The sequence below is a fragment of the Actinopolymorpha alba DSM 45243 genome, assembly GCF_000373925.1.
In the GTDB taxonomy this organism is placed as follows: Bacteria; Actinomycetota; Actinomycetes; order Propionibacteriales; family Actinopolymorphaceae; genus Actinopolymorpha; species Actinopolymorpha alba.
Genome location: NZ_KB892779.1, coordinates 61,868 through 119,538 on the forward strand (window position 1 = coordinate 61,868; position 57,671 = coordinate 119,538).

The 57,671-nt window shown below is 67.1% G+C and carries 54 protein-coding genes, 1 tRNA gene and 1 pseudogene (1 of these 56 cut by a window edge); 19 read left to right on the forward strand and 37 right to left on the reverse strand.

The annotated features are described in order from the left end of the window. Positions 1-38: 38 nt before the first annotated feature. Positions 39-608, reverse strand: a complete 570-nt coding sequence (locus tag B141_RS0127005; protein WP_020578312.1) for a PH domain-containing protein — start codon at positions 606-608, stop codon at positions 39-41. Continuing rightward, complete coding sequence (locus B141_RS0127010) at positions 599-6,991, reverse strand: RHS repeat domain-containing protein (RefSeq protein ID WP_157181319.1); 6,393 nt, start codon at positions 6,989-6,991, stop codon at positions 599-601. Before B141_RS0127010 ends, B141_RS0127005 begins: the two co-directional genes overlap by 10 nt. Positions 6,992-7,659: 668 nt before the next feature. On the opposite strand from B141_RS0127010, the gene B141_RS0127015 reads away from it, so the two are divergent. Both B141_RS0127015 and B141_RS52360 read left to right on the forward strand, forming a co-directional pair. Beyond that, the gene (locus B141_RS0127015; RefSeq protein ID WP_020578314.1) at positions 7,660-8,007 is read left to right on the forward strand and encodes a hypothetical protein; all 348 of its coding nucleotides are present in this window, start codon (positions 7,660-7,662) and stop codon (positions 8,005-8,007) included. A 25-nt stretch (positions 8,008-8,032) separates the two neighbouring features. Then, positions 8,033-8,158 (forward strand): hypothetical protein, encoded by a 126-nt coding sequence (locus B141_RS52360; protein WP_020578315.1) that lies wholly within the window; start codon positions 8,033-8,035, stop codon positions 8,156-8,158. Here the strand turns inward: B141_RS52360 and B141_RS52595 are convergent. The 3 genes from B141_RS52595 to B141_RS0127035 form a co-directional block, all read right to left on the reverse strand. Beyond that, on the reverse strand, positions 8,145-8,546 hold the full coding sequence (locus B141_RS52595) for a DUF5131 family protein (RefSeq protein ID WP_337587615.1): 402 nt from the start codon (positions 8,544-8,546) through the stop codon (positions 8,145-8,147). The two genes, B141_RS52360 and B141_RS52595, sit on opposite strands and share 14 nt — an antisense overlap. A 712-nt stretch (positions 8,547-9,258) precedes the next feature. Further along, positions 9,259-10,554 carry a hypothetical protein gene (locus B141_RS0127030; protein ID WP_020578318.1) on the reverse strand — a complete coding sequence of 432 codons (1,296 nt, stop codon included), beginning with the start codon at positions 10,552-10,554 and terminating at the stop codon, positions 9,259-9,261. After that, on the reverse strand, positions 10,551-11,102 hold the full coding sequence (locus tag B141_RS0127035) for a SigE family RNA polymerase sigma factor (protein WP_020578319.1): 552 nt from the start codon (positions 11,100-11,102) through the stop codon (positions 10,551-10,553). Before B141_RS0127035 ends, B141_RS0127030 begins: the two co-directional genes overlap by 4 nt. 596 nt (positions 11,103-11,698) lie before the next feature. Between B141_RS0127035 and B141_RS0127040 the strand changes: the two genes are divergently transcribed. Both B141_RS0127040 and B141_RS0127045 read left to right on the forward strand, forming a co-directional pair. Further along, on the forward strand, positions 11,699-12,214 hold the full coding sequence (locus tag B141_RS0127040) for a hypothetical protein (RefSeq protein WP_157181320.1): 516 nt from the start codon (positions 11,699-11,701) through the stop codon (positions 12,212-12,214). Positions 12,215-12,310: 96 nt separating this feature from the next. Then, complete coding sequence (locus B141_RS0127045) at positions 12,311-12,820, forward strand: hypothetical protein (protein WP_084678549.1); 510 nt, start codon at positions 12,311-12,313, stop codon at positions 12,818-12,820. A 391-nt stretch (positions 12,821-13,211) separates the two neighbouring features. On the opposite strand, the gene B141_RS42990 is transcribed toward B141_RS0127045, so the two are convergent. The 12 genes from B141_RS42990 to B141_RS0127110 form a co-directional block, all read right to left on the reverse strand. Beyond that, the gene (locus tag B141_RS42990) at positions 13,212-13,547 is read right to left on the reverse strand and encodes a hypothetical protein (protein ID WP_020578322.1); all 336 of its coding nucleotides are present in this window, start codon (positions 13,545-13,547) and stop codon (positions 13,212-13,214) included. A gap of 371 nt (positions 13,548-13,918) precedes the next feature. Then, positions 13,919-15,601, reverse strand: a complete 1,683-nt coding sequence (locus B141_RS0127055; RefSeq protein ID WP_020578323.1) for a UvrD-helicase domain-containing protein — start codon at positions 15,599-15,601, stop codon at positions 13,919-13,921. Continuing rightward, complete coding sequence (locus tag B141_RS0127060; protein ID WP_020578324.1) at positions 15,598-17,217, reverse strand: ATP-dependent nuclease; 1,620 nt, start codon at positions 17,215-17,217, stop codon at positions 15,598-15,600. Before B141_RS0127060 ends, B141_RS0127055 begins: the two co-directional genes overlap by 4 nt. 285 nt (positions 17,218-17,502) lie before the next feature. Beyond that, positions 17,503-19,203, reverse strand: a complete 1,701-nt coding sequence (locus tag B141_RS0127065; RefSeq protein WP_020578325.1) for a hypothetical protein — start codon at positions 19,201-19,203, stop codon at positions 17,503-17,505. A gap of 58 nt (positions 19,204-19,261) precedes the next feature. Further along, a complete protein-coding gene (locus B141_RS0127070; RefSeq protein ID WP_040422430.1) occupies positions 19,262-20,368 on the reverse strand; it encodes a helix-turn-helix domain-containing protein in 1,107 nt (368 codons plus the stop codon). Then, positions 20,365-21,078, reverse strand: a complete 714-nt coding sequence (locus B141_RS0127075) for a hypothetical protein (RefSeq protein WP_020578327.1) — start codon at positions 21,076-21,078, stop codon at positions 20,365-20,367. The genes B141_RS0127070 and B141_RS0127075 overlap by 4 nt, the downstream gene beginning before the upstream one ends. A 298-nt stretch (positions 21,079-21,376) precedes the next feature. Continuing rightward, entirely contained in the window at positions 21,377-21,541 is a 165-nt protein-coding gene (locus tag B141_RS49720) for a hypothetical protein (RefSeq protein ID WP_157181321.1), read from the reverse strand. 42 nt (positions 21,542-21,583) lie between these two features. Continuing rightward, positions 21,584-22,105, reverse strand: coding sequence for a hypothetical protein (locus B141_RS0127085; RefSeq protein ID WP_020578329.1), 522 nt, complete (start codon positions 22,103-22,105; stop codon positions 21,584-21,586). A 490-nt stretch (positions 22,106-22,595) separates the two neighbouring features. Then, positions 22,596-23,651: an MFS transporter gene (locus tag B141_RS42995; RefSeq protein ID WP_237742821.1), complete on the reverse strand. Its 1,056-nt coding sequence runs from the start codon at positions 23,649-23,651 to the stop codon at positions 22,596-22,598. 50 nt (positions 23,652-23,701) lie between these two features. Further along, on the reverse strand, positions 23,702-24,196 hold the full coding sequence (locus B141_RS0127100) for an SRPBCC family protein (RefSeq protein WP_020578332.1): 495 nt from the start codon (positions 24,194-24,196) through the stop codon (positions 23,702-23,704). 112 nt (positions 24,197-24,308) lie between these two features. Beyond that, a complete protein-coding gene (locus B141_RS0127105) occupies positions 24,309-25,526 on the reverse strand; it encodes an RNA polymerase sigma factor (protein WP_020578333.1) in 1,218 nt (405 codons plus the stop codon). Next, entirely contained in the window at positions 25,523-25,861 is a 339-nt protein-coding gene (locus B141_RS0127110; RefSeq protein WP_020578334.1) for a YciI family protein, read from the reverse strand. The genes B141_RS0127105 and B141_RS0127110 overlap by 4 nt, the downstream gene beginning before the upstream one ends. 69 nt (positions 25,862-25,930) lie before the next feature. Between B141_RS0127110 and B141_RS0127115 the strand changes: the two genes are divergently transcribed. From B141_RS0127115 to B141_RS0127145, 7 genes are all read left to right on the forward strand, one after another. Continuing rightward, a complete protein-coding gene (locus B141_RS0127115; RefSeq protein WP_020578335.1) occupies positions 25,931-26,668 on the forward strand; it encodes a DUF3987 domain-containing protein in 738 nt (245 codons plus the stop codon). Between the two features lie 15 nt (positions 26,669-26,683). Continuing rightward, complete coding sequence (locus tag B141_RS0127120) at positions 26,684-26,875, forward strand: helix-turn-helix transcriptional regulator (RefSeq protein ID WP_020578336.1); 192 nt, start codon at positions 26,684-26,686, stop codon at positions 26,873-26,875. A gap of 226 nt (positions 26,876-27,101) precedes the next feature. Then, a complete protein-coding gene (locus B141_RS43000) occupies positions 27,102-28,238 on the forward strand; it encodes a tyrosine-type recombinase/integrase (RefSeq protein WP_202805937.1) in 1,137 nt (378 codons plus the stop codon). 334 nt (positions 28,239-28,572) lie between these two features. After that, entirely contained in the window at positions 28,573-29,199 is a 627-nt protein-coding gene (locus B141_RS49725; RefSeq protein ID WP_157181322.1) for a GNAT family N-acetyltransferase, read from the forward strand. Positions 29,200-29,667: 468 nt separating this feature from the next. Beyond that, on the forward strand, positions 29,668-30,639 hold the full coding sequence (locus B141_RS0127135; protein ID WP_020578338.1) for a phosphotransferase family protein: 972 nt from the start codon (positions 29,668-29,670) through the stop codon (positions 30,637-30,639). A gap of 9 nt (positions 30,640-30,648) precedes the next feature. Then, positions 30,649-31,071, forward strand: a complete 423-nt coding sequence (locus tag B141_RS0127140) for a VOC family protein (protein WP_020578339.1) — start codon at positions 30,649-30,651, stop codon at positions 31,069-31,071. A gap of 153 nt (positions 31,072-31,224) precedes the next feature. Continuing rightward, the gene (locus B141_RS0127145; protein ID WP_020578340.1) at positions 31,225-31,557 is read left to right on the forward strand and encodes a hypothetical protein; all 333 of its coding nucleotides are present in this window, start codon (positions 31,225-31,227) and stop codon (positions 31,555-31,557) included. Between the two features lie 761 nt (positions 31,558-32,318). Here the strand turns inward: B141_RS0127145 and B141_RS0127150 are convergent. Continuing rightward, positions 32,319-32,400: transfer RNA gene (locus B141_RS0127150), tRNA-Tyr, on the reverse strand. 103 nt (positions 32,401-32,503) lie between these two features. Here B141_RS0127150 and B141_RS0127155 point away from each other — a divergent pair. Further along, positions 32,504-32,998, forward strand: coding sequence for a YajQ family cyclic di-GMP-binding protein (locus B141_RS0127155; RefSeq protein ID WP_020578341.1), 495 nt, complete (start codon positions 32,504-32,506; stop codon positions 32,996-32,998). Positions 32,999-33,031: 33 nt separating this feature from the next. Here B141_RS0127155 and B141_RS47875 read toward each other — a convergent pair whose 3' ends face one another. The 4 genes from B141_RS47875 to B141_RS0127175 form a co-directional block, all read right to left on the reverse strand. Continuing rightward, entirely contained in the window at positions 33,032-33,616 is a 585-nt protein-coding gene (locus B141_RS47875) for a site-specific integrase (protein WP_202805938.1), read from the reverse strand. Then, a complete protein-coding gene (locus B141_RS50895; protein ID WP_020578343.1) occupies positions 33,579-33,770 on the reverse strand; it encodes a hypothetical protein in 192 nt (63 codons plus the stop codon). Before B141_RS50895 ends, B141_RS47875 begins: the two co-directional genes overlap by 38 nt. Before the next feature lie 67 nt (positions 33,771-33,837). Beyond that, positions 33,838-34,251: a cell division protein SepF gene (locus B141_RS52970; RefSeq protein WP_420313607.1), complete on the reverse strand. Its 414-nt coding sequence runs from the start codon at positions 34,249-34,251 to the stop codon at positions 33,838-33,840. A 191-nt stretch (positions 34,252-34,442) separates the two neighbouring features. Further along, positions 34,443-35,033, reverse strand: coding sequence for a hypothetical protein (locus tag B141_RS0127175; protein WP_020578345.1), 591 nt, complete (start codon positions 35,031-35,033; stop codon positions 34,443-34,445). Positions 35,034-35,274: 241 nt separating this feature from the next. Here B141_RS0127175 and B141_RS0127180 point away from each other — a divergent pair, with 241 nt between their 5' ends. Next, a complete protein-coding gene (locus B141_RS0127180) occupies positions 35,275-36,051 on the forward strand; it encodes an SAM-dependent methyltransferase (protein ID WP_020578346.1) in 777 nt (258 codons plus the stop codon). Between the two features lie 16 nt (positions 36,052-36,067). Here B141_RS0127180 and B141_RS0127185 read toward each other — a convergent pair whose 3' ends face one another. Further along, the gene (locus B141_RS0127185; RefSeq protein WP_040422432.1) at positions 36,068-36,853 is read right to left on the reverse strand and encodes a class I SAM-dependent methyltransferase; all 786 of its coding nucleotides are present in this window, start codon (positions 36,851-36,853) and stop codon (positions 36,068-36,070) included. Positions 36,854-36,894: 41 nt separating this feature from the next. After that, positions 36,895-37,608: a DedA family protein gene (locus B141_RS0127190; protein ID WP_020578348.1), complete on the reverse strand. Its 714-nt coding sequence runs from the start codon at positions 37,606-37,608 to the stop codon at positions 36,895-36,897. A gap of 131 nt (positions 37,609-37,739) precedes the next feature. Here B141_RS0127190 and B141_RS0127195 point away from each other — a divergent pair, with 131 nt between their 5' ends. Together B141_RS0127195 and B141_RS0127200 are read left to right on the forward strand one after the other, a co-directional pair. After that, positions 37,740-39,131 carry a histidine kinase gene (locus tag B141_RS0127195; protein WP_020578349.1) on the forward strand — a complete coding sequence of 464 codons (1,392 nt, stop codon included), beginning with the start codon at positions 37,740-37,742 and terminating at the stop codon, positions 39,129-39,131. Then, positions 39,128-39,775, forward strand: coding sequence for a response regulator (locus B141_RS0127200; RefSeq protein WP_020578350.1), 648 nt, complete (start codon positions 39,128-39,130; stop codon positions 39,773-39,775). Before B141_RS0127195 ends, B141_RS0127200 begins: the two co-directional genes overlap by 4 nt. A 4-nt stretch (positions 39,776-39,779) precedes the next feature. Here the strand turns inward: B141_RS0127200 and B141_RS0127205 are convergent, their stop codons facing one another. The 12 genes and pseudogenes from B141_RS0127205 to B141_RS0127260 all read right to left on the reverse strand — a co-directional run bounded on the left by B141_RS0127205 (position 39,780) and on the right by B141_RS0127260 (position 51,724). Next, the gene (locus tag B141_RS0127205; protein ID WP_020578351.1) at positions 39,780-40,658 is read right to left on the reverse strand and encodes a M48 family metalloprotease; all 879 of its coding nucleotides are present in this window, start codon (positions 40,656-40,658) and stop codon (positions 39,780-39,782) included. A gap of 163 nt (positions 40,659-40,821) precedes the next feature. Next, positions 40,822-41,997 carry an FAD-dependent monooxygenase gene (locus B141_RS52365; RefSeq protein WP_020578352.1) on the reverse strand — a complete coding sequence of 392 codons (1,176 nt, stop codon included), beginning with the start codon at positions 41,995-41,997 and terminating at the stop codon, positions 40,822-40,824. Between the two features lie 74 nt (positions 41,998-42,071). Further along, a complete protein-coding gene (locus tag B141_RS0127215; protein ID WP_020578353.1) occupies positions 42,072-43,784 on the reverse strand; it encodes an NADH-quinone oxidoreductase subunit N in 1,713 nt (570 codons plus the stop codon). Between the two features lie 5 nt (positions 43,785-43,789). After that, positions 43,790-45,355 (reverse strand): complex I subunit 4 family protein, encoded by a 1,566-nt coding sequence (locus B141_RS0127220; RefSeq protein ID WP_020578354.1) that lies wholly within the window; start codon positions 45,353-45,355, stop codon positions 43,790-43,792. Positions 45,356-45,422: 67 nt separating this feature from the next. Next, on the reverse strand, positions 45,423-47,372 hold the full coding sequence (locus B141_RS0127225) for an NADH-quinone oxidoreductase subunit 5 family protein (protein WP_020578355.1): 1,950 nt from the start codon (positions 47,370-47,372) through the stop codon (positions 45,423-45,425). Next, positions 47,369-47,713, reverse strand: a complete 345-nt coding sequence (gene nuoK, locus B141_RS0127230) for an NADH-quinone oxidoreductase subunit NuoK (RefSeq protein ID WP_020578356.1) — start codon at positions 47,711-47,713, stop codon at positions 47,369-47,371. The genes B141_RS0127225 and nuoK overlap by 4 nt, the downstream gene beginning before the upstream one ends. Then, a complete protein-coding gene (locus B141_RS0127235) occupies positions 47,713-48,294 on the reverse strand; it encodes an NADH-quinone oxidoreductase subunit J family protein (RefSeq protein ID WP_020578357.1) in 582 nt (193 codons plus the stop codon). The genes nuoK and B141_RS0127235 overlap by 1 nt, the downstream gene beginning before the upstream one ends. Before the next feature lie 310 nt (positions 48,295-48,604). Beyond that, a pseudogene (locus B141_RS51750) lies at positions 48,605-48,832 on the reverse strand (4Fe-4S binding protein); the annotation flags it as partial. 145 nt (positions 48,833-48,977) lie between these two features. Then, positions 48,978-49,937, reverse strand: a complete 960-nt coding sequence (gene nuoH / locus B141_RS0127245; protein ID WP_026257611.1) for an NADH-quinone oxidoreductase subunit NuoH — start codon at positions 49,935-49,937, stop codon at positions 48,978-48,980. Then, entirely contained in the window at positions 49,930-50,643 is a 714-nt protein-coding gene (locus B141_RS0127250; protein WP_020578360.1) for an NADH-quinone oxidoreductase subunit C, read from the reverse strand. Before B141_RS0127250 ends, nuoH begins: the two co-directional genes overlap by 8 nt. After that, positions 50,640-51,347, reverse strand: coding sequence for an NADH-quinone oxidoreductase subunit NuoB (locus B141_RS0127255; RefSeq protein ID WP_020578361.1), 708 nt, complete (start codon positions 51,345-51,347; stop codon positions 50,640-50,642). The genes B141_RS0127250 and B141_RS0127255 overlap by 4 nt, the downstream gene beginning before the upstream one ends. Next, on the reverse strand, positions 51,338-51,724 hold the full coding sequence (locus B141_RS0127260; protein ID WP_040422459.1) for an NADH-quinone oxidoreductase subunit A: 387 nt from the start codon (positions 51,722-51,724) through the stop codon (positions 51,338-51,340). Before B141_RS0127260 ends, B141_RS0127255 begins: the two co-directional genes overlap by 10 nt. Before the next feature lie 384 nt (positions 51,725-52,108). On the opposite strand from B141_RS0127260, the gene B141_RS0127265 reads away from it, so the two are divergent. From B141_RS0127265 to B141_RS0127275, 3 genes are read left to right on the forward strand one after another with little or no spacing between them, the layout of a single operon-like run. Further along, entirely contained in the window at positions 52,109-53,017 is a 909-nt protein-coding gene (locus tag B141_RS0127265) for an ABC transporter substrate-binding protein (RefSeq protein ID WP_020578363.1), read from the forward strand. A gap of 21 nt (positions 53,018-53,038) precedes the next feature. After that, positions 53,039-53,911, forward strand: a complete 873-nt coding sequence (locus B141_RS0127270; RefSeq protein ID WP_020578364.1) for an amino acid ABC transporter permease — start codon at positions 53,039-53,041, stop codon at positions 53,909-53,911. Beyond that, on the forward strand, positions 53,911-54,738 hold the full coding sequence (locus tag B141_RS0127275) for an amino acid ABC transporter ATP-binding protein (protein WP_020578365.1): 828 nt from the start codon (positions 53,911-53,913) through the stop codon (positions 54,736-54,738). Before B141_RS0127270 ends, B141_RS0127275 begins: the two co-directional genes overlap by 1 nt. 384 nt (positions 54,739-55,122) lie before the next feature. On the opposite strand, the gene B141_RS43025 is transcribed toward B141_RS0127275, so the two are convergent. Further along, positions 55,123-56,880, reverse strand: a complete 1,758-nt coding sequence (locus B141_RS43025; protein WP_020578366.1) for an ABC transporter substrate-binding protein — start codon at positions 56,878-56,880, stop codon at positions 55,123-55,125. A 266-nt stretch (positions 56,881-57,146) separates the two neighbouring features. On the opposite strand from B141_RS43025, the gene B141_RS0127285 reads away from it, so the two are divergent. After that, positions 57,147-57,671 carry the 5' end (the start) of a 2-oxoacid:acceptor oxidoreductase subunit alpha gene (locus B141_RS0127285; protein WP_020578367.1) on the forward strand. It continues 1,497 nt past the right edge of the window, so the window shows 525 of its 2,022 coding nt (coding positions 1-525); its start codon is at positions 57,147-57,149; its stop codon lies beyond the right edge, outside the window.

Here is a 57,671-nt window from a genome sequence, read left to right on the forward strand (position 1 = left end):
GGGTTGTAGCTATGCCGTGCGGGTGATTGCCGGTGCGTCTACCGCTGAACGAGAACCGAGGCCACGTAGCTAACCGCCACCCAAACCGCGGCCACGGCTCCGATCCATGGAAGGCCTAGCTCGATGCGTCGCCGTGAGTGGGCGAGTGGTTGGTACTCGTTGCGCCTTCTGATCTCCGCGCGTAGGGAGTCAATCAGCTCCTCCTCGCGTGACCTGCCTCGCCACTCCGCCATCATGGATGGCGAGTACGCGGACACTTTCACCGACCGATCTGTCGCAGCAATCACCAGGTGGCCGTCGTCCATGCGTGCGGACGCCAACGCCGGCCACGGGATCCGGTACGTGAACACCGGATTCCGGATAGTGACGCCGTCGTCGCCCACGCGCACCGACGAATGGCCAGTGACGCGCCAGGCAAACCACAGCGCAGGTATGACGACGACGGCAAGGCCTAGCCTTTCAAGGAAGGCATCCGCAACAGGCCCTTTGACCATCCACCCAACCGAGAAGGCGATGGCATACGCCCATAGGATGATCCCGAAGATCATGGTTCCGGTCCGGCGGTAGGTCCGGGTCGCGGCGTCGCTTGGGGTGCGGGTTACCTCCAATTGGACCATCCTCCGATGGCGTAGCTGCCGACCGCGTTGTACCCCATGTCCCTGCCTGTCCAGCGCCAGTTGACCTTGCTGTACCTTCTCACGCGGCCAAGTGAGTGTTTCGCTTTGCTGCTGTGTCGCCCGACCCGGGCCTTCCATTTGATCCGGTGGATCGCGCTGCGCCCCCAGGATCCGCCCATGGTGCGCCCGTAGGCGCCTCCCAGGGCTGTCCACGCCAGGTTACCTGCCAGCGTTCGCCAGGCCCGCCGGCTCTTTATCGACTTATCCTCTATCGAGTCGCCGATGAAGTACCCAACGGATAGAATCGCACCGGCTCCCAGGCAAGCCCCGGCGGACGCCACGACACAGATCCCAAATGCGGCCCCGGCTGCGACCTTGCGCCAGCCGCCTCCTCTGAACTTCCTCCAGGCCCGCTTCCAGCTGATTTTGCCGTCGAGGTCGTAGCAGTTGATGGGGTCGGCGTTGCAGTATTCGTAGGCGTTGGCTGAGCCGCCGGGTACGGGGTCTGTTTGGAGGAAGCGTCCGAGTTGGGCGTTGTAGAGGCGGACGCCCATGAGGACCAGGCCGCCGAGGGTTTCGCTGCTGCGTTGTTTGCCGCCGAGCCAGCCGTAGCGGCCGGGGGTGTTGGTGCCGATGGGGACACCGAATTCGTCGGTCGCGTAGCTGTCGGCCGCGGCGGGTGGGCCTCCGGTGGTGTTGTCGGCGGTGGCTGTGACGTCGCCGTGCAGATTGACGGTCTGCCAGACGAGTTTCCCAGCCTGATTAACTGTCGCGGCCAGCGTGCCGGCCAGGTCGGTGATGTTACGGGTCCACTGAGCGTGGTCGCTGGTCTCACTGATCCAATCCGGGCTATCGGAGGAGGCGTCGTTGTAGTGGTTGGTCTTGGTGACCCCGGTTTTGGAGTTGCTGAACGCCCCCAGCCGGCCGGCGGCGTCGAGGGTGTAGGTGAGGGTGGCCCCGTCCTGAGCCATGGACCGCACCAGGTCGTTGGTGTAGTAGCCGATCGTGACGTTCCCGCTGCCCGAGGTGGTGTCCGCCGCGGGCAGGGTGGTAACCCTGCCGTAGGCGTCGTAGACCGTCCCGGTGTGGGTGCCTTCGGGCTTGAGCCGGTCCGCGGTGTCGTAGGTGTAGCTGGTGGCGGACTCGACCGCGATCGCCTGGCAGGTGCCGTCGGAGGCGGGGCCGTAGACGTTGCGGAGGGTGCGGTTGGAGTTCGCGTCGAACCGGTAGTTGCGGTGCAGACACCGGCCGGACCCGTTGTCCCTCGTCCAGGTGAGGCGGCCGAGGTTGTCGTAGGTGTAGGTCTGTTCCCGGTTCACGTTCGCACCTGTGGAGACCTGGGTGCGCCACTGACCGTGCACGTTCGGCCGGATGGTCTCTTCCAGCCAGGTCGCTTCCAGCATCTGCCGGCGGCTGGTCTGTTCACTGGCGGAGTCGAAGGTGAAGGTTTGGATGAGCCCGTTGGGCCAGGTCTGCTCGAGCAGCCTCCCATCAGGGTCATAGGCGCCGGCGAACTTCCCGGTGATACCGGAGACGGTGATGGAGGTGACGAGGTCGCGGTTGTCGCCGTTCTCGTTGTAGGTGTTGGTGACGGTGCCTTTCGCGTCGGTCACGGTGGCGACGCGGCCGGAGCTGTCGTAGCTGGTGGTGACGGTGTTCTTGGCGTCCCCGGATGCTTCGGCGGAGTCGGTGTAGCTGGTAACGCGGCCGAAGTCGTCGTAGCTGCTGGTCTGCTGGGCGGTGCCGCTGACCACCTGAGAAGTCAGGCCGGTGTCGGGGTCGTAGGAGGTGGTGGTGGCCGGCACCGCCGTACCCACCCCGCCGGTGAGCTGGCTGGTCTTCACCCGGGTCGAGTAGCCGCCGTTGTCATACGTCGTGGTTGAGGTCCGTGTCCGGGAGGTACCGCCAGCGTCGATGACGGTTTCTTCGGTGATGGTGGTGCGGTTGAGGTAGTCGTACTCCTTGACCCGTTCGACTACCAGCTGCGGCAACCCAGCCGTGCCGGGGTTGAGGTTGGCGGGGCGGGTGAGGCAGGTCAGGTTCGCCCACGCCGGCTTGTTCCCACAGGCGGCGTCTTTGGAGTTCGCGCCGGCGGTGTAGTAGACGGTTTCGGTGGTACCAGGTCCGCCTCCGTTTGGTTCGGAGGGCATCCGCGACTCGATAACCAACCCGCTGTCGGCGTCGTAGCGGGTCGTCGTGACCGATGCGATCCCGCTCGGGTCGCTGGTTACTTTCATGGGTTTGCTGTACGTCCACCCTGTTGCGTCGGTGGTGGACAGGGCGTACTCGTTCTTGGTGGTGCGTTTGTCCTGCTCGTCGGTGGCGACCGCGGCGGAGGAGAGGCTGGCGGCGGTGTAGGTGGAGGTGACCAGATGCAGGGTGGGGCCGGCGGGGTGTCCGAGTTCGGTGCCGGTGTCGTAGTCGTTGTGGGTGTGCGCCCGGGCCATCACGACCCGCCCATCGGGGAGGGTGACCTCGCGGTAGGGGCCGAAGGTGTCGAGGAGGTCCTTGCCGTCCTTGGTGTAGATGTTGATGGTGGACACCATCAACATCCGCGCACCCGGGTCCGGGGCGGCGATACCCTTCCAGTCCGGGAGCCCTTCGGCCGCGAGTACCTCGGCCCGGTTCGCCGCGGACAGTTCACGGACGACGTTGCCCCACTTGTCGTAGTCGACGGTGGTGAGCGCCCACCCACCCGCACCCGGACCCGTGCCGGCGTAGGAGGCGGTGTTGATGGTGCGCCCGTCGGTGTTCAGATACGTCAAGCTCGCCTTACGCAGATCAGTACGTGACGCTGCCTTGCCGGGCCCGAACACGGCGGTCGCGGTGACCGGCACCTCCTTCTGCCCCCACTTGGCGACCTTGCCGGCGGTGGACAGGTCCGGCCGCCACTCCGGGTTCGCCCCGTCGGCTGCGCGGGGCACGTCGTACTCCACGGTGGTGGTTTCGGTGCCGCCACCGTTGCCGGCGTTGTGGGTGCGTTTGACGCTGGTGACCCGCCCGTACACGTCGTACGCGACGACCCAGGCGGCCAGCCCAGCCGGCTTCTCGGTAGTCACCCGTCCTTGGGAGTCGTAGGTGTACGTGGTGGGCAGCACCGGACTCGCCGCATCGCACTTGACGGGCTGCGTGCCACCACCAGCACCCGATACGGTGCGCGGGTCCCACGTCTTCAGCAACTGACCGGTCCCGCCCACCCCGTCACCGGCGGACCCCTCGTCGTAGGCGTAGCAGGCGACATCGACCTTCAACTCCGTGCCGGTGGCCGTGGTGGTGCGGAACGTCACCGCCGTGACGTGGCCGGCCGGGTTGTAGGTGAACGTCAACGCCTTACATCCCGCCACCCAGGTAGTGCAGCTGGCCACTCCGGGCGGCAACGGGGCGAGCATCTGGGAGATCCGGCCGTCGGCGTTGTAGGTGTAGGTGGTGTTCTGGTTCGAACCCGGCTGCACAACCTTGCCAACCTGGTAGGTGTGCGGGGCGGTCTCCGACGCTCCGCTGGTGTAGGTGGTGGCGGGCGTGAACACGGTGGCGTTGGCGTCCAGGTCGGCGACCTTGAACTCCGCCGGACCCCCGGCACCGCCGCCGGTCGGCGTCAACGTCAGTCCGCTGGGTGCGTCCTCCCCGGTCGGGGTGTAGGTGCCGTCGGTCTTCTTCGCGAATGTGGTCGCCACACCCTCGGAATCGGTGACCACCACCGACGCGCCTTGGTCGGTCAGGCCGGTCCAGTCCGCGCCCGCCTCATCGACCGGGAGGGAGCCGGTCCAGCCGGGCCCGAACATGCCTTCCTCGACCAGGCTGTTGTTGTCGTAGTAGACGGGCTTGTTCGACGCCGTGGACGGCCGGCCGTTGTAGAGGCGGATGAACGCCTCCGTCGTCCCCGCCGGCAACGTCGCCCGCAGCCGCAGCTCCTGCCAGGTGTCGGTCGCGTTCGGGGTGTTGGAACGCACCTCCACATACGAACCGGTGCCGACCCGGTAGTACAGGATCGCCCGCAACGCCCGCGGATAGCTCGCCGTCTCAATCCCGGTCACCGCCGGCACATAAATCTGCGTGGTGAAGTTGTAGGTCCGGCCCGGTTTCATCCCCAACCGCAGCGCGCCGGTGTTCCCACCGATCGCCGCGTGGGTGTCCATGTCGGTGTCCGACGTACCCGACGGGGTGATCTTCAACGAGTTCGACCCGCTGTAGGCGGGCCAGGTCGCCGCCACCGTGGCGGCTCGGGTGACGAACCCGGTGGTGCCTTCTTCGACCTGCGCCTGGTTGGCGTCCAGCATTTGCGGCGCCCCGGCCGGGGTCTGTGCTGGTTTCAGCGTGTTGAACGTGCGCGCCACGGTCAGGTCGGAGCCATAGGAAGCCACTGACGCGTCGGTTTCGGAGATCGACATGTTCCCCGACAACAACGACACCGACCCCGGCCCCATATCCTCTGTGGAGCCTGCCACGTCGGCCTTGTCCATCGTCGCGGTCACCGTGTCCGTCGTACACACATCGGCGCTGCCGGACTTGGAGAAACAAGCCCGCACCTGGGCGGTGCCCTCCACCCCGTAGATGGTGCGCGGCATGTTCCACTCCAACTCCGGAACATCCGCGGACGCGCCCGCACCGGTGGTCACCGCCACCGGCCACGACGGCGCCGGCTGCCCACCCTTGGTGACATGGTCGGCGGGGATGTCCCGCCACGCCGCCGACTCGCCCTGCCGGTACTGCCACTTCACGCCGGTGAACCCGTTGCCCGCCTGCGCCGCCAGCCGCATAAACCGCTGTGTCCGGCCCGCGGCTTCGGGGCTGGTCACCCCCGGTGTCGTCCCGAACTGGTAGGAGGCGACCGGGGACAGGTTGTTCGCGAAGTCCACCGCCCGCACATACAGCGTGTGCCAACCACCCCCAGGCGTCACCGTCACCGTTTTCGCCGCGCCGTTGGTAGTCGCGACCGACTCGGCTTCGGCGAAGCTCTCATCATCGGTCGCATACACGAACCTGGTCACCGCGGTCGAGGTCGACGAAAAGGTGAACGACGCGTTCGCGGTCGCCGTCCACGCATTCTTCGGGTGGGTGGAACTCGACACCGCCGGCGCGGGTGGGGCCTTCGGCGGCATCGCCTGGTAATAACCCTGCACATCAATCAACAACCCCGACGCGGCCGAGGAATAGACGTTGATCCGCCCGCCGCTCCCCACCGCGAGGATCGCGGTGCCGGTCACGTTGTTGTCCGCCAGGTTGTAGGAGACCGCCTGTGCTGCCGGCTGCGGTTCACCGGCCGCCCAGGCGGTCATGATCCCGCGCGCCTTCGGTTGCACCGCTGTGATCGACACCGCCACCGACGTCACACCCGAGGCGGGCACCACCACATTCCCGGAGCTGTCCTTCGCACCGGCGACCTGGATCGCGCGGACCTCTCTGGCCGCCAGGTCCTTGGTGGAGGTGTAGATCCGGCGCGGGCTGATCGGCACATACAGATCCCGGCCATCCTGGGTGTTGTCCAGGTAGTAGCCCTCCACATCAATGAAGATTCGCATCTGCCCGGAGTTGGCCCAGACGCTGATCTTTCCGCTGGTGCCGACCTTTACCTGCGCCAACGCTGAGGCAATCTGACCCGTTGAGGCCTGCAATGTCGACACCCCCGGCCGGGTAGTGCCTGCGGGGAACGCCTGCAGTGAGGTGTTCGTGGTCGGGTCAACCACGGTGAGGTTCACCGCCACCGCCGACACCCCAGACGAAGGGACCCCACCCAGTCCCGTCACCTGGATGTCGCGGGTTTCCCCGCCGACCAGTGGGGTCTGCCCGGAATTGTTGGTGTCGTAGATCCGGCGCGGCGAGACAGCGACAAACGTGCCACCCGCGGTGGTCACCGTGTTATCGGTGAAATAGCCCTGAACATCCAACACGACGTTCAGCTGGCCCCAACGGTTATAGACATCGATCTGCCCACCGGCGCCGACCTTCGCGATCACCGTGTTCGCTTCCATATGCCCCGCGGTAATCGACAACTGCGACACCGTCGGCCGCGCCTCACCCGAAGGCCACACCGCCAGCCACGAATTGTCACTGGCATCGGTTGCCGTGACCGACAACACCACCGCCGACACACCCGAAGTCGGCACCCCACCCACACCCAGGACGGTGAACGACCGCGATTCGGCCTCACCGAGGGGCGCCTTCGTGCCGCCCTGGCCGCTGCGGGTATCAACAATCCGCGCCGGCTGCAACGGCACATACTCACCACCCGCCGGCGGCGTCGACGCGGCCGCAGCCCGTTTCGGCTTCCCCGGATCGGGTGGGGCCGCCGACGCCACCGCCGCGCCCTCCGGCGGGATCGCCAACGCCCACGCCACCAACAACGCCGCCGCCATCACCAGGACGCGACGTGCCAACGGGAACCGGAGCCTAGATGTGAACCAGACGTTGCGAGCAGACCGAGCCGACACAGCCATCACGCCCCCCACCTGGAAGCCGACAGGTCCAAAAAGATCTACACGCCCCGGGCTCCCGCATCACGGAAATGACCAAAAATGATCAACCACGAAAACTTCAAGAACGACGAAAACCTTCGCAACCCGCAGCTCAAACCGGAGGCTTCGTCAGGTAGTGCTTTTGTTTGAATTGCGCAGATCATGTGAGATCGAAAGCAGGACAAGAGACCACGAATCCCGCCGGGGCTCTGGTCGCGGGTGGCCGCCAGTCGGCCTGATGGCCGTGCCCATCAGGTTGCCCGGACGTCCGCAAACGGCCGCTGCGGCGCCATCGCCGACCAAGGCCTAGGCCGCCGACGCTGATACCCATCGCTCCCAACGGGCTTTCGAGATCACCCTTCGACGAATACCGGCCGCGCTTGGGTCCGGCCGCCGGGCAGGGCATGCGATGCCGGCTATGCCCGACCCACAGCCTGGCAACTGGTCGCCGTTTCTCGGTTCGCTGGCATCCTGACCAGCCCGAACCCGGTGGAGGCATCCCTGAAGCGCATGGACGCCGTCTGCGGAGGACCGTGGTGGCGTGATGTCTGGTGCAACAAGCTGCCCGACAAGGGGCTGCGGAGGAGGCTGTGGTCGCCGGGTACGCCGAGAAGCTCCGTGAACGCGCGGGCGGTGCCAGGACTTGGGTCATCGATGTTCGGCCGCGCGCAGACCTGAAGCCGCTGTACTACCTGGTATTCGCCACCCGGCACATCGATGGCATGGTGGCTTTCGGCGAATCAGCATCTCTCGGCCTCGAGCGGTGGCGGAAGTACCATGCCGGGCTAGCTGCGGAGGGCACACTGTTCGGCGACAATGACGCCTGGGAGGAAGCTTGGAAGGCAGAAGAGGCGGTGTTCAAGGCCCAGTGGGTCAACACCATCGCTGAGCGATTGACCAACGAGCTCGCGAAGGGCCCAGCGGTTTCGCATCATTGACAGGCCCGACGAGATCCTCGGTGATTTGCTCGACGTGGTGCGCGGCCTACATCTGCGCGCCGCGATCCGCAAGGTGCGGAACGCAGGCATGACCTCAACCGACCCCAAGGGCGTGGACGACCTGTGGCACCTCACACTCAAGCCCGCGTAGGCGCAGGCATCTCGTCGTAGAGGCGTCCGTCCAGCTCGCGACCCTTACTCTTCGGCGTACGCCCGCCCCACTGCTTGAAGAAAAACGCCACACTCTGCTCGCGGCATGCATCACGCAGTTCGCGCACCCAGTCGGGGTCGAGGGGCCGATGGTTTGGTCCGCTCTCACCACCCGCGATGAGCCAGTGCATGCCCGTTAGGTTGATCAGGACGGTGGATCGTCGGCTGCGTCGAGCGGTGGGAGCAGAGCGACAACGGAGAGTGGTGCTTGTGCGTGCCCGCGGACCGCGGCTCAGGTGTCGGAATGCTCCAGCCGATGTGGGTGCACGCCGAGCAGGTGCAGCCCTACGGGCGCCAACGTACAGCCGACGCCAAGGGCGTCGGTACAGAGAGAGTTAAGAGCGCAGACGGGTAGCTCGTGATCACGGTACCCGTCCCTCGGCATAGAGGTCGGCGGGCTTCCTTCAAGACATCTGCCCGAGTAGGTGCCACACGAATACGCCGAAGGCGATCCCGGCCACGCCCATGACGCGCGGGACGATGTAGGAAGCGTCGTCGGCTCGTTCGCTTTAGGGTCGCGATACTGCCAGCTCGACAACAGCTGCCACTGCGAGCGCGGCACGATCATCGACCAGGCCGCCATCCCGATGAACATAGGTCAGGCCACATCCAGGGGAGAAACGAAACCGCCCCCAGCAAGTTCCTGTTCCGTATGTCGTCCGTAGGCCGGTTGTACCCTCCGCGTGCCCCAAGACAGGCGCAGCGGTGCTCGGCTAGGTGCAGAGCTGTGATCTTGCCCGGGCCGACGCCAGGGCGCCGAGATCGTAGAGCTGACGCAAGGGCGATCGTTCGCCAACCGGTGCGTTAGGTCGTGACAGAAACAATCGTTCGCGTGTGTGGCCCCTCAGCGGCGACAGATCGGTCGGGAGTGGGAGCGTCGGATGACGTCGGTCTGAGTTCGGAACAGTTCGGCCACGGCCACGGCCACGGCCCCGTGGTCCGGGTCGGTCGGCGAAGTTCCTCAGTCCGCGGTTGGGTCAGGCGGTCCAGGCCGCGCACCAAGCTTCGGGCGCGATCGCCTTTGTACGGTGGTCGCTATGCCTACAGCCCGCTTGGCAGCTCATAGGGCCTCCCGGATCGGGGCTCGGTGGCCAGTTCGCAGGTGCCTGTGGGGGTGCAGCGGATGATCGCTGCTTTCTGTCTGTCGGAGTCGTAGGCGCTGAGGAGGAAGTGCTCGTCGTCTTCCCATGCGATTGTCGCGTCGGTGTATTGGATGGTGAGCACGGGTCGGCCGGTCCGGGCGTCGGTGATGGTTTCGTGTGGGACGGTCTGGCCTTCGTTGGAGATCGTCACTTGGGCGTAGCGGCCGCTGGGTGAGAACCCGCTGATGTTGATGATGCTGCCGAGGGTGGTCGGGCAGACTCGCCACAGTTCGCGGTTGCCGTCGTCGGTGTCGATGGTCGCCGCGCAGTAGAGATCTTCATCTTTGCGTTCCTGTGCGACCTTGGGCAGAACGCCAGCAAGTCCCGAACCGTCCGTGGCATCTGTTCCATAGAAGTCCTTCCACAGGGTGAGCTGTCCGGTCCGGGGGTCCCATACCTGTGCCTTGTCGGATTCAGAGACGGCCCCGTAGCCGCCCGGGGTGAGCACGACTTGTTCGTCTAGGAAGCCGACCGGGACGGCCTGTCCCAGATCGACCGAATGCAGGACCTTGCCGGTGCGGGCCTCAGTGACGTTGATGGTGCCTTCCTCGGTCGCCCAGGCGATCTGCTGCCGGTCTCGAGATACCACCGGAATGCTTCGAGATGGTGTGGACAGCTTCTCCGTGCCGTCCAGCCCGATGAGCCGTAGGTGCGGCTGGTCGTCCTCGTAGCGGCTGATGAGGTAACCGCCGGCCACGGCCTCGAATGCTGTGTAGAGGGGGGTGACCTCGGCGGGCGTGGTGGTCGTTCCGTTGTGAATCTTGCCGTCCGCGTACCAAGGCACCTTCGGTTGCTCGCCACGCGGCAACCCGTCGAAGCTGATGGTGATGGCCTTGCGGGCGTACTGCTCCACGACATGCCCTGGAGTGGGTGCCGGTGAAGCGCCCACAGTCGGCCCGGCGCTGGTCGACGGCGTGGCTGTCCGCGTTGGTGCTGGTGTCGGTGTCGCCGTGGCCGGGTCCACCCGGGTGTGGTCGCCGCGGGGGCCTACCAGGTTCAGGCCGATCGGTAGGACGACGGCGATGGCGGCCACACCGGCGACGACAGCGGTCGCGCGTCGGCGCGAGCGCATACGGCGAGCACGCCTCAGAGCGTCCGAAGCTGGGTCGTGGTGAGTCCTGGCGTAGGTTGCGAGGCGGGCGAGGCCGGCGCGGAGGTCGTCCGTGAGGTCCTGGTCGTGCTGGTGGTCGTTCATCGGGCGTTCCTCCTGACGGACTCGGGGTCGGGTACGGCGGCCCGTTCGGCGTGTGGGGTGATTCCGGAACGCAGGGCGGCGAGGGCACGGTGGGTCCGGCTCTTGACGGTGCCGATCGAACAGCCCAGGATCTCGGCGGTCTCGGCCTCGCTGAGGTCCTCGAAGTAGCGGAGCACGATCGCGGCGCGCTGATGTGCCGGTAGGGAGCGCAGAAGCCGCCACAGGTCACCGTCCCGGTCGGCCAAACTGTCGGGGTCACCGCGTGGATCGGTCGCCGGGCGATCCGGTAACTCAGCTGTCAGCGTCTCGCGCCGCCGCCACGCCCGACGCCACCAGGCGGTGTGCTCGTTGACCATGGCACGCCGTACGTAGGTGTCCAGAGCTTCGTGGTTGTGGATGCGTCTCCACACCAGATAGGTCCGGGCCAGGGCGGTCTGCACCAGATCCTCGGCCGCGTGATGGTCGCCAGTCAGAAGAAACGCCGTCCGGGTCAGCGCGCCGTGCCGCGCAGCAACGTAGGAGCTGAACTCCTCCGCAGTGTCTGCCACCGATACCCCCTGCCATGTGATCGCATCCTCTAGATGCGATCAGGGCCGTGAAAGGTTCCACAGGTCCAGGAGATTTTGGATCACGCCGTCTAGCGCTCATCCGAGCCTGGAGGCCCTCAGCTACCGGAGCCTCGAGGTTCAAGGGCGGTGAGGACTTTCTGTACGTCTTCAAGGGCGGTGAGGACTTTCTGTACGTCTTCAAGGGCGGCCCCGAACGGGCCGCCGCGCCCGCCTTCACGGCTCCGGCCTTCCCTCTCGCCTGGAGGGCTCCGGTCGGCCGTCGCGGCTGGGCGCGAAAGTAGGGCCGCCAGAAGACTGACGACCCTTACAGCGTCGGCACCGTTGCCCGGTGTGCGGTCAGGTGGCTAGGGCGGGCCCGCGGCTTTAGCCACCTCGCTTGGTCCGGGTCCCGAAGAGCGGGGGCCCACGGCGGGTGATTGCGGGCAGGCAGCAAGCTGCCCGCCGAGCCGGACAAGGCTACGGGCCCCCACTCTCCCGGACCAAGCCAGGCCACCGGCCAAACCCGCGACCCCTCCGAGCTGACCTTTCCGCCTCCGAATCGTCCCGCCGCAGCCGGCGCCTGGCATGATCACGCCATGAACCGTGGTCGCCAACGCGTACGTCACTCCACCTGGATAGTCCTTGCCGTGGCGATCGCCGTTATCGGCTTGGGTGGGCCGCTCTTTTGGCTCGCTGGCGACCTGGTGAGTGTCGAACCGGACCCCGCCAGTCGCGAGTACGTCGAGGAGCAGCTCGCCATGGCCAGCGGTGTGGCGATTGCCGTGCCGGTCGACTTGCCGCCCGGCTACGAGCCGCCCGGCTTCTGGGGGTACTCCAGCGGCCCCGATGGCGTAGCTCGCAGCCGGCAGGCGACCTTCTTCCCCACCGAGGACTACGGCATGAACGACCGGATCCAAGGCGTCCAGATGTGCATGGAGTGGCCGAACGACGACCAGGACAACTGCGGCCATGAGCGCGGTAACACCGTTGAACGCCAGGTCGACGACGTTCGGGTAGTCATCTGGCTCTCCGACCGAAACCCGGCCAACCGAGCTGCCTGGCAAAGTGTTCCGTTCACCACCGACCTCAACAGGGTTCACTGGCTGCACTAAGCCGTCGGACCAAGCCAGGCCACCGGCCAAACCCGCGAACCCTCCGAGCTGCCGATTCCGCGCCCGAGTCCTCCCGTGACCTGCCATGATCACGCCATGAACCACGGCCGCCAACGCATACCTCACGCCACCTGGATAGTCCTTGCCGTGGCGATCGCCGTTTCCGGCTGGGCGCTCCTTTGGCTCGCCGCCGGCGACCTGGTGGTCGAACCGGACCCCGCCAGTCGCGAATACGTCGAGGAGCAGCTCGGCTCGGCGCACAACTTGCCCCTGCCCCTCCCCGTACGGCTGCCCGCCGGCTACGAACCTCCAGACGACTACTCGACCTCGATCAACGAGGACGGCATCCCGTACGCATGGGGCGCACGGTTCCACCCCATCGGAGAGCAGGCCCCGAAGGGCGCGCCGGTGGTCGTGATGTGCGCGCAAAGCGTCGACGCTCCCGACAAACCATGTGCTCCACCCCCGACACTGCCGCACGTGGAACGAACCATGGGCCCGACCCAACTCGTGATGTGGGCCGAGTACCCACCAACGGCCAGTCTCGACCAATGGAACTCCCTCGAGCTCACCACCGACCTCGACAAGGTGACCTGGCTCAACTAACCCGCCTGATGACGCCAGACCACCGACCAAACCCGCGTGCCCTCGGCGCCCATGTGCCCCACGATGCGCCCACAAATCGTGATCAACAGCGGTCAGGAGTGGTATGCGGTGGGACTCAGTGAGACAGGCCCCTGAACCGGCATCTCCGCTGGTCAGGGGCCTATTTGTGCTGGTTGTGGCAGGTGCAGGGTTCGAACCTGCGTAGGCTGAGCCGACGGTTTTACAGAAAGGCGGCAAGTGCCGTCTGACCTGCGCCCTCGCTGAACACCACCGATCTTCGCCGCATATACGCCGCGCCCATCCTGGAACTGGCCATAGCACGCCGGGCACCGCTGGACCCGTGCCTTTGAGATGTAGCGCGTGCACTGAACCGCTGCAGCCCGCCGTGTCGCTATCGGAACAGGCAGAGTTCGGGCCGGCCGGTGAGGGTGCGGGCGGTGTCGATTGCGGTCCGGGCAACGCCGATGGCATCTTCTGCCTCGTCGAGAGTGATCGGGTCGTAGGTGGCGGGGTCGGGATACTCGGCCTGGTTGCGCCGCCGGCGGAGCCGGTCGAGGGACTTCAGACCTGGTAGGCCGGGGAACTGCGCCTGGATCGCCTCGACCGCGGCGATGTGCCCGACGCGGGTGGTAGGTCGTAGCCCTTGTGGGGATGCAAGTTCTTCTGTGTAAGGGCGCGGGTGGGCTGACCGGAGGCGGACAGGGTTCAGTCTTGCCAGGAAGGACACTGCGCGTGAGCAGGTCTGGGAAGTCTTCGTCGGTTCAGGGTTTGGTCAGCGAGGCGCTGGCTGAGGGGCAGGGGCGGCCCGCGGAGCTGGTGCCAGGGCCGGTGGAGTTGCCGGAGCGGGGCCGGACGTGTACACCCTCCTGACCAACGGCCGCTTCGAACTGGGCCCACGAGCCGAGCCCCGAACCGACGTACTGCACATATCCTTGATTATTTGCAGCAAGGACACAGGCGGAGTTTCGCCCTGCAGAGTGTGTTGGGTGCACGCCCAACCGTTCCTTTGCGTGGCCGAGCTCCCGGTCCCGTGATCATGGCGATCGGCTATGTCGTGGTCCACGACAAGATCCTCGCCGAGAGATACGTGTGTTCTGGTCAGCGTTCTGCGATCTCGTCCCACCGAGCTGAGGCGAGCCATTTGTCGATCTCACCTGCCTCAAGCGGGTTCGCATCGAGAAGGTAGGGCCAGTACTCGGAGATGGTTCGGGGCTTCGGCGAACCACCGAGCGTCGGCACCACTCGCGTGTAAGTGACAAGCGCTCCGTGCCGGGCACGAGAGAGCATCACTGACAGGGCTCTAGCCTCCTCGTCCTTGGCTGTTGGCGTAGTCGCCCGAAAATCCGGGATGCAGCCCTGTTCGAGTCCGACGACGATGACCCAGTCGAACTGCTGGCCCTTTCCGACGTGGCCACTGAGGAGGTGGATTCCAGGCGCATTCAGCAGGGTGGTCTGGTCGCCGACCCGGATTTTGGCGCGTACTTCGTCGAAGGTGTCTCCGTTGGCGAAGCGGTCGAGGACCCAATTGATTGCGTCAGCAAGAGCGCTCCGTGAGTCGAAGTCCTCTACTCTCTCGAGTTCTGCGAGCTGGCGTAGGTAGCCGAGCGTGTCGTCCGTGGACGCAAGTTCGGAGGGGTCGATGCGGGCGAGCATCGTTCGGACTCGTCGAGCGGTTTCTGGGTCGAGGACTCCATCTTCCCACCGGTGTACGGGGTGGTCACTCGCTTCGACGACGGTGGCGATGAACCGGAGACGACTCTTGATCCGTACGATGACGCCGATTCGTTGACCGGGCGCCCTGGTGAGGACGTGGGCTGCGAATGCGAGCACATCCGCGGCTTCTTGCTTGACGTCAGTGAACCGAAGGATGCCGGCGAGTCCGCCTTGCGGCCAACTGCTGGGATCGGCGCAGGTGAGGTCGGTTCCGCCCGTGAGCTCGTTGAGGGAGTTCACCATCGCGAGGACAGCTGGCGATGACCGATGGGAATCGCTGAACTCGATGACGCTGGCGCATTCGGCACGGATTGCTGCGTCGATGTCCGACGGGGCAGCACCAGCGAATCCGTAGATGCCTTGGGCCAGGTCACCAGCGTAGGTGGTTCGACCGTATGCGATGCGGTTGATCACACGCAGTTGCTGCGGAGTGAGGTCTTGATACTCGTCGACGATGACGGCGCCGAAGTGGTGTGCGTACAGGTCAGCGACGGCGTCGTTGGCCAGGATGAGTTCGGCGTACCGGAGCAGGTCGTCGTAAGTGGCGCGATTCTGCTTCGCGCGCAGGGCCTCGATGTCGATGGCGTGGTCGTTTCCACATTCTCCGAGTGCTTCAGAGACTTCTTCGTCGGTGTGCGCTTCAAGCTTGGCGACCTGAAGCGCCTTCTCGACGTCCTTGATGTCGTCCCAGTCGAGCTTCCTGCTGTGGCACTGCTCGCGGACCCAGTCGTTCTCGCAGATGGTGATGTTGGGATTGATCCCTGCGACTGCGCCGTGGGCGCGGATGATTCGGGCGGCGAGGCCGTGGAAGTTGGTGACAGTGACGCGGTCGCGTTGTACGGAGAGCGGCACATAGCGCCGGAGCCGGGCGCGGATGTTGTCCTTGGCTCGGTGCGTGAAAGTGACGGCGAGGATGCGCTGGGGTGGAGGAGCGGAGCCTCGATCAATGAACCCCGCTACGCGAAGCGCGAGCGCTTCCGTCTTACCGCAGCCAGCGGGCGCGACCACAAGGAGCGAGAGGTTGTCGTGGTCACGTACCTCGGCTTGGGCCTTGGTGGGCGTGATCACGGGTTCTCGATCTCGTCCAGGAGGTCGTTGACACTGACGATCCCGGCGGCGGTGTCCTTGTCGAGCACTTCGGCGATCGCCATCGCGGCCAGCACCTTATTGTTCCTGTGCCGGCAGAACTCGGCGACATCGACGGCAGTGCGGGTGCCATCGGCGCCGGACTTGTTGCAGTTGTCGAGCGTGTTCTTCGAGAACAGCCCGGAGTTCTCGAGTGCGTCCCAGGCCTTCGCGGCGCCGAGCGCGTCGACGTACTCGCCTTCGAGGTCCGGGGCGGAGATAAAGCAGGGGTAGTCCTCGAGGTCTTCCAGGTCGTCGGGGGCGACCCCGAGCTTCTTCGCAGTCTTGTCGCGTGCGTCCTCGTCGATGAGGAGTGCGAGCGGGATGTCGAATCCAGTGGGTCCGAACAGCGTGACGATCGCGGGCATGTCGCCGGCGCCGTCGGTCTCGATGAGCGAGACGCCGAGCCGGTCGAGGTTGCGGCTGGTGAGGTCGGCGACCTTCTCGACGATGATCCGGTCCGAGACCCCTTCGACGGCGACGACTTGGTTGGCGGTGAGTGGCTCCAACTTATCCCGCACCCACCAGCGCACAACGAGCTTCTCGTCCGCGGTCAGGAACCCGGCGTTCGGTTGGACGAGCCCCCCGCCCGGTCGCACCGAGACAATGCACTCGGGCGAGAAGGCACTAACGATGTCGGGTGAGTGAGTGGCGAGGAACTTCTGGTTCGGGCCGGCCTGCAGCAGTCGCGCGAGGCTGCGCTGGCTGGTTGGGTGGAGGTGGATCTCGGGTTCGTCGACGGCGACCATGTTCCGGCCAGCGCTGACGAGGTCATACATGGCGAGCGCGTACAGGGCTCGGATGCCGTCGGACTGTTCGGAAATGTGCTTGGTCTTGCCGTCCTTGACCACGTTCAGACGGACGTCGGCAAGGACGTCGCCGTCGGCAAGAGCGCCCGTTGCGAAGGTGAGCTCGTCGTTATTGACCTCGACCGGAAGCGCCTTCGACAGCTGCCTAGCCAAGTCCTCGCGGAGCTTCCCAAGCGTCTTCGACAGTTGCAGCCGTTCCTCAATCTTGTCGATCAGCTTCTTGAAGTCGTCCTTCTCAGTGCCCAGGTCGACGAGCTTGAGGATCTCGTCGAGAGGCGTGCGCCGGCCCGCACGCAAATCGCGAGCCATCGCGGTGGCCCCCAATAGGTTCCAGCCGAGCGCTTCGACCTGCTTGACCGAGAGCTGGCGCCCGGTGCCGGCCGTTGCTGCTCGCCGGTCGACCGAGAGGGTGCGGTTGGTGTCAAACGTGGCCTCGAGTGAGATGGTGAGGGTCAGCTCGTTGGTTTCCGGGTCGACCGTGAGCTCGTCGGGGAACAGCACCTTGTCGCTCGCGACAAACCCCTTCAGGTCCCCCTCGATGGCGAGGGGAACGGTGGGGTCAGCCAGGTCCTCATAGGCGATCCGGTTGTACAGTTGGGCGGTACTTGCACCGAGGAGCAGGTCGATGCACCGCAGAAGCAAGGACTTACCGACGTCGTTCGGACCGACCAGAACGAGGTGCTCGCGCACCTCGAGCTCCTTGTCTGAAAGACGGCTGTGGTTGCGGATCGCGAGCCGGGTGAGTCGCATCGGTCGTCCTCGGGCTGGGGAACCCCGAAGACTCAGATGTTTCGAGGTGCACCAATGTTAGCGGGGCTCCGTCAAGATCATGATGATGTCTCCTTCGATCCGACCAGGGTTCCGCGCGATTCGGTTCAGCGGCATCCGACACATGTGCCCTTTGGCTCATCCGCTTCCGCTCTCGCGTAGAAGAAGCTTGCAGCCACGGGTGCTGCCCGGCACGGCGCCGGTGTGGTCACGGTCGATGCCGAACGTTCCGCGAGGTGCTCCCCCAAGGACCAACGACGTCTGACGTCAGGGCTCCAACGGCTTGGATCTGCGATATGCGATCGAGCGGTCCCTTGTCTGGAACAGGTGGTACGTAGTCCCACTGAACTCATGGGGACCCCCGTAGTTGGGATCTCTGAGGATGATCTCGACACGGCCAAGGTCAACGCGCTGCGGTCCAACCTCAACAACCAGAGGGGCCGACAGGCTGAACGTGCCCTCAGGAAGCGGGACGCCCGCCTCGAACTCGACGAGCAAGCCGTGCCCTTCTGGGTAGGACGTGGCCAACTCCTCGCCGCTGAGCACCCTGGCCGCGTCCGCCCAGCCGCGCCGCTGGGCGGACGTCACTGCCCCGAGGTCCGGAGTCCTGATCACTGTGGCTGTGTGCGCCTGCAAGCTGCACAGGATCTCGATGAGGTGCGCTGTGGATGCGAGAGCCTCCCCCACAGCTCCATCCCAAACGAAACCGATATTCGGATCCGTGATTCCCATCTCCGCTGGGACGTGGCGGGAACTGACGCGGAGAACATTCGGGGCCTGGCATTGGCCCAGGAAATGGAGACCCGTCTTCACTGCCCCAACGGGCTTTCCTGTGAAGTCGCCGAAGGCGATCGTGCGCCGACCACTGTTCTCGACCAGGTTGTGCCGATCCTCGATGGTGAACACACCGTTCGTCTCCGCGAGGACGGCCCTGACCCCGCCGGTCCCCTGGCTACGTTCGACCCGGTCGACGTTGACCGTGGCAAGCACGAGCCCTGCCGGATCAAGTACCTCGAGGCGAAGCTCCGGGTCTTCGCCGAGGTCAGCCGAGTGTGGCCAAGTCGAGAGAGTGGCCTCTTCGAGCTTGCCTCCAAGGCCGCCCGGGGCATCGAACGTGGCGGTATAGGCCCGTTCCGGGCTGCGGAACGGCGCCCCGTAGGTTAGGGAGTCCAGGAACTCCTTCTCTGCTGTACTACCTCGCTCCAACTTCAGGTGCCCGTGCACAGCGATGGGCCGCTCTTCTGTCGAGGCGGCGCAGCGCGCAATGATGTCGACAACACTCCACCGTCCAGTGGACCGGTTGCCGGCGAGCATGGACATGACCAGGCCTTGCCGGCTGGAGTACGCCGGCGGCGTTCCTTCACCGAACCGGTGTTCGTAGCGGTAGTGCGGGTCGTCATCCAGCGTGAGCAGCGCCTTGTCGACCCGCTTGACCACCTCTAAGGCGTCGAGTCCGCCCTCGGTCCGGTCGGCTCCAAAATACGCCGCAAGTCGCTCGTACGCTTCCTTGATCCGGCCCCGGTTCCCGTTCAAGTAGTAATCGACAACGTCTCCGTACTTGGCCGCGAGTTGTTCGACGTACTCCAGGCCACGCCAAATTGCCGTGACACCTTTGCCCGTAGCCACGTCGTAGAGCCAGTTTTCAGCCTCGGGAGACGGGTTCATGGGCGTGACAAGGTGCCACTCCCGAACGTCAAGCCGCGCCCACCGCGGGTCTTCCATGAGTCGGGAAAGAGAATCCTCGATCTCAGCCTTCTGCCTGGCGCTGAGACGGTCGTCCGTGTAGCGCTTCACCTGGTAGACGACATCCGTCCCGTCCGGACCTCCCCGCGGATCGAGGATGTCTACTCCCCCATCGCCCTTCGACGGCGTGATCCGGTGAGAGTTCGGGTGCTCCCGGTTGATGAACATCGCGACAACGGCCTCGACGGGGCCTCCGGCGAGACGAGTCCATTCGATGAGCGTCATGTCTACCCCTGATGCTCGGCGAAGGCCGCAGCATGAGCGGGAACTCGGTCCGGGTGTGTCATCGCACCACTGTCAGCTTCGGCCGAACGTCGTCAAGGCCGAGGAGCTCCCTGATACGCCGCGGCGGCAGGTGGAGCTCGCTGGCAATGTCCACGAGGGTGATACCTGCCTCCACATCGCACAGCTCCACAGCCTGCCGCAGCAACGTCGGCATCTCCCCCGGATATGCCGTGAGCGGCTCAAGGCTCCTCACGCCCTTCAGCATCGCAAGTCGCTGATAGGCGCGTCGCAGCGTGGTCTCGGGCGTCTGCCGGACCTCACGCATCCGAAGAAGCAGCGACTCAATCGATACTCCCCACGTTCGGCTGAGGCGGTCCAATTCGGTGAGATCGACACGGCGGGGCAGGATCGCAGCCAAATCGCTGGCGGGTGTGAGAAGCGCGGCGGCGAACTGGTCGGCCTCGAGCTCCTGCACCGCATCCCCCGGCTTCGGCTCCTGATGTAGCAGCAAGTGCCCGAGCTCGTGCGCGACTGTGAACCTGTGCCGGTACACCTCCATCGACCTACGCGGGGTCGACATCACGATGGGCCGGCCGTCGATGTCGCTGGAGAAGGCATCTACCCGCTCCATCCCGCCCTGCTTGGACACGAGTACGACGACGCCGTAGCTTTCCATGGTCGCGACCAGGTGCGGCAGCGGACCATCAGGAATATGCCAGTGATTCCGGAGTTGCTGGGCTGCCTGCGCCGGCGAAGCCCCCAGCTCAATCACTGGCAGGTCGACCGTCGGGAACTCCACGTACCGTTCGAATACGTGTGTGAGCTCGCGGATCTGCTCCGCGGTAGACAAGGCTCGATCTCTATCCCCTGCCCGCAACGAGCGCAGGCTTCGGAAATGCACGTTGCCGGTGTCCACACGGAAGAACGGTCGGCCTGTAACGAAGAACGTCACATCCACGCCCAGTGCGTTGGCCAGTGCTGTCAAGTGCTCGGGCCTCGGCTTGGCAACCCCGGATTCGTACTGCCCTATCGCTGCGGCGGACACCCCCACCCTCTGAGCCAGTTCGTTCTTCTTCAGCTGCGCCAACGTGCGGGCCTGCCTTAGGCGGTCGCGGTCAAACGCATCGCTGACCGCCTGGAGAGAAACTTCCTTGCGCATACTCATTTGTCACTGGTGCCTGTATCACGCTTCTTGACGATGGGCTGTGGGGCCGGGCCTGATGCAAAGGTGCGCTCGTCCGAGCCGGACTTGGTCTTGGCCGACGTATCGGCCGGCGTCTTTACGGCGAGATCGTCTCCGAGGAACATCACCTCGGGGTCGATGAACCGCACCGTGCTGTCGCTCTGAGGCTCAATCACGCCCCACGTGATCCTCCACAGCCGACTCGCATCCGACTCCACGGCCACCATGACGACGCGGAGATGGTGATCGGCAGCGAACTCGACCACCTCGTTCAGCTCCACCTGGGGCTCGTCGTCGCTCTCGGCCGGGTCGATGTCGTCCAGGTCCAGCATCGCTTGCGGGTCGGGCTTCAAGGTGAACAGGTCGGCGCGGGATGGGCTCGTGATGAACGGAGTGACTGCTGGGTCTCCCCCGTGTGGTGGCCGCCAGGGGAAGATCACACTGTCCTGCAGTACCGGCAGGTGATAAGCAGCACGCCCAGGCTGCACCGTTACGGCGTTCATCCAGTTCCTCTGGAGGGTGTTGGTGCAGACTGTGGGCAGAGCCCGCCAAAGCTGTCCGTAGACGCTCTGGCCGTCCTGTCCGGACACCCGCTGAGCCTCGACATGCTTCATATGTGCCGTGACGATAGCGTCGACCAGCTGGGACTTGACCAGCTCAGTGTCATCACCGAACAGCCCGTTCGATTGCATGTGCCCGTGCCTCTCGATTCAGGGAGTCCCTTTAGAACTCACCCGAGAGAATACACCCCGCTTTAGTTCTTCGCGACAAACCGCCACCGCGTGTCGTCAGGCCGAGCCCCCGCAGCCCCAGGCGGCTCCGAAGGTCTAAACCGGCACCACAAGTAGGCCCACCCAACACCGCCCCGAGGTTGACGTTATCGGTGGAGGGCGACCACCGTCACGCCGGCCGACGACGAGGAGCAGGCCGACGTTCCCGAAGACGAAGCTACCCCGGCCCCCGGACGTCCCGCCGGCACCCACACAGGACTCAGTCGAATTCGACGACACCGAAACCGACACCGAGGCGCTGCCGGCCGATGACTCGGAGACGGTCGACGACGAAGACCCATGGGCCGAGATCGACGAAGACGAGACCGGCGCCGGCGCCGACCCAGACGCCCCACCGCTCGACGACAGTAGGGCCCACTCCCACCCCTCAAGAATGAGGAGATGGATGACGAGATGGAGAAGAAGGTCATCCTTGATCCGGCAGACGTAGAAGCCGCCTTAGTCGCTCTCTCCGACGCTGAGCTTTGAACCGCGCGATACGAGACTCGCCAATACGAGCCAGGGCGCCGTCTTGGAGGCGTTGCCACCGCTGCCCGGCGGCATCCATGAACTCGACTACCAAGAACCCATCCGCGTGCGCGGTGAAGTAGTCGAGCACGATCCGCTCTTCACGATTAGGCGGCACGATCCCGATCTCCAATGATCGGAACTCCTTCAACATAGGAAACACCCTGGCGTCATAGATCAAGGCGTTCGAGGAGTTCCGCAGAACAAGGACCACCCGGGACCTGGGCAGCTCGTCTTCATCCTCCTCGTCATCTACCCACCAAGTCACGGCCGCGGCCTGCGCTTGCCTGTCGGCTTCGGCAATACGGCGACGTTCCGCCACAGCCCGAACCTCAGCCCGAACTCCGAAGAATAACGCGGCTATCACGCCGACGGCGGTCGAAACAGCTGATGTCCCGTCGATGATTTCGCTCAGGTCCACGCGCCAAGGATCGCAGCCACAGCGCAGGACGCGACCTCAACCACACCGGTGCTGTTCCATCCCCCGCGAAGTCGGATCGTCCCCGTGCTGACCGGGCGAGCGGCTGCCAAGTCAACCCCGCAGGGTTACGGCGTGTGGGACACGGCCGTCAACGGCTGGCACAGCAGGCAGGACCTCGCCGAACCCTAGGCGGCCGAGCGCGCCATGAACGTCCGCTACGCGGCGCAGGAGCCCCGCACCGACACCTCTTCCCGCAAGGTCGTGCCTGCGAAGCCGGTGCTGGTGCTCATGGACGGCCGCTGGTGGCCCGGCCGCCTGGACTGGTGGGTCATGGAGACCGACGGGTGGTACGGCCATGCCGACCACGAGGTTCTGCCGGGTCTTTCGACATGCCCGAGCGGACCTGGCGGCGCTGGCAATCCAGGACGCGCGCTGGCCGGCCGTCGAAGGGGGCCGCGGCCAGCGCGGTCGGCAGCGGCCGAGCTCGCGGTCAAGCACGCGCTGGCGCATCCGGCGCGGGGTCATCGCAAGGTGTGCGCGATGGTGCGGCATGACGGCCATGTCGTGTCTGAGGCCACGTTGTCGTGGCCAGCCACGCCAGACCCGTTCGCGTTGCTGTGTAGCCGAGTTTCTGCTGCATCAGCAGCGATCCGAGGAAGATGAACGAGAAGAGCGCGCCGAATGCGAGCAGTGCGGTGAGGTTCGCCGCGACGAGCGTGCGGTTCCGCAGCGCCCTGGCTGGCACGAGCGGGGCTGGTGAACGCTTCTCCGACCACACGAACGCGGCCATCAGCACGCCGGCCGCGATGAACCACGCCAGTGTGCCGGCGGAGGTCCATCCGTGGGTGGAGGCATGGTGGAGTGCGTAGACGAATGTCAGCAGTCCGCCGGTCACCGTGCTGGCCGCTGCGACGTCGAGCCGCCCGGAACGGCCACGGGGCTCATCGGCCGCAAGGCAGGTGGTGGCGAGTGCGATGAGCGCGAGGCCGGCGGGAACGTTAATGAAGAACGCCCACCGCCAGCCCGGACCATCGGCAACGAGACCGCCCGCGACAACTCCCATCGTTCCGCCTGCTCCGGCGACGGCTCCGAAGATGCCGAGAGCCCGATTGCGTTCCCGCCCTTCACGGAAGGTGACAGCCAGCAGCGACAAGGCTGCCGGTGCGATGAGTGCTCCGCCCAACCCCTGGAGCCCACGGGCCGCGATCAGCACGCCGCTGTGCTGCGCCACGCCCGCCACCAGCGACGCGGCGGTGAACAAGCCAAGGCCGGCGAGCAGGACGCGGCGTCGTCCTCGCAGGTCGGTCATCCGGCCACCGACGAGGAGGAATCCGCCGAGCAGGAGACCGTAGGCGACGACAACCCACTGCAAACCGCCTTGGCTGATTCTGAGGTCTCGCTGGATCGAGGGCAGGGCCACGTTCACGATGGCGATGTCGAGGCCCACCATCGCCATGGCGGCGCACGTCAGTACCAGCACGAGCCCTTGGCGAGGGCCCGGCTTCTGCTGGCGGGTGGAGGTCAGCGGACTAGCGGCGGTTTCCACGGGGCTTTGCGTGTCAGATATGGGTTCGGTGTCCTTCAGCTCGCGGCGGTTCACCGGCGGTAGCTCGCAATGGGCAGGCCGGCGCCGGTGGTGAGCAGCTGCGGCAGGCTCTTGGTGATGAAGAAGGTCCAGCCGCGCAAGCACGCTTCGAAGCAGGCGGATTCCGCCGCGGTGAGGCCCTCGTGCGTGAAATGCAGCGTCGTGCCCTGCGCGTCGGTGGTGATGTCGAAGATGACGTTGGTGTCGGTCCACTCGTCACGGTCGTCGAGGCCGGTGTTGTCGGAGTCCACGACGTGCCAGACCACCCGTCGGCCGGGCACGAACTCGGTGATCTGGAACCGGGCGAAACGGATGCCCTTCTTGGCTCGGACGGTCTCACCGGCGTATTCGCTGTCGTCGGTGAAGATGAACTCGTCGTGCAGGGCGGCAGAGTGGCCGATGAGGTTCTCGCTCCACCAGCCGCGGACGTTGGTGATGGCCTCGAAGACCTGCTCCGGCGTCCGGTCGACGGTCATGGCGGCGGTCAGGTACTCGGTGTCCGACATCGTCCTTGCCTCTCTCTTGGGTGGTTTCGCCCCACCGACGAAGGAGGCCGCCCGGGATCGACATCGACCGGGAAGAAACTTCGAAATTCGGCCGCGATGGCCTTGGTGCTGGTCAGAGCTCGGAAAGACGACCCATCAGATAGCGACGTTCGGCCTCGGTCGGCGCCAGTTTCAGCGCCTCCTCGTAGGACGTCGCGGCCTCGGCGAGGCGGCCGTCCCGGCGGAGAAGATCGGCCCGTGTCGCGGGCAGCAGGTAGTAGCCATCGAGCTCGCCGGACTCGGTGAGCTCGTCGACGAGGGCGAGTCCGGCGGGGATGCCGTCAGCCATCGCGATCGCCACGGCGCGGTTGAGGTCCACCACGGGAGATGGCGCCAACCGCGTGAGCTCCGCATAGAGGGCGGCGATCTGTGGCCAGTCGGTAGCCGCGGCGTCGGGCGCCGCAGCGTGACAGGCGGCAATCGCGGCCTGCACCTGATACGGCCCCGAGCGCCGCATGGCCAACGCTTCGTCGAGCGTCGCAAGGCCTTCGGCGATCAGCGCGCGATTCCACCGGGATCGGTCCTGGTTCTCCAACGTGACCAGCACGCCGTCATCGGTGCGATGCGCGCGGCGGGCCTCGAGCAGCAACATCAACGCCAACAGGCCGCGCGGCTCAGGCTCGGTCGGAATCAGCCGGACCAGCGTCCGGGCGAGGTGAATCCCTTCAGCGGCCAGTGCCCTGCGCCCGTCCTGTTCGTCGTAGCCCTCGTTGAATATCAGGTACAGCACCGCGAGGACAGCGGTCAGCCGCTGCGGAAGCAGCTCCGCCGGTGGAACCCGATACGGTATCCCGGCCTGGACGATCTTGCGCTTGGCGCGAACCAGGCGTTGCGCCATCGTCGGCTCGGCGGTCAGGAACGCCTTGGCGATCTCACCCGTGCTCAGCCCCGCCAGCGTGCGTAGCGTCAGGGCGACCCGGGCAGGGAACGGCAACGCGGGATGGCAGCACGTGAAGATCAGTCGCAACCGCTCGTCAGGAATCTCCTCCGCCGACGGCTCAATCGGATCCCGCTCCAGCACAGCAAGCTGCCGCACCTTCGCCGCCCCCGTTGCGTCCCGCCGCAGCCGATCGGTCGCCCGGTGACGTGCCGTCGTCGTCAGCCACGCACCCGGACGAGCCGGAATTCCATCGCGCGGCCACGTCGCCAATGCCGCGGCGAACGCGTCCTGCGCGCAGTCCTCCGCCAGGTCCCAGTCCCCGGTCAGCCCGATCAGCGTGGCGACCACTTGGCCCCACTCGCTCCGATACGCCGCATCGACCGCGGCACGAACCGCCTCCGGCGCGGTCATTCCCACACGGGGCGGACCTCGACACAACCCCAGCCCGCGTAGGGATGCCGCGCCGCGATCGCGATCGCCTCGTCCAGATCGGCACACTCGATGATGTCAATACCGCCGATGAAGTCCTTCGTCTCCGCGAACGGGCCATCGGACACCAGCGTCTCTCCATCACGGACACGGACCGTCGTCGCATCCGCCACCGGACGCAGCCGCGCACCACCGACGAAACTGGCTCCCCGCCGATCTACCTCTGCCCCATACGCCTGAAACGCCGGGTCCGCCGCAATTTCCTCCATGGACGGCGACACCTTCTCATCGTCACAGATCAGCAACACATACTTCATGGCCCCACTATGCCCGACCGAACGCCACACCTCTGCCAACGACCGGCCGCCGCCCTACCGAGATCACGGTTGATCGTATGGACCCGCGCCGGGCTGATCCGAGTACTCGCGGAGACCACGCTCCGTGACCGCTTCACGGACCTTGAGCCAGATCCGAATTACGCGATCGCCGACAGGTGCAGGCGTGGCTACCCGCAAGTACCTGACGACGTTGCCGATGCCTACGGCATCCACCTTGCCGCCCTCACCCGATCACTCGTCGGCTGGACCGACCCGGCAGTCCTCACCCTCACCCCCGGCGCCGCCGAGCTGGTGCTCGCGCTCGAAACCGAGACCGAACCCAAACTCGCCCCCGGCGCCGAATGGGGCCACGTCCGCGACTGGTACGGCAAATGGGTCGGCGCGACCGCACGTATCGCCGGCCTCCTCCACCTCGCCCACCACGTCGACCGTGGCTGGACCCAACCCATCACCGAAACCACCTGGCAAGCCGCCGAAACCATCGGCCGCTACTACGCCGCCCACGCCCTCGCAGCCTTCGACCACATGGGCGCCGACCCCACCACCGACAACGCCCGCACCCTCCTCACCTGGATCGAAGCCACCCACCCCACAGCCTTCACCGTCCGCGACGCCTACCGCGCCAACCGCACCACCTTCAAAACAGTTCCCGAACTCGAACCCGCCCTCGAACTACTCGAAAGCCACGGCCACATCCGACCAGCACCCCCACCAGACGAAAAGAAACGAGGACGCCAACCAAGCCCCACCTACTACACCCATCCCACCCACCGCAGCAGCCTCTAACGGAGGAATCCCGGAATGACCCGCCGCGAACGCCTCACGCTCACCCTCAGCGAGGTCTGTACCGAACTCGGCATCTCCCGATCGACGTTCTACGACTGGCGCGCCAAAGGCAGGGCCCCACGCTGTATCAAGCTGCCCAACGGTGAGATTCGGGTCCGCTATGCCGATCTGGATCGTTGGCTCGACTCCCGTGAGGAGGCCGCCTGATGAACACCACTTACAACGTCCGTGTCTGGAAGCTTCAGACCCTCAAAGGCCAGACGAGAACGACGTATGGGGTGCGGTGGGTCGTCGCACGGCGACCCTTCCGCGAGACGTTTAAGAGCCGTCCTCTCGCTGACAGCTTCCGCTCCGAACTCCTGACCGCGATTCGCAAGAAGCGTTCGACACTGACACTGGCCGCCCTGTATCGGGCCGGCGTAGCCGGAAGGATATGACCTGGTACGACTTCGCCTGCAAATATGTCGACCTCAAATGGCGCGACGCCGCGGCGACATACCGACGAAGCATCGCCGAGGCACTTACTACGGCCACCGTTGCCATGCTCCCGCCCGACATCGGCAAACCGTTCACGGACAAGGCCATCCGGCTGGCCCTACGCAGCTGGGCTTTCAACTGCGGACGCAGGAACGTAGCACCTCCACCTCGCACCGGTCAGGTACTGGACTGGATCGCGCGGAACACCCTGCCTGTCGCCGATCTTGAAGACCTGACGACGATTCGCTGTGTACTCGATGCGCTTGCCAGCCGGCTGGATGGCACCGCAGCTGCCGCCACCGTGTTCAACCGGAAGCGCATGGTCCTCTCCAACGCGCTCGACTACGCGGTCGAACTGGAACTCCTCAACGAGAACCTTGTCGGGAAGGTCAAGCGGAACGCACCGAAGGCACGCACCACCGTGGACCGCCGCTCTGTCGTGAACCCCAGCCAAGCCCGGGAACTCCTCACAGCCGTCACGAAGATCCAACGCAGTGGGCCACGGCTGACCGCATTCTTCGCCGTCATGTACTTCGCTGCCCTACGACCTGAGGAGGCCGTCAACCTGCGCAAGACCAACCTCTCCCTGCCTCGTGCCGGATGGGGCGAGCTACATCTGGCGGAGGCGACCCCGGACGCGGGGAAGCAGTGGACTGACAGCGGGAAGGCACGCGACGAACGGCAGCTCAAGCACCGAGCGAAGGGCGACACCCGCACCGTGCCCTGCCCGCCGGAACTGACGGCGCTGCTGCATAACCATCTGGAGAACCACGGCACCGATCCGCAGGGCCGGCTGTTCTGGGGTGAGCGTGGCGGCGAGCTTGACTCGAGCACATACGGCCGGGTGTGGGCGAAGGCCCGCCAACTGGCCTTCGGCGCCGATCTTGCATCGTCCTCGGCTCTTGCCAGGCGGCCGTACGACCTCCGCCATGCTGCCGTGTCGACGTGGCTGAACGGCGGTGTACCTGCGACCCAGGTGGCCGAGTGGGCCGGTCACAGCGTCGCCGTCTTACTCCGGGTCTACGCCAAATGCCTTGACGGCCAAGACGACACAGCCCGTCGCCGGGTCGAGGCTGCGCTCCGACAGGGATAACCCCTCGGTGACATTGGCCCGCGGTCCGAGCACCCGCCGGGTTCCTGCCAAAGCCGTTCGCCACCCGCCGAATGATCTCTCCACCGAGCGGAAGGTATGGGTGGCCTAGAGCGACCTCGGCGTACCCGGTCTGATGGCGCGCGGATGGTACGACGGCAGCTTGGGAAGGCCCGCGTACTCACAGGCTTTCGGACCGGATGACCACCCTGCGACGCCCCTGCCAATAGTCCACGGCGACGCCTGCGTGTCGGGCAGAGCCGAGGCTCCAACGAGACGGGACAGGCGTGGCGCAAACGGCTGGCTCGGGCCAGGTTGGACCTGGTAAAGGTGGTTCGTGATCTCTGATGCCCGGCGACTTTGGCTACTACAGCTCCGACTGGAGTGCAAGGCTCTCGACTCAGACGGCAGACTCGTCCGTATCGAGGGCCCGCGACCCGATGAGATTGCAACCTGTTCGATCGCCAGATTCCATGATGGCTACAGGGTCACCTTCGCCGCGACCGCAGATGACGATCTGGTCGAGCGAGTAGCAGCTTTGCCCGAAGAGATGTTCTTCGAGGACAGCATGCGGGCCGCGAGTGCAATTAGGAAAGACCGCGCGATGAACATCACCAAGTGCAGCACCTACGTCTTTCCACAGGTCTTGAGACCGGTAGACCCAGCCATCGTCCGCAAGGGCCACGAGGAGTTCGCGATCACGGTCGACGACCGCGAGGTCTCATGGGCCAGCTCCTCACGCTCCAACTCTGAGGCGGCCGAACTGTGGGTGTGGACCGATGAAAGCGCCCGTCGCAGTGGCTATGGACAGCAAGTGTCGAAGGCATGGGCATCGGAAGTGACAGGCGAGAGACGAGTGGCCTTCTACAGCCACCTCGACGACAACCAGCCATCTCGCCGCCTGGCCTCGAAGCTCGAAGTCGTGCACCTCTTTGACCTGGCCAACTTCACGTTTGAGGGCTGATCGCTGCAGAACTCATGCCATGCGGTTGCCTTCACACCCACTTGACCCCCAGACTCCCCTATTGGCATTTGCCCAGGCCAGCGACCTATGCATGGGCGAACAATGCGTGCACTGGCGCGTCCTGGGAGCGTGGCCGATCTTGCCGTTGGTCCGTATTTGGTCCGTAACTGGTGGCCCACTCCCCTGCCCCCGGCTCCCTCGCGGCCGGTGCGATACCCCTGCCTTGCAAAGGCGTTTACGGGTCTCACACTCGACTGGGCGTAGATCATCCACGCGTCTCCTCCCGGTCGTCGTGACCGTGGATCACCGTTAGGGCCCAAGATTGTCCTTGGCTTGGGGCACGCGGAGGGCACGCCGACGTTCATGTCTGTAGAGTCAGGCACCTTGATCGCGACCTGCCGGCCGCCCCGTGCACCGGGAGACCCGAGGATCCTGGTGACCGCGAGGAGATTAATGACGATAAGCGTGATGGATGCAAGCCCGTTCGCCGATGCTGTGCGCGCCGTGGCTGCGCACTATGGCGTGAAGGACAAGGACGTGGTGCCGGTCCCCACTCAGGGCCAGGTGAACCTGACGGTATTCCTCGGCAGTGAGCTGGTCCTGCGCATCCCGCGCACCACCAGGGCAGCGGAGCAGCTCTCAAAGGAAGCCCAGGTCATCGCACTGGTTCGGGACGCCGGAGTGCCGACTCCGAAACTCGTACGCTACGACTCGACCCTGCGAGTCGCGAGCGTGCCGTACATGGTCCTGCAGCGAGTGCGCGGCGCGACCCTGGCGGAGCAGGCGCCCGACCCGACGGCACGCCAGCGCACACTCGAATCCCTGGGCGAGATCCTAGTGACACTCCACCAGATCCGGTTCAGCAAGGTCGGACCCGTCAGCTCGATCCCGGAGCCCTTCACGTTCTCGCCGACAGAGTTACTCAGCGAGCTCGTGGAGGCGGGCGAGATCGGCACAGCCCAGCACGACTGGCTCCTCGAGCGATTCACTCTCCTTCAGCCCGAGGGCCCGTCGCGGGCAGATCCGATCCTCCTTCACCGCGACGTGGCCCCCTCGAACGTAATAGTCGGCCACGACGGGATGGTCACCGCATTGCTGGACTGGGGTTGTGCCGAATGGGGATCTCCGGCTCGCGATCTCGTCGGTCTCCCAATCCGGGTGCTACCCGACCTACTGTCCGCGTACCGATCAGCACTCGGAGCCGCGTCGTCACGAGACGACCGAGACGGTGACCTCACTCTCGAGCGCGACGCGCTCTGGTACCACCTCTACCTAGCGTTGGCGAGGCTCCTTAATAAGCCTTCCACGTCGGAAGATCGTAACTGGGCGGCGCCACGGAGTGCGACACTGCTCGACTTCCTCGCGTTCACGTCCAGTGCGGTAACGGAACCCTGGCCCGCACTTCTTCGTCCTATCTCGCTTAGCACGGAGCCTGTCTAGGGTCTGGACATGGGCATGCAGGTTCAAGTGACATTCGACGCGGCGGATCCGACTCGCTTGGCAGAGTTCTGGGCCCTCGCCCTTGACTATGTGCCGCAGCCTCCGCCGGAGGGCTTCGCGACCTGGGATAACCTCAAACGAGCGATCGGATTGCCTGAAGAGCGGTTCGACGAGTTCGCCTTCATCGTGGACCCCCACGGGCGTGGTCCACGGTTGCTCTTCCAGAAGGTTCCCGAGGGCAAGACTGCGAAGAACCGGGTCCACCTGGACGTCGACCCCAAGCGTGGAGGGGCCGACGGCTGGTCAACGGTGATGCACCATGTCGAGCGCCTGGTGAGCGCGGGCGCCACCGTTCTGAACGAAAAGGACGACCAGACTGGCAGGTGCGTCGTACTCCAAGACCCAGAAGGAAACGAGTTCTGCGTGCATTGACCTGGCATCCCGCTGCAGAGTCGGAGGCACCAGCTTGGAAGGCTGGCGGGCAGCCTTGGTCGCCGGATCGGCGCATGCTGCGAGCAACCATTCCTGTCTGTTGTGCGTCCTGGCCTTATCATCTGATCTTCATCAGCGCAGAGTGGGGGGCACGTGATCTCGAATGGCTTCGACGGCATCCTTCGTGACCTGGGCGAACTGTCTGGGACTGATCTGGTCGGCTGGCTACTTCTCGCGGGTTTGGCGCTACTTCCCATCGTCGGCGTCCTGCTCATCCTCGGTGGGAGCCGCCTCGCTTGGATTCCAGTAGCGGTCTTCGCAGCGCTGATGGTGTTGTGGTTTCTGTACTACGCCACCAACTGGTGGTCCAACCCGGGCATTGCGGGAGCCGCGTTGCCAGCCCTGGCGGTCATGATCAGCTGGATTGTCCTCGGAGTATCGGCGTGGTCCTTGCACCGCCGCCGGCATCGACCGTTGACTTCCTGACGCTTCAATAGGCCTCGATCGGAGGGCGGCTCGCCAACCAGCTCGGGAGTCTGGCCGGCAGCCGTGGTCGAGACCTTTGTCTTATCTGGCGGCTTGCCTCACAGCGATTCAGACACAGGTCGCACGCTGAGGGTTCCTCTCCCGTCGGTCGGACAGCTTCGTCCGCACCCGGGTTCTGTGCAGGGTCGCCAGGCTCGACGCGTCGACCGCTTGCGGCTTGGCCTGGCGACCCTGTGCAGGTTCCGGGTACGCCGCCTGCGGTGGCCGACCGGCGGGAGAGGAACCTGGCGCCCCACTCCCAGAGGGAGGACCGGGGGTCCAGGGGGCAGCGCCCCCGGAGGAGACCTCAACCTGAGATGGCCTCAGCCGGTGATGTCAACCGTCAGTGGCCGCGCCGGCCCGTCCGAGGACGGCGCCCCAGCGCCGCCCGCAGGACGAGGACGGGGCGGTGCGCGCCGCTTGCGGCGCGCCTTGATCTAAGTAGAGCCGCCTTCGGCAAGGCACCCGCCTGGCACCAAGCCCGCACGCCGGCATTGAGACACGCAACCCGCCGCGACGTGCCGCACGTCGCATGGGCGCATCCCAAGGATGAGCTGACTTGCACCAGCTGAGGCGGGAGAGGCGCCACAGATTTTGACGCGTATATGACGCGGCCAGCCGTTCACAGCCGGTTGTGGCCGGACACAGCCGGACACAGCCGGACACCTACAGAAACAGCCCCTGACCTATTTGCGCTGGTCAGGGGCCGTTTTGGCTGGTTGTGGCAGGTGCAGGGTTCGAACCTGCGTAGGCTGAGCCGACGGTTTTACAGACCGCTCCCTTTGGCCACTCGGGCAACCTGCCTGGGTGCTGTCGTTCAACAGCGAGTTGAGAGGATAGCGCAGAACTGGCCGGGCCTACGAACCCGCCCAGGTCTTTGCAGCAGCGACGTACGAAGGGAGCCGGGATGGCCGCCGAGTCATCGTTCGACATCGTGAGCAAGGTCGATCGGCAGGAGGCCGACAACGCCCTCAACCAGGCGGCCCGCGAGATCGCCCAGAGGTACGACTTCAAGGGCACCGACGCCCAGATCCGCTGGCAGGGCGAGCTTGGGGTGGAGATCTCGGCCAGCTCCGAGGAACGCGCGAAAGCCGTCCTTGACGTCTTCAAGGAGAAGCTGGTCAAGCGGGGCGTATCGCTCAAGAACCTCGATGCCGGCGAGCCGAAGCAGTCGGGTAAGGACTACAAGATCCAGGGGACGTTCGAGCAGGGCATCTCCCAGGAGAACGCCAAGAAGGTCGCCAAGATCGTCCGTGACGAGGGTCCGAAGGGCGTCAAGGTCCAGGTCCAGGGCGATGAGCTCCGCGTGTCGAGCAAGAAGAAGGACGACCTCCAGGAGATCATCAGCCTTCTGAAGGGCAAGGACCTCGACTTCTCCCTCCAGTTCATCAACTACCGCTGACTGGGAAGGCCGCCGGCGGGTTGACCTGCGCGTTTACCCGCCGGCCGCCTCCGAGGGGCACATCCGGGGCACATCGCCCAGGGCGGCGTCGACCAGGGCACGAGTCCGCTCCTCCGCCTCGGGCCACTCCCCCACATAGGTGTTCAGCGTGATCGTCGGCGTCGAGTGCCCGAGCGCCAGCTGGACTGTCTTCACGCTGGCGCCATTGTGGATCAGCAGGGTGGCGAAGTAGTGCCGAAGGCAGTGCAGGCCGGTGCCCTTCGGGATGCCCGCGGTTCGGGCGGCCGGCGCCCATACGTGTGCCCAGTCGGCCCGGTGGATCGGTCCCGGCTCCCGCTCAAGGTCGCCCCTGATCCCTGCCCAGCGGAAGAGGAGCTTCGCCTTCCGTCGGACCGGGTTGCGCGGGTCCGTCTCGTCGTCGATCTCGACCTCGACCGGCGGGTGCATCTCGATGTGTCGGGCCAGGGCTGCGGCGGCTACCTTCGGGAGCTCGACGGTCCGCGCCGAGCCTTTCGTCTTGACGGGCGCCAGGTACGGCTGGCGGCCTGTCACGCAGACCAGTTGTTGGCTGATGTCGATCTCACGGCGGAGGAAATCGACAAGCTCTGCGCACGTCACGCGCGGCCGTGCCCTTGTCGAGGTCCGTCTTGATCTCGGCGGCGAAGCTCTCCGCGGCGGACTTCTTCTCGAAGTTGCGCTTGAGCGGCTGGCCGGATTCGCTGCGCCAGCGGACCTGCCATCTCTTGTCACGGCCGTGGTCGGCGGACGGCACCTTGCCTCGGCCACAGGAGGTTGGGCACCGCGGCTCGTCCGGGCGGGGACGGGACCTGTGCCACCGATCAACGATCGCCACTGTCGCCTAGCCTCTCGCCGGAAGCGTTCCGGCGGCTCAATATCTCGCCTAACCATTGGGCTCCGCGTTCCGTTTCCTGACCCTCGCCAGCGGCCCCGGCCACGGAATCATCTATCCAACCCTCCGGCCGGAAACCAGGCGGCAGAAGTGCGATAACAAATGGCCCCTCCCGCACCATGTCTCCATGGAGGGCGAAGACCATCCCGGCCGCAAAGTCGATCACACTTCCCACTACAACGGGCTCGGCCTTACTAAGGTCCAAGCGAACGGGCGTTCCTTCTCGGAAGTGCTCGCCGAGCAGCCGACAGTCGTCGAACGACACTGGTTGCACGACGGCGAAGGCTGGTTCGGGCGACTCGCTCGGTTCTTCCTGCCGCGTGGATGGATGGCGGCCGGCCACTGAAGGCGGCAGCCCTGCCGCCTTACGTGCCGCGTGGTAGGCCTGCAGCTTCTCGCGCTCCGTCCGCAGCTTCCGCAGCCACGGCGGTGATCAATCTGAGCACGGTTCAGGGTGCACCACAGAACCCCGTCCCCGCAGGAAAACAAAGCGCCCCGGCCCATCAGGGTCGGGGCGCTTCGTCGTGTCCAGGGTCAACTAGCGGCTGGAAGGTTGGTGTATGCCCCGGTGTTGTCGGTGCAGATCAACTTCACCGCGGCTGGTTGTTGGCGTGCCCACTCGATCGCGGCGCGTAGGTCGTCGTCGCTGAAGATGTCGAGCCCGTCGCCGTCGTCGAACCACGCGGCCACCCACGCCGGCGCCGTCGGGTCCATGCTGATCTGGATGGTTCCTGTGCCTGGGGCAGGTTTGCGGTTGGTTGGGGTGAGGTCGTCAAGGGGTACCTCCCGGTGGTCGTCGGTGCGGACCACGCGGGCGGCTGCGGGCTGTCGGCGTGCCCATTCGAACACCCCAGCCTTGTGGTGAACGGGACAGTTCAGGAACTCCGCGTCGCCCTCCCCGTGCCAGCTGGCGCTCCAAACAGTCAGTCCCTCGCGGGGGAGGACGGTCTCGTCGATGACGACGGTTCCGGTGCCTGCCTCGGGGGTGGTGCTCGTACTCGGCAGCGCGTTCGGGTCGGGTGACCAGTCGGGGGGCAGTCCGTACCGCTCCGGATGCTGGATCGCGTCGGCGTTGTATCCGCGGACCTCGCGGATTCTGCGGGCCCAGGCGCTGTATTCAGGCATGGTGCTTCTCCCCGATGTGACGGCACCCCTGACCTTAGTTCCCTTGGCCAGGGGTGCCGTCACCAACCGTACGGTTACGCGGGGCGCCAGCCGGCTGTGAACGGAGCTGTCGGCACGTCGCTGTCACCCATGAAGCGAGCGCCCCGCCTCGGCGGGCGACCTAGGCGCGGCCCACCTGTGGGGCCGCACCCGGCGCAAATCGGCTCGCCACCTGGCCCCGCCTGTGGTTGGGTGCGCTGCTGTGACCACCCTGGATGCTCTCGTCCGTCCCGCCGAGTACCCCCGCTCGTCGCACTACGACCCGGCCTGGCTGCTGGGCCTCGACATGGGCCCGCACCCGTTGTGGCTGCTGGAGGACCTTTGCCGCGATCTGGACCTGCGGCCGGGGATGCGGGTCCTCGACCTGGGGTCGGGCAGGGGTGCGACCTCGGTGTTCCTTGCCCGCGAGTTCGGTGTGGAGGTCGTCGCCGCTGACCTGTGGGTGGCGCCCGACCAGGCGGCGGAGGTGTTCGCCGCTGCCGGAGTCGCGGACCGGGTGCACGCGGTCCGGGCCGAGGCGCACGACCTGCCGTTCGCTCGCGCAAGTTTCGACGCGATCATCAGCGTCGACGCGTACGAATACTTTGGTACGGCGGACAGCTACCTCGCCTACATCAGCAGGTTCCTCAAGCCGGGAGGCCAGCTGGCGATCGCCACGCCCGGCATGACCCGCGAGATCCGCGACCTCGGGGCGATCCCCGCACACATCAAGGCCTGCGTCGGCTGGGAGGCGATCGCCTGGCACACCGCGGACTGGTGGAGATTCCAGTGGGAGATCACCGAACTCGTCACAGTCATCTCGGCACGCCTGCAGCCTGACGGCTGGCGCGACTGGCTGCGCTGGGCCCGCGCCGGACTCGATCACGGAACCGATGACCGCGAGGGTACGAAGAAGGTCATCGCGATGCTCGAAGCCGACCAGGGCGAGTTCCTGTCGTTCGCCCTGGTCACCGCACGTATGAACGGCACGGCCTCCTGAGCCGCGCGCCCGCCCTTTACCGGTCCGTCGCCTGGTCGGGCTTGCGGGCCTCGATGAGGAAGCGGCGGGAGTACGCACGGAACGGCCCTTCCCGCTGGATCTGCTCGTGGAGATCGCGAAGCGGCTGCCGGTAGCGGTCCACGGTGAAGTCCGGGACGATCCAGATCACCTTGCGCAGGAAGTGCACGACCGCGCCGATGTCGTTGAACGACATCGGAAGGGTCTCGACCCGCAGGTCGACCACCTCCAGTCCGGCAGCCTCGGCCGCCGCGACCGCCCGACGAGTGCTCCGCGCCCCGCCCACCGGCTGCGGCCCCATCATGAAGTCGGTGAGTTCGTGAACGGTGCCGGCACCGACCTGCTGCGAGAGGTAGGACCCGCCAGGTCGGAGCACCCGCGCGATCTCGGGCCAGATCGTGAGGGTGGGGTGTCGGCTCACCACGAGGTCGAACGACGCGTCTGGGAACGGCAGGTCCGCCTCGTCGGCCACCTCGACCACTGTGGCACCAAGGTGTTGGAGCCGGCGCCGGGCGATCTCCGCGTTCGGTGGCCAGGATTCTGTGGCCGCGAGGATCGCCGGAGGGTGTTCCGCTCGGACCGCCGAGGCCAGTACCTCGCCGCCGCCGGTCTGGATGTCGACTACGGCCGAGGCAGCCGAGACCCGCTCGCGGAGCAATCGGGAGTATCCCCACGAGGGGCGATCCTCGGTCGCCCGCCCCTCGAACCACGAGAAGTCCCAGCCCTCGACGGGCACGGACTCCCCTTCCGCGAGCAATTCCTCAAAGGTTGTTGGTGTACTCATGCGGGCGAGCTTCTCAGTCCCCCCGCTCTGTTAGCGACGCATTAATCAGCTCCTCCCTCGCCGACCGAGATGGACGAGGGGACGTCTGACCGCGTGGCCTCCGGTGCAGAGGTGGTGCGGGCCCTCCTACCCTCGCCGGCCAGGGCTCCGCGAGTCCGCCTGGACCGGCGAAGGGCATACCTGACCAGCTCGACCACGACAGTCACGCTGATCGCGAACCCCAGACCGAGGAGCACCCCCTTGATCGGGTCGTTCTCGAACGCCATCCCACCGAGGTAGCCCACGAGCGCGGAATAGATCCCCCATGACAGGGCGGCGATGGCGGCGAAGAACGAGAACGACCGCAGCGGGTACCCAACCGTTCCCATCGTGAGCGTCACCGCGGTCCGACCGCCGGGGATGTATCTCGCGACGACAAGCACCAACCCGCCGCGCTCCCCCAGCGTCCGGGCCGCCCAGTCGAACGCCGCGCGCTTCCGACTCCCCGGTCGTGCCCGCTGGAGGAGCCGCCCGCCCGCTCCTCGACCGATGAAGTAGGACGTGTGGTCGCCCACGAAGGCGCCCAACGCGGCCACGAGAACGACCAGGGGAAGGCTCGTCGATCCACTCGCGGCGTACACACCAGCCATGATCACGACGCTCTCGCTGGGGAACGCTGGGATGAACGCGTCAAGTGCTGCGAGCGTGAACAGCACGAGGTAGATCCACGGCGAGGTCATCACCTGATGGACGATCTCGAGGATTGCATCGGTCATGGAGGCCACCCTCGCCTGCGGGTGGGGGTGGGCGAATCGGCCAGGCGTCGATCATGGGTACGACTTAAGGAGGGGGTCGCCGGCGACGAAGGTCGTACGAACACGGCGAGGTGGTCGCCTACCCTCCTCGTGTGGAGTACGCGACGGATCCCCCGGTCGGTGGGCGACTGATGGCCTGGCTAGGCCGAGTCGTCGACCGGTTCGCGCCGTGGGCGCTGAGTTCGGTCGTCGCGGCTCTCTCGGTTGCCGCGGCGACGGGCTTCCGGGAGAGCGAGGTGTGGGGTAGCCCACCGATCCTGGTGCTGGGCGCCGCCTGCGGTGCGTCCGTGGTGCTCGCTCGGCGATGGCTCTGGCCGCTGTTCGCCGTGGCCGCGTTCGCGTGGGTGACGCTCGCAGTATGGCCCGTCGTCATGGTCGCGTCCTACTACGCGGGCACCAGCCTGCGCCGGCGTCGGCATTTCCTGTTCTTCGCCGCCGCGGCACTTCTGATCAATGTGCTGGGTGTCGCCGTCAGCCTGATCATCGGCGGCTCTCGCGCCATCTGGGGCAGTCCGTCGAACGCTGTCACCGGGCTCCTGGTGTTCATCGGACTACCGCTGGTCGTGGGTTTGTGGGTGGCCGCCAGACGGCAGGTGGTCGCCGGCCTGCGCGAGCGCGCCGAACGCCTGGAACGCGAGCATGCCGCGCGCACCGACCAGGCCCGGGCAGAAGAGCGAGCCCGCATCGCCCGGGAGATGCACGACATCGTGGCCCATCGGGTCTCGTTGATGGTCCTACACGCCGGAGCGCTGGAGGTGAACGCGGCCGATGAGCGGACAGCGCGGGAAGCCGAGCTGATCAGGGACACCGGCCGGGAGGCGCTGGCAAACCTACGGGAGGTGCTTGGAGTTCTGCGGTCGACAGACGCCGCGAACGACGGTCCCCTCAGCCCCCAGCCGATGCTCGCCGACCTCGACCACCTGCTCGACCAGTCCCGTGCGGCGGGGATTCCCGTCAACCGGCGGTCAGAAGGTACGACCCGGCCGGTGCCGAGCGCCGTCGAGCGCGCCGCCTATCGCATCGTCCAGGAGGCGCTCACCAACGTGCACAAGCACGCCGGCGGTGTGGCCACCGAGGTTGTCGTGCACTACCAGCCCCACGCGCTCGAACTCGCGATCCGCAACGCGCGTCCACGGGTGCGGCCCGACCCGTTGCCGGGCAGTGGAATGGGTATCGCCGGCCTACGCGAACGGGTCGGTCTCCTCGGCGGTCGCCTCGAGGCCGGCCCGGGGCCCGGCGGTCAGTTTGTGTTACTCGCCTACCTCCCGACGCGGGAGATCCCCGGATCGGCCGAAGGTCCGCCCTTGAATGCTCGCGATACGCCCATCGACGCGGGCGGTGCGTCTCTGGACTCTGACAGTGTGCCCTCTGGCAATGCGCCTCTCGACTCTGACAGTGCGCCCTCTGACGGAGCGGCTATCGACGCGGGCGGTGCGCCTGTCGACGTCGAGAGTGTGCCGGCTGACGCGGAAGCAGCCAGATGATCCGCGTACTGATCGTGGACGACGAGGCCCTGGTGCGGTCCGGGCTGCGGATGATTCTCGAGGCAATGGACGACATCGTGGTGGTGGCTGAGGCGTCCGACGGCGCCGAGGCGATTGCGGCAGTCTCCAGGCACCGGCCCGAGGTCGTACTCATGGATGTCCGCATGCCCCGCATGGACGGACTCGCCGCCGCGGCACGGATCAACCAGACGCCCCACCCCCCGAAGGTGGTGATGCTGACGACCTTCGACCTCGACGAGTACGTCAACCGCGCCCTGCGCGCGGGAGCGGTGGGGTTCCTGCTCAAGGACACGCCACCCCACGACCTGGCCGCCGCCGTACGCACCGTCGCGGCCGGGCACGCCATGCTCGCACCGCCCGTGCTCAAACGGCTGATCGACACCTTCGCCGAACGCGAAGCGCCCAGGCGGGACCTCGCCCGGAAGCGGCTCGGCGAACTCACCGCCCGCGAGCAGGAGGTGATCCGGGCCGTCGCCCGCGGCCTGTCCAACGCTGAGATCGGCCGCGAACTCGCCATGAGCCAAGCCACGGTCAAAGCGCACGTCAGCCGGGCGCTCGGCAAGCTGGACCTGACCAACCGCGTCCAAGCCGCCATCCTCGTCCACGACGCCGAACTCCTCTGAGGTTTCAGCGGCGGTAGCCGGCCAGCCGCTCCAACCGAGCGATCCGCTCGCGAGTCGGCGGGTGCGTCGAGAAGATGCGTACGAACCCCCTGACGCGGAACGGGTTCGCGATCATCAGTGCTGCCGTGCTCCGCAGCTCAGGGTCGGGTGGCAACGGCGCCTGACGCGTCGTCAACTCCAGCTTGCGCAGCGCCCCCGCAAGCGCCATCGGGTCTCCGGTCACCTGAGCCGAGGTCGTGTCCGCTTCGTACTCCCGCGAGCGGCTGATCGCCAACTGGAGGACTGACGCGGCAACCGGTCCGAGCACGAGCAGCAGCAACGCACCCAGCGGATTGGCGTCGTCCTCTCCATCGGTCGAGCGCCCGAACGGCAGCAGCCAGGCGAACTGCGCGACGTACATGATCATGCTGGCCAGCGCCGCTGCCACGGACGAGACGAGGATGTCGCGGTTGGCCACGTGTGCGAGTTCGTGCCCGAGCACCGCCCGCAACTCCCGCCGGTCGAGCAACCCCAGCAAACCCTCGGTGACGCAAACCGCCGACCGTCGAGGGTTCCGGCCGGTGGCGAACGCATTCGGCGTCACCGTCGGCGATACGTACACCGCCGGCATCGGCAACCGCATCGTCATCGCGAGCTCCCGGACCAGCCGGCAGAGCTCGGGGTGGTCGGCCTCGCTGACGGGATAGGCCCGCATCGACCGGAGCGCGATCCGATCGCTCCAGAAGTAGGCGCCGGTGTTCATCGCCAGCGCCAGCACGAACGCCACAGTGAGCCCGAACCGTCCCCCAAGCGATCGCCCTACGAGCAGCACCAGCACGGACAACACGACAAGGAGCAGCGTGGTCTTGAGCTGGTTGCGGTGGCAGTGAGCGCGATCATGCATCCGGACGGTTGACCTCCATCCCGAGAACGCCGCCATCAGCCAGGAGCGTTCCCGGACCCGCCGCGTTACAGCGTTACATCAGCCCCAGCAGGTCGCTTGCGCGCAGCCCCGAACCCGCGCGCTGTACGACAAAGGTGGCCAGCTTCCACCGCTTATCCGCCGCTTAGCTGCGACGAAAATCCGCCGGAGTGCCGGGGATCAGGTCCTCCAGGTACGCCGCCGCGATCTCGGCGACCGGCCCGCACCGGAGCCCAAGGTAGCCGTCGGGACGTACGACGAGAACGCTTCCGCCCCGGCGTCCGAGCGCCCGCCGAGCATCACCGAACTGATCGAGCAGCGTCACCCCGGGCACCCCCGAGCCCCCACTGATCACCTCGCTGTGTACGGCCGTACCAAAGCGCAGCCTGACCGACGTGACAGCCTCGGCCGTCACCGAACCCAGCCCCAGGACGGTCCAATGGGTGCCGCGCAGGAGGTCGAGCAAACGGATCTCCCGGGCGTCCCGGACGCTCCACAGCCGGAGGTCAGGTAGGCGGTCGCCCGCGCGCAGCAGCACCCGCTTGCCGCCGAGATTCTGGCTCAACGGCGAGGTGCGATAGTGCGCCCCGAGCCGGTCCAGCTGGGCGGAACGCCGGCGTCGAAACGGCAGCCACGACCGCTTCGGCGCCTCGGGAACCGCGCCGCGCTCCGGGGCAACCTCGGCTGGACGGCGTTCGGCCTCGTAGCTGTCGAGGAGCGCGTCACCGGCGCCGCACAGCACGGCGGCGAGTTTCCAGCCGAGGTTGTACGCGTCCTGCAGCCCGACATCCACGCTTGCGGTATCCACGCTCCTGGTATCCACGCTCCCGGTATCCGGGCCTCCGGCGCGCGGGCCGGCCATGGCGTGACCCAGGGCGAACCTCCGCCCGTCGCGGAAGCGGTCAACATTGCCGGGCGTGGTGGTGATGACGTAGGTCTCGCGGGCGTCGGGATGGTTGTCCTGCCCCAGCGAGCGAGCGCCGGTGTCCTGCTCGACCGCGACGCCGAACTCCGCGAGCCGCTCCCGCAGGGCCCGCTCCACCTCCCGGCTCGGGAGCACGATCGTTCCTGACTCGGCAGCGCTGGCCGACGGCAACCGGTCGAGGACGCCGAGATCAGCGAGTACGTCCCGGCCCCGCGCGCTCAGGGCGCACTCCGGCGACTCAACCGCGGGACGCGAGCGCGGGTTGAGAACGCGTACGCCGACGTCTCGCCGGGCCAGGTCAATCGCGATGGCGAGACCGGCCGGGCCGGCACCGAAGACCAGCACCTCCTGGGTACCCACGTGCTGGGTACCTGCGTGTTCGAGACCTTCACCCACGCGGCTGAGACTCCCACTCTTCTCGGCGGACCAGCAACCACTGCGACGCCCCGTGCCCACCCAAAGCCTCCCGATCAGAACGGCAGGCGCAGTTGGCGGAGTACGTCGAGAGCGAGACCGGGGGCCACGGAGAGTACGACGCCCAGCGTCGCGGTCACCGCGATCGCGACGTTCGCCGGCCAGGCGGGTGCGCGGGCAGCCACCGCAACCGAAGCCGGCGCCGGGGCAGCTGCCGATGCCGAGGCCGGAACGTCCGCGGGCGTGGCGAAGAGGAGCGCCGTCCAGTACAGGTAGTAGGCCAGCCCGATCACGACGTTCACCGCCATCACCACGGCGAGCCACCCAGCTCCCCCGTCGACCGCGGCCCGGAAGACCACGACCTTCGCGAAGAGCCCGGCCACACCCGGCGGCAACCCCGCGAGCGCCAGCAGGAAGAACGCCAACGCGCAGGCCCGCAGCGGGTCAGACCAGAACATCCCGCGGTAGTCGCTCAGCTCGTGCGTACCCCGCCCACCCGCCACCCAGGCGACCACCGCGAACGCACCGAGGTTGACCACCGCGTAGATGAGGAGGTACGCGACGGTCGCGGCGAGGACCGGAGTCGACCCCGCAGCGTCCGGCCCAGGCCCCGCGACACCCGCCGCCGTACCCGACCTACCCGCCACGCCCGCCACCGCACCCAGCGGGACGAGGAGGTACCCCGCCTGCGCGATGCTCGACCAGGCCAGCAGGCGGACGGCGTTGCGTTGCCGCAGCGCCACCAGGTTCCCGAGCGTCATGGTCAGGGCCGCGAGCACACCGAGCGCGGGCGCCCACACCGTGGCGTACGACGGAAACCCCATGCTCACCACGACCAGCAGCCCAACAAGGCCGGCGGCCTTGGAGACGACGGAGAGGTACGCCGCGACCGGCACCGGAGCACCCACGTAGGTGTCGGGTACCCAGAAGTGGAACGGCACCGCCGCCACCTTGAAGCCCAGCCCCACCAGGGTGAGCACCACCCCGACCGCGGCGACTCCTACCGGCTCCGCACCGGAGGCCAGCGCCGTGGCGATCTCGCCGAGATACACGCTCCCCGTCACGCCGTACACCAGCGAGATCCCGAACAACATCACCGCGACCGACACGACCGAGACCAGGAAGAACTTCAGCGCCGCCTCGGCCGCGCGCTTGTCTCCACCCCGCAGGCCGACCAGCGCGAACGCCGGCAGCGACACGACCTCGAGCGCGACCACCAAGGTGATGAGGTCCCGCGCCCCGGCCAACGTCATGGCGCCGCTCGCCGAGGCGAGGAGCAGGAAGAGGTACTCACCGATCGGGATCCGCTCCCCGAGCGTGCCGCGCGTCGACAGCAGGACGACCAGCATGGCCCCACCGGCGGCGATGAGCTGGAAGACCAGCGTGGTCGAGTCGACGACGTACGAACACGACTCCCCCATGACAGCGCCAGCCCCGGCCCCGCCGCCATGCCCAGCCCCAGTCCCAGTCCCAGTCCCAGAGCAGAAGACCCCACGCCGCTCGCCCAGCAGCGGCACGAGGAGGAGCAGGCCGGCGAACAGCCCGACCAGTGCGATCCAGGTCGTGGCAGGAACCCCGCCAGCTCCCCGAGCGCGCGAGCCCCGCAGAAAGGCGTCGACCACGAGGACCGCGATCGCGGTCAGCGCGACGACCAGCGGCGGCGCGATGACCGCCCAGTCCACCGGCTGAGTCACGGCGGCCCCGGCGGTCCCGGCAGCAGCGGTGGTACCGGCAGTGCCGGCAGCAGCGACTACAGCGGCAGCGCCCACACCCGTCACCTCCCCACCAGCAGTTCGACGGCCGGCGTGGTGAGGGCCAGCACCGCCTTGGGGTACAACCCGAGCGCGATGGTCAGCGCGACCAGCGGCGCCCAGGTCCACACCTCGATCGCGGTGACGTCCCGCACCACGGACAGGCGCGGTCCGATGGTGTCCTCGCCCTGGCACATCCGGCGTACCAGCACCAGGAAGTACGCCGCCGTCAGGACCGCACCGAGCCCGGCCAGCACCATGAGGACGGCGTACGTCGTGCGGGTCAGAGCGGCGTCCGGCTGGTACGCACCGAAGAGCGCGAGCATCTCGCCCCAGAACCCCGCGAGCCCCGGCAGGCCCAGACTCGCCACCGCGCCGAAAACGAACAGCCCGCCGAGCCTCGGCATCCGCGCGTACAGCCCGCCACCGAGATCGGTCAGGTTGCCCGTGCCATGCCGGTCCTTGATCGCACCGGCCAGGAAGAACAGCAGGCCGGTGATGAGACCGTGCGCGACTCCCGCGAAGATCGCGCCGTTGACGCCGACCGGCGTGAGTGTCGCGATCCCGAGCAGGACGAACCCCATGTGCCCGACAGAGGAGTACGCCACCAGCCGTTTGAGCTCGGTCTGGCGCAGGCAGGCGAGCGCGCCGTAGAGGATGCCGACTGTCGCGAGGCCCGCGAGGTACGGCGCGACCACCCGAGCGCCGTCCGGGACCACCGGGAGCCAGACCCGGACGAAGCCGTAGGTGCCCATCTTCAGCAGGACACCGGCCAGCAGGACCGACCCGACCGTCGGGGCCTTCGCGTGCGCATCGGGAAGCCAGGTGTGCAGCGGCCACAGCGGGCTCTTGACCGCGAGGCCGAGGCCGATCGCGACGGCCGCGAGGACCTGCGCGCCCATTGCGATCCCGCGCCCGCCCCGCTCCGCCAGCACGGTGATGTCGAAGGTCCCGGTCTGCGCGTACACCAGCAGGAACCCGAGCAGCATGATCGCGCTGCCGAGCAGCGTGTAGAGGATGAACGTCGTGGCGGCCCGCCGCCTCCCTGTGTTTACCCCGCCGCCGGATGTGCTCCGCCCATCCCCGCCCGCCCCCTCCTCTTCGTCGTGCGGATCTCCCCAGACCGCGATCACGAACCACATCGGGATGAGGACGACCTCGAAGAACAGGAAGAAGACGATCAGGTCGAACGCCACGAACGTCCCGAGCATCCCGGCCTCGAGGAGGAGCACCAGTCCGACCAGCCCTCTGGTCCGACCAACCTCGGGTGCGATCCGCGTCGTGTAGAGCAGGCACAGGAACGCCAGGAGCGCGGTCAGCAGCACCATTGGCAGCGAGATGCCGTCGACACCGAGGTGCCAGCGCACGTCGATGGCGGGGATCCAGCGCACGTCCGTCACGAACTGCACCCGCTGCGCCGCGCCGTAGTCGAAGGCGGCCGCGAGCACCACGGCGAGCACCAGGGTCACAGCGCCGACGGCCGCACCGATCCGTGCTGCGATGGACTCAGGGACCAGCCGCGGCAGCCCGACCACGACAGCCGCACCCACCAGCGGGACGGCGAGCAACAGCCACAGCAGTGCGTTCACGAGGCCACCCGCACGCTGAGGCTGGAGAAGAGCAGCATCAACAACAGCAGCCACCAAGGCATTTCACTCACGCGATCACCCCCAGGGCAGCGACGGCCAACAGGACCACACCGGCGAGGAGCAGTGTGAGGTACGTCTGGACGTTGCCGGTCTGGACCCGGCGCAGGGTCCCGCCGAGCCAGTGGGCAGCACGTCCCGATCCGTGGACGTAGAAGTCGACGACGTCACGGTCACCGGCGACCACCGCCCGGGCCAGTACCCACACCGGCCGCACGACGTACGCCGCGATGAGGTCGTCGATCCGGAAGCCCTGCTGGAGGAACGGCCGGGCCCGACCGAGCAGCACCGCCGGGTCACGGGCGTCGTGCCGCCGCCAGGTCCACACGACCAGGCCGCTCGACACGAGCGCCAGCAGCACCGACCCCACCGTCGTACCCACGTGGATCAGCTCCGGAGCGGACGCGACCGCCGGCCCACCGCCCCCGAGCCAGCTGGCCCACGCGCCGGGCGCGAAGGCCACGAATCCGAGGAGCGCAGAGGGTACGGCGAGCACGATCAACGGCCACCGCATGAGCGCCGGAGCCTCGGCTAGCCCTGCCCCAGCGTGCCCTGCCCCGGCGTGCCCTGGCCCCGGGTGTCCGGGTGCGAGGTGCGCGGGTTCGTCCGGCACGGGCACCGTCCGCGGGCCGAAGAAGACCCGCAGCCAGAGCCGGGTGGAGTACGCCGCCGTCAGGGCGACCGTGCCGAACCCCGCGAGCAGAGCGACCCAGGCGGCGCCCACCGGCAGCGGCCCGCCGTGAAGCGCCGCCTCCTGGATGGCCCCGAGCACGGCGTCCTTGGCGAAGAACCCCGACAGCGGTGGCAGCGCGGCCAGCGCCGCGAGACCGATCGTCATCGTCACGAACGTCACCGGCAGCGCGCGGCGCAGGCCACCCATCGCCGACATCAGGTTGCTGCCGACCGCATGGATCACCGCCCCCGCGCACAGGAACAGCAGCGCCTTGAACGCACCATGCGCCAACAGGAGCAGGACCCCGGCGGTGTAGCCGCCCGCGGCGAGCCCGGCCAGCATGTAGGCGAGCTGGCTCACTGTCGACCATGCCAGGACGCGCTTGACATCTTCCTCGGCGAGCGCCGCCAGCGCCGACCCCACCATGGTGATCGCCGCGATGACCGCGAGGATCGCGAGGGTCGCGGGGGCCGCCTGGAAGACACTGAGCAGCCGGGCCACGAGGAACACCCCGGCCGCCACCATGGTCGCCGCGTGGATGAGCGCGCTCACCGGCGTGGGACCGGCCATCGCGTCAGGAAGCCAGACGTGCAAGGGGAACTGCGCCGATTTGCCGACCACGCCGGCGAGCAGCAGCAGGGTGGCGAGCGTCGCCGTACCCGTTGTCAATTGACCATTGACAGCCGCCTCTTGGACCTCGGAGATGCGGAAGCTGCCGGCGCCGAGCCCGAGCGCGAAGATGCCGAACAGGAAGCCGATGTCGCCCAGACGGGTGACCAGGAACGCCTTCACCGCGCTGTCCCGGGCCTCGCGCAGCTCCCAGTGGTGGCCGATAAGGAAGTACGAGCAGATGCCCATCACCTCCCAGCCGACCAGCAGCACCAGGAGATCGTCGGCGGCCACCACCAGCAGCATCGCGGCGGTGAACAACGACACGAACGCGACGTAGGAGGGATAGCGCGGATCGCCGCGCAGATAGTCGACGGAGTAGATCTGGACGGCCAGCGCCACGCTCGCGACGAGGAGGCTGACGAGCGCCGAGAGACCGTCGACGCGGAACGCGAGGTCGAACGCCAGCCCGCCGGTCGGGACGTGGGCGAGCGTTGTCGTCCTGGTGCCGAGGTCGCTCGCGAGGTCGGCGCCCACCACCGCCCAGGAGGTGAGGAACGCGACGGCCGCACCGGCGACACCGACCGGGGCAACCAGCCGCGGCAGGCGGCGGCCGAGCCCGAGCGCGACAACGGCGGCCACGAACGGCGCGAGGATGCCGACGAGCAGGGCGGTCATCGGCGTACCTCCGCGTCCTCGCGGTCGGTGTCCTCGCGGTCGGCGAGTTCGCGTACGGCGTCGAGGTTGATCTGCCGGCGGGTACGGAAGAGCAGCAGGACGATCGCGAGCCCGAGCCCGATCTCGGCGGCGGCGATCGTGATGGTGAACAGCGCCAGGATCTGCCCGCTGTGCAGGGTGTCGCGATGCCAGGCGTCGAACGCGAGCAGGTTGAGGTTGACGGCGTTCAGCATGAGTTCGACGCCCATCAGGACGAGGATCGCGTTGCGCCGGGCCAGAACGCCGTAGACCCCGATCGCGAACAACAGCGCCGACACGACCAGCGGGAAGAGCAGCGGCATCAGGAGCTGCTCCTTTCCCGGTCGTCAGCGTCCCTTGCTGGTTCGGTGTCCCTTGCTGCTTCGGCGTCCCGCGGACGGTTGGGTACGTCGCGCCGGGACAGCACGATCGCCCCGACGAGCGCCGCCAGCAGGAGGACGGACAGCACCTCGAACGGCAGGACCCAGGTGGAGAAGACCGCACCGCCGGTCACCCGGGCGCCGCCGATCTCCGCTCGATCCAGGTCGATGACAGCGCCTGAGAAGCCCGCCACGAGCGTCGTGACGAGGACCCCCGCCACCGCGGCCGCGACCACGGCGGCGAACCACGCGTTCGGGGTCCTGGCAGCGGGGTCCGGACGGGTCGGCGCCCGGGTGAGCATGAGGGCGAACAGCAGCAGGACGACGACCGCTCCGACGTAGATCAGCACCTGCACCCAGGCCACGAACTCCGCCGTCAGCAACAGGAAACACCCGGCCAGCGCGCCGAGCGTCACCACCAGCCAGAGGGCCGCGTGCACGATCTGCCGGGTGGTGACGACGAGGAGAGCCGAGCCGACCGCGACCGCGCCCAGCAGCACGAACAGCACCCGGACCGTGCTCATGCGCGTCCTCGCTTCGCTGCGGGCGTGGCGCTGTGCTTGATGGTTCGCTCGCTGCGCTCGCTCATGGCGCTGTGTTGAATGATTCGCTCGCTGCGCTCGCTCATGCCCCGGCCTCAGGGCCAGACCGCGCATCCTCCTCCGAGCGCGGGCGGACCCGGGCCGCGGCCTTCTCCGCAACCCCGAGCTCCTTGGGTGGCTCCGCACCGTCGTCCACCGCGGGTGGCGCCGGCACGGTCCACATCCACTCCCGCAGCGTGTCCTTCTCATGCGTAAGGTCAGCGATGTCGGTGGTGGCGTACTCGAACTCCGGCGACCAGAACAACGCGTCGAACGGGCAGACCTCGACGCAGATGCCGCAGTACATGCAGAGCGAGTAGTCGATCGCGAACCGGTCGAGCACGTTGTGGCTCCGCTCGCGCGCACCCGGCTCGCTCGGTTGGGCGGTCTCCTTGTGAGAGTCGATGTAGATGCACCAGCTCGGGCACTCGCGGGCGCAGAGCATGCAGACCGTGCAGTTCTCCTCGAAGAGCGCGATCACGCCCCGGGTCCGCGGCGGCAGGTCGGGTTTGACGTCGGGATACTGCTGCGTGATCGAACGCCGGGTGAGGTTGTCGAACGTCACCTTCAGCCCGTGCACCAGGCCCTTGCCGGGTAGCTCAGCCATCACCACACCACCTTCCCGTTCATGAGATCACCACCGAAACGACGCCGGTGAGCGCGAGCTGGACCAGCGCGAGGGGTACGAGCACCTGCCAGCCAAGGCGCTGGAGCTGGTCGGAACGCAACCGCGGATAGGCCACCCGCACCCAGATCACGACGAACGCCACCGCGAACGCCTTGAGCAGCGTCCACAGCCAGCCGAGTGCGTCGGAGAACGGCCCGTGCCAGCCGCCGAGGAACAACACGGTCGTCAGGGCCGCGAGGACGACGATCCCGGCGTACTCCGCCAGCAGGAACAACGCGAACCGGATCCCGGTGTACTCGGTGTACGGCCCGAAAATGATCTCCGCGTCGGCGACCGGCATGTCGAACGGCGGTCGGTGCAGCTCGGCCAACCCCGCCACGAAGAAGACGAGCATCCCGGGCAGCTGCCAGAGCAGCCACCAGGGCTGCCACGCCTCGACGATGCCGGTCAGCGAGAGGGTCCCCGCCGCCATCGCGACGCTCGCGGCGGCGAGCACGAAGGGGAGTTCGTACGCCAGCAGCTGCCCAGCGGAGCGGAACGCGCCCAGCAGGCTGTACTTGTTGGCGCTCGCCCAGCCGCCCATGAGGGAGCCGAGCACGCCGATGCCCATCACCGCGAGGACGAAGAAGAGTCCGGTCTCGAGCTCCGCGCCGACCAGGCCGGGTGCGAGCGGGATCGCCACCAGGGCCACCAGGTAAGGGATCAGCGCCAGGACGGGCGCGAGCTGGAAGACGCGCCGGTCGGCGTTCGCCGGGACGATGTCCTCCTTCTGCGCGAACTTCACGCCGTCCGCGACGAGCTGCGCCCAGCCGTGGAAGCCACCGGCGTACATCGGACCGAGCCGGCCCTGCATGTGGGCCATCACCTTGTGCTCGGTCTGGCCGACGAGCAGGGGCAGGACGAGGAACGCCACGAAGACGCAGCCGACCCGCAGGAGGAGTTCGAGGACGTCAGCCATCGCCCGCACTCTCCTGGTCGGACGGTGTGGCGGTCCGCGGCGCCCGTGGTGGCCGCGCCGCCCGCCGGACCGGACGCGCCGGTGCCGCGACCGCCAGCGGATCGGGCGCGGGCGAACCCGGCGGGCGCGGACCCCACGCCTCCGCGGCGGGCACACCTGGCGGCGCCACCCGGCGGCGGCTCGGTGCCCGGGCCGCGTCGTGGTCGGACTCCCCCGGCTCCTTCGCACCCGGCCAGGCCTTCGCCACCCGGGCCGCGAGTACGAAGTCCTTGCGCAGCGGATGCCCCTCGAACTCATCCGGCAGCAGCAACGGTGTCAAGGCGTCGTTGCCGGCGAACTCGATGCCGAACATCTCGTGGGTCTCGCGTTCGTGCCAGGCGGCGCCGGCGTACACCCCGATCGCGGTCGGCAGCCGCGCGGCGTCGCGGGGAACGCGGGTACGGATGAGGAGGTGCTCGACGGCGGCCGCGTCCGGTGCACCCAGGGCCGCGAGGTGGCACACCACCGCGAACCCCTGCTCGAGCTCGTCGACAGCGGAGAGCCAGTCGAAGTACGAACAACCCAGGCCATCACGTACGGCGGTGAGCGCGTCGGCCCAACGGTCGGCTGGTACGTCGATCGTCGGCGGGCCGAACCCCTCGTCCAGCCGGACCTCTACGTCCAGCGTCGACGCGAGGTGGTCGCGGGCCCGCTCCGCCCAGCTCATGGCGTCCCACCTCGCAGTGGCCGCCGCAACAGCGAGGCCGGACCGCGCCTCGGAGGCGTCGCACCGGCGTACCGGCTACTCAGCGACTCGCCCGCGATCTTGTCCTGGAGCCGGATGATCCCTTGGAGCAGCGCCTCGGGGCGGGGTGGACAACCAGGCACATAGACGTCGACCGGGACGATCTGGTCGACTCCCTTGGTGACGCAGTAGGAGTCCCAGTAGGGCCCGCCGGAGTTGGAGCAGGACCCGAACGAGATGACGTACTTCGGATCGGGCATCTGCTCATAGAGACGGCGGATCGCCGGCGCCATCTTGTCGGTCACTGTCCCCGACACGACCATGAGGTCGGCCTGGCGCGGCCCCGGCGCGAACGGAATCACGCCCAACCTGATGAAGTCGTGCCGCGACATCGACGAGGCGATGAACTCGATCGCGCAGCAGGCCAGCCCGAAGTTGAACACCCAGAGCGACCAGCGCCGGCCCCAGTTGAGGACGAACTTCAACGGCTCCGGCGCGAGTTTCGACAACATCCCGAGTGACGGCGCCCCCACCTGGGGCATCGGCAGATCAACCGATCGCTGCGTCGTGGCGCCGTCCGGCGCATCCTGACCGTTCGGCGCATCCTGACCGTTCGGCGCATCCTGACCGTTCGGCGCATCCTGACCGTTGGGCACCGGCGGAGTCTCGGGCGAGGTCAGGTCCATGTCAACACCCCCTTGCGCCATGCGTAGAGCAGGCCGACGGCGATGAACCCCAGGAACACGAACATCTCCACCAGGGTCACCCACCCGAAACCGGGCGCCGCGAAGACGGTCGCCCAGGGGAACAGATAGATCGCGTCCACCGCGAAAACCACATAGAGGTACGCGAAGACGTAGTAACGGACATGCGTCTGAGCCCAACCCTCACCGACCGGATCGACGCCGGACTCGTACGTGAGCAGCTTCTCGCGGGTCGGGCGGGTGGGCCGCAGCAGCCGGTTGGCGCCGAAGGCCGCGGCGGCGAAGGCCACCCCGACGAGGATGACCGTCAGAACCGTCGTATACGTCGCGTAGTAGCTCGCGTTGTCGGGCTGCGCCATGCCGTTCACGCAACGCCTCCTTCACCACTCGCGGCCGGACCCAGTGTCGATCCGGCCCCACCTCAGGTGGGCCCGGGTCCAGGCACGCGAGTCTAGTGTCGTATCGGTCGGCAGAGCCCACCGCTGGAAGCGGGTGGACCATCGCGGCCAGGGCGGCGTGGACGTCAGCCGCGGGAGAACCCCCAGCAGCATCCAATCCCGGCCCGGCCCCGGGCGCGACCGTGATCAAGTCCGAGAAATCGTTGACCAAGACGGGGCGCCGTGAACAGTTTCTCGGACTTGATCATGGTCCCGGGATGACTCCGAAGTTGGGCCCGAAAACCGGGTTTGGGGCGGGCCGTATCCTTGCGACGTTCACGTCGCTGATCATCTGGAGATCGCCTCATGCGCCCTCGTGTCGGGTTGTTCCGCGGCCTGGCCGCGTTCCTCGCCCTCGCCGCCCTCGCCGCCTGCGCGCCCGAGGACAACTCCACGTCGGACGCTGGTGGACCGTCCAAGGAAGCCTCGGGCTCGGCCTCGCCGTCCGCCTCGACCGCCGCCGCGTGCGCCAAGGAGTCGTTGCGGACCCGCACCCCCGGCAAGCTCACGATCGCGACCGACCAGCCGGCCTACGAGCCGTGGTTCGTCGACGACGACCCGACCAACGGCAAGGGGTTCGAGTCGGCCGTCGCCTACGCGGTGGCGGAGGAGCTCGGGTTCGCCAGGAGCGACGTCACCTGGGCCCGCGTGCGCTTCAACGCCGCCATCCAGCCGGGCCCCAAGGACTTCGACTTCGACGTCAACGAGTTCACGATCACCGAGCAGCGCAAGAAGGCGGTCGACTTCAGTACGCCGTACTACGACGCGACCCAGGCGGTCATCGCCCTGAAGTCGTCCAAGATCGCCAAGGCCGGCTCCGTGGCCGCCCTCAAGAACGCCCGGCTCGGCGCCCAGGTCAACACCACCAGCTACAACGTCATCACCGACGTGGTGAAGCCCACCGTCGAGCCGCGGGTCTACCCCAACAACGACAACGCCAAGCAGTCCCTCCAGAACGGCGCCATCGACGGCCTCGTGGTCGACCTGCCCACGGCGTTCTACATGACTTCCGCCGAGATCGAGAACTCCGTGATCGTCGGCCAGATCGAGCAGCAGGCTGGTACGCCCGAGCAGTTCGGACTCGTCCTCGACAAGGGCTCCCCGCTCACCACCTGCGTCAGTGCCGCGGTCGACGCGCTTCGTGAGGACGGCACGCTCAAGCAACTCGCCGACCAGTGGCTCGCCGACGTGGCGGGCGCACCGGTCCTGCGCTGACGCCGGTATCGAGGTCGCCCCATGCCGAGCCAGCTACCGCTCGCGGACGGAATCCCGCCGCCGAGCCCGCTGCAGCGCGAGCGCGAGCGGTACCACCAGCGGCAGACCGTGCGTTCGGTCCTGGTCGCCGCGTTGTCGACCGCCGTCGTCGGGACGCTTCTGCTCCTCGCCATCACCGGCGCACCCGGATGGGACCGCGTGCGCGAGTCGTTCCTCGATCCTGACGTCGCCCGCGAGTCGCTGCCGCGCATCCTCGACGGGCTCTGGCTGAACCTCCGGCTGCTGGTGGTCTGCGCGGCCAGCGCCCTGGTGCTCGGCCTCCTGATCGCGTTCCTTCGCACCCTGCGCGGGCCGATGTTCTTTCCGGTGCGGGCGCTCGCGACGAGCTACACGTATGCCTTCCGCGGCGTACCCCTCATCATCGTGATCTACCTGATGGCGCTCGGGGTCCCCGGCCTCCGGCTGCAGGGCACTCCGGGCGTGCTGGTGCTGGGCGGCGCGGCGATCGTCCTGACGTACAGCTCCTATCTCGCCGAGGTCTTCCGCGCCGGCATCGAGTCGGTCCACCCGAGCCAGCGGGCGGCGGCGCGATCCCTGGGGCTGAGCTACCGGCAGACGATGCGGTTCGTGATCCTGCCGCAGGCGGTACGCCGGGTCAGCCCGCCACTGCTCAACGACCTCGTCGCGATGCAGAAGGACGTCGGGCTGATCTCGCTGGCCGGGCCGATCGACGCAGTCCGGGCGGCCGAGATCGCCGTCGGCAACACCTACAACTTCACGCCGTACGTCGTCGCCGGGGCGCTCTTCATCGCGCTGGCGATCCCGCTGGTCGCGGTCACCGACTGGGTGACCCTGCGCGCCGCGCGCCGGCAGTCGGCCGAAGGAGCCGCATGATGGCCGCGCCCACCGCTGACTCGGCTAGCCCTGCCGACTCGACCGACCCGACCAACCCGGCCGACCCGACCCGCCCGGTCCTGGACTGCCGGGGCGTCTGGAAGACCTTCGGCAAGGGCCGCGACCGGACCCCCGTGCTGCGCGGCATCGACCTCGCCGTCCACGAACACGAGGTGGTCGTCCTCATCGGCGCGTCGGGCTCGGGCAAGTCGACCCTGCTCCGCTGCGTCAACCTGCTGGAGCGGGTCGACGACGGCACGATCCACCTCGACGGCGACGACATCACCGACCCGCGGGTGAACGCCGATGCGGTCCGGCAGCGGATCGGCATCGTCTTCCAGGCGTTCAACCTCTTTCCGCACCTGACCGTGCTCGACAACATCACGCTCGCGCCCCGCCGGGTCCACCGGCGGGCGCGGGCGGAAGCGGAGCAGGCGGCCCTCGACCTCCTCGACCGGGTCGGTCTGGCCGGCAAGGCCCGGGAGTACCCCGACCGGCTCTCCGGCGGGCAGCAGCAGCGGGCCGCGATCGTGCGAGCCCTGGTCAACTCCCCCAGGCTGATGCTCTTCGACGAGGTCACCTCGGCCCTCGACCCCGAACTCGTCGGCGAGGTCCTGGCGCTGGTGAGCGACCTCAAGGGCGACGGCATGACGATGGTGATCGCCACCCACGAGATGGGCTTCGCCCGGCGGGTCGCCGACCGGGTGTGCTTCCTCGACCGTGGCGTGATCCTCGAGCAGGGCCGCCCCGAGCAGGTGCTCGACAATCCAGCGGAACCCCGGACCCGGCAGTTCCTCCAGCGCCTCCTCGACACCGAACCCGCCTAGTGCTTTGTAGGTGGCTCGCCGGTGGTGTGAGCGGGGACCCGGTGGGCTTATTCAAAACCTCTGCCCGACAGGTTGCATGGACCTGATTGAGCGGGAACCGGACCATGATCAACTTGCAGAAATCGCCCACGCCCCGCGCGGATTCTGGACGATTTGTGCAAGTTGATCATGAACCAAGCCGTCAGCAGTCCAGTCGGTGAGACAAACCGCTGCGCTCAAGATCATTTCGGGGAAGTGGCCCACGTTCCGCAAATAGCGTGGGCCACTTCCCCGAAATGATCTTGGTCTGGATCGAGAGTTGCTCACGGGCTGGCGGGAAACTCGGCGGGGCCGATGCCTCCTCGCGGGGCTACCCCGGTACGGCCGAGGCTCGCCGTCCAGGACCTATTTCTTGACGTAGATCTGGGTGTAGTCGGGCATTCCGCCCACGGTGTCGATGATGACGTTGCTCACCTTCGAGCCGTACAGAACGGTGGTGCCGCTCTCTCCCAGCGGAACGACGGGGAGGTACTCGTCCATGATCATCGCGTCCAGCTGGCCCCATTCGTCGAGGGCCTTCTCGGCCGGCAGCGCGCTGATTCGTTCGATCTCGTCGTTGACGTCCTTGACGTTGAGGAACGACGGGATCGGCGCGCCCGGAAGGTTGGCCTTCTTACCGTCGAGGATCGCCGGGAGCACCGAGTCACCCGCACCCCAGTCGAGGCACCAGCTTCCCGAACGCAGGTTCGCCGGCCGGATCGAGTCGTCGGAGAGTTCACGGGCGAGCGAGGACGGCGCCGCGAGGCTCTTGACGCTGAACCCCGCCTTCGTCAGGGCCGCCTTGCGCACCTCCGCGACCTTCGTCTGGATCTCGTCGTCGGCGGAGTAGTAGAACGACAGCTCAAAGCCGACCTGCCCGGCCTCCTCGAGCTGCTTCTTCGCCGCGACCGGATCGCCGTCGCCCTCGCCCTTGTTGCCGATGCTGTCGTGCTCCAGCCAGCCCGGCGTTGCCGACGGCATGATGGTCGTACCCGGCTGCCAGGTGAGCCCCGGGACGGCGCCGTTCGCCTTGTTCTCGGACTCGAGCGGCCACGCCTTCGCGACCGCCCGGCGGACCGGCAGGGGGATCTTGCGGGTGTCCATCCACATGTACGTGATGCACGGAGCCGGACCGACCTTCAGGCGTTTCTCGGCGCCCGTTCCGCGAATCGCCTCGTAATTGGCGGCGAGGATGTTGTTGTAACCCAGCGCCTCCTGGTCATCGCCCTTGTTGGCGATGATCCGCTTCTGGATCTCGTTTTCGTCCAGGCCGAATGTGAACGCGAACGAATCGACGAACTGATGCCGGCCCGGATCGGTCTTGGGATCCCACTCAGCGTTCTTGACGAGGGTGAGTTCCTTGCCGTTCCAGTCGCCCTTGAATTTGTACGGGCCGGTCGACAGCGGGTGCTTGGAGTAATCGGACCGGGTGTCCTTGGCCTTCGGGATGGCCGCGAACGTCGGGAGGGAGACGTAATAACGCATCGACGGGAACGGCTTGCGCATCTTGACGATGATGGTCTTGTCGTCGGGCGTCTCCACCGCCTCGAAGTCGTCGCCGTCCTTGTAGGGACCCTGGTAGCTGTCGCCGCCGAGGTAGTAGTCAAGGCCGTAGGTGGGCCCTCCGGAGAGCTCATCCTGGGCGAACTGCCGCTTGATGGAGTACGCCACGTCGGCGGCCTTCACCGGCGACCCGTCTTCGTACTTCAGCCCGTCCCGGAGCGTGAACTCCCACCGGGTGAAGTCGGCGTTGGGCCGGCCGAGGTCGGTCGCCATGTCGGGCACGAGCACCGGGTCGCCGTCGCGGTAGATGGTCTGGGTGAGCCCGCGCGCGACGAGCTTCATGATCGCCATCGTGTCGAGGTGGTAGACCTGCGTCGGGTCGAACGTGTGCGGCGAGTTGGAGGAGAGGATGGTGAGGGTGCCGCCGGTCTGGGCGCCGGAGACCGCGGGTGCGGGCGCCTTGGCGGCGGCGTCCTGCGACTCGTTGTAGGCCGTCGACGTACGCCTCGGGGTTGGCGACCCCTCGCCTCCGGATCTTCCGGGGAGCGGAAGAGAACTACACGCGCCCACTGTCATGGCGGCCACGAGCGCGGTCGCCACCGTCCACACCGGACGTCGCATCGATGGGCTCCTCCCTGTCACGCGCTGCCGCTGGACGTCTCACTCGCACCCCAGCGGGGACCTGCTGGTCGGACTTGCCGATCCGCCTGTAGCCCGGAACACCGAGGGTTACAGTCGACACGCGCGCTGCGACGGCGTTCCAAAGTGGAGTCGCGCCGCAGCGCGCAACGACCCGGGACGTAGCATAGAAGCACGACATGGAAATACGCCGCCAGGAAGGCGGAAAGTTAAACCCCCTTCGCGGCGTTGAGGAGGTCGTTCGCCCGGTGACCAAACAGGTCCTGCAGGTCGACCGTGTCATCATCCGATTCGCCGGAGACTCCGGTGACGGCATGCAACTGGCCGGTGACCGCTTCACTCAAGAAACCGCATTGTTCGGAAACGACCTGTCGACATTACCCAACTTCCCGGCGGAGATTCGGGCCCCGGCCGGCACACTGCCCGGGGTCTCGTCGTTCCAGATCCACTTCGCCGACCACGACATCCTCACTCCAGGGGACGCCCCTGACGTCCTCGTCGCGATGAACCCCGCCGCTCTGAAGGCCAACCTCCCCGAGCTGCCCCGCGGGGCCACCGTGATCGTCGACTCCGACGAGTTCACCAAGCGCAACCTCTCCAAGGTCGGCTACCAGTCCAGTCCGCTCCAGGACGGCTCCCTCGACGCCTACCAGACGCACGCGTTCGCTCTGACGAGCATGACGACTGAGGCGATCAAGGCCGCCCTCGGCGACGATCAGGGCGGGCTGTCCCGCAAGGACGCCAGCCGGGCCAAGAACATGTACGCCCTCGGC

Bases quoted from the DNA above. Each gene is read 5' to 3' on its own strand.
- B141_RS0127190 (WP_020578348.1), bottom strand. From the start codon at position 37,608: ATGACCGATGCAATCCTCGAGATCGTCCATCAGGTGATGACCTCGCCG.
- B141_RS0127120 (WP_020578336.1), top strand. From the start codon at position 26,684: ATGACCCGCCGCGAACGCCTCACGCTCACCCTCAGCGAGGTCTGTACC.
- B141_RS43025 (WP_020578366.1), bottom strand. From the start codon at position 56,880: ATGCGACGTCCGGTGTGGACGGTGGCGACCGCGCTCGTGGCCGCCATG.
- B141_RS0127110 (WP_020578334.1), bottom strand. From the start codon at position 25,861: ATGAAGTATGTGTTGCTGATCTGTGACGATGAGAAGGTGTCGCCGTCC.
- B141_RS0127185 (WP_040422432.1), bottom strand. From the start codon at position 36,853: ATGAGTACACCAACAACCTTTGAGGAATTGCTCGCGGAAGGGGAGTCC.
- B141_RS0127100 (WP_020578332.1), bottom strand. From the start codon at position 24,196: ATGTCGGACACCGAGTACCTGACCGCCGCCATGACCGTCGACCGGACG.
- B141_RS0127235 (WP_020578357.1), bottom strand. From the start codon at position 48,294: ATGAGCACGGTCCGGGTGCTGTTCGTGCTGCTGGGCGCGGTCGCGGTC.
- B141_RS0127175 (WP_020578345.1), bottom strand. From the start codon at position 35,033: ATGCCTGAATACAGCGCCTGGGCCCGCAGAATCCGCGAGGTCCGCGGA.
- B141_RS43000 (WP_202805937.1), top strand. From the start codon at position 27,102: ATGACCTGGTACGACTTCGCCTGCAAATATGTCGACCTCAAATGGCGC.
- B141_RS0127225 (WP_020578355.1), bottom strand. From the start codon at position 47,372: ATGACCGCCCTGCTCGTCGGCATCCTCGCGCCGTTCGTGGCCGCCGTT.
- nuoH (WP_026257611.1), bottom strand. From the start codon at position 49,937: ATGGCTGACGTCCTCGAACTCCTCCTGCGGGTCGGCTGCGTCTTCGTG.
- B141_RS0127030 (WP_020578318.1), bottom strand. From the start codon at position 10,554: ATGAACGACCACCAGCACGACCAGGACCTCACGGACGACCTCCGCGCC.
- B141_RS0127060 (WP_020578324.1), bottom strand. From the start codon at position 17,217: ATGCGACTCACCCGGCTCGCGATCCGCAACCACAGCCGTCTTTCAGAC.
- B141_RS0127070 (WP_040422430.1), bottom strand. From the start codon at position 20,368: ATGAGTATGCGCAAGGAAGTTTCTCTCCAGGCGGTCAGCGATGCGTTT.
- B141_RS0127065 (WP_020578325.1), bottom strand. From the start codon at position 19,203: ATGACGCTCATCGAATGGACTCGTCTCGCCGGAGGCCCCGTCGAGGCC.
- B141_RS0127075 (WP_020578327.1), bottom strand. From the start codon at position 21,078: ATGCAATCGAACGGGCTGTTCGGTGATGACACTGAGCTGGTCAAGTCC.
- B141_RS0127040 (WP_157181320.1), top strand. From the start codon at position 11,699: ATGAACCGTGGTCGCCAACGCGTACGTCACTCCACCTGGATAGTCCTT.
- B141_RS0127045 (WP_084678549.1), top strand. From the start codon at position 12,311: ATGAACCACGGCCGCCAACGCATACCTCACGCCACCTGGATAGTCCTT.
- B141_RS0127155 (WP_020578341.1), top strand. From the start codon at position 32,504: ATGGCCGCCGAGTCATCGTTCGACATCGTGAGCAAGGTCGATCGGCAG.
- nuoK (WP_020578356.1), bottom strand. From the start codon at position 47,713: ATGCCGCTGCTCTTCCCGCTGGTCGTGTCGGCGCTGTTGTTCGCGATC.
- B141_RS0127140 (WP_020578339.1), top strand. From the start codon at position 30,649: ATGGGCATGCAGGTTCAAGTGACATTCGACGCGGCGGATCCGACTCGC.
- B141_RS0127250 (WP_020578360.1), bottom strand. From the start codon at position 50,643: ATGAGCTGGGCGGAGCGGGCCCGCGACCACCTCGCGTCGACGCTGGAC.
- B141_RS0127255 (WP_020578361.1), bottom strand. From the start codon at position 51,347: ATGGACCTGACCTCGCCCGAGACTCCGCCGGTGCCCAACGGTCAGGAT.
- B141_RS0127135 (WP_020578338.1), top strand. From the start codon at position 29,668: ATGGATGCAAGCCCGTTCGCCGATGCTGTGCGCGCCGTGGCTGCGCAC.
- B141_RS0127260 (WP_040422459.1), bottom strand. From the start codon at position 51,724: ATGGCGCAGCCCGACAACGCGAGCTACTACGCGACGTATACGACGGTT.
- B141_RS0127270 (WP_020578364.1), top strand. From the start codon at position 53,039: ATGCCGAGCCAGCTACCGCTCGCGGACGGAATCCCGCCGCCGAGCCCG.
- B141_RS0127205 (WP_020578351.1), bottom strand. From the start codon at position 40,658: ATGCATGATCGCGCTCACTGCCACCGCAACCAGCTCAAGACCACGCTG.
- B141_RS0127265 (WP_020578363.1), top strand. From the start codon at position 52,109: ATGCGCCCTCGTGTCGGGTTGTTCCGCGGCCTGGCCGCGTTCCTCGCC.
- B141_RS0127275 (WP_020578365.1), top strand. From the start codon at position 53,911: ATGGCCGCGCCCACCGCTGACTCGGCTAGCCCTGCCGACTCGACCGAC.
- B141_RS0127105 (WP_020578333.1), bottom strand. From the start codon at position 25,526: ATGACCGCGCCGGAGGCGGTTCGTGCCGCGGTCGATGCGGCGTATCGG.
- B141_RS0127200 (WP_020578350.1), top strand. From the start codon at position 39,128: ATGATCCGCGTACTGATCGTGGACGACGAGGCCCTGGTGCGGTCCGGG.